Raw genomic sequence first — 57,671 nt, 5'->3', positions numbered from 1 at the left:
AAGAGGTAACCAAAAGAATAGCGGACGAATACAAAGTGCCCAGATTCAGCGAACGCTGCGGATTATCCGAACCGCGAACCGATTGAATGCCCACGATGGCGGAAATCAACCCGCAGAACACTAAGGTCAGCGCATACTGCACGCCTTTTTCCTGGAAAGCCAGCGTACCGAGAGTAAGCGCCGACAAGATAGCACCAACATAGGATTCAAACAGGTCTGCGCCCATACCGGCAACGTCGCCGACGTTGTCGCCGACGTTATCTGCAATAACAGCGGGGTTGCGCGGATCATCTTCCGGAATGCCCGCCTCGACTTTACCAACCAGGTCGGCGCCGACATCTGCAGCCTTCGTGTATATGCCGCCGCCCACACGAGCAAACAGCGCCACAAAGGAGGCGCCAAGGCTGAAGCCCATGACAATGCTGGCATCATGGAAAATGAGATAGAAAAGGCTGACGCCAATAGCGCCGAGACCGACAACCACCAGCCCCATAACAGAACCGCTGAAAAACGCTACCTGCAGCGCTTCGTTGATCCCCTTCGTTGCCGCCGCGTTCGTCGTGCGCACGTTCGCCAACGTTGCCGCATTCATTCCAATGAAGCCGGCAAGCATCGAGAAAACGGCGCCAATCAGGAAACAAATGGCCGTAGACCAGGAGCTGAGGCCGAAACCGATTGCGAGAAAAACCACCACCATTAAGGCGGCGATCACCGTATACTCTCGACGCAAAAATGCGAAAGCACCGGCGCGGTTAAGGCTCGCGATGTGCGTCATCTCCTTTGTTCCAGCAGGAAGCCGCTGAATGATTTGCAGCTTCATCATGGCCAGCGCGATCGCGGCCGCGCCAACAATAATGGCAATAATCGCTAAAAAGTTCATGTTTACCTCCAAACAAGACTTCGCCGGATGATCATCCGGCCTTTTTTTCTATTATAGACAATCCTTTTGGACAATACCATTGCCCAGCGTGGGCAAAAGAAAAGAAAATTATAGGTTCTTACGCGCTTTGGGTATACAGGCGTGGAACGAAAGCGCCGGAGAAAAGGCGTAATTGTATCGGATGTTTAAGAAGAGCCGATAATGAAAATGATAGCGCCAATAAAAACAGCGCGAAACAACAAAAGGAGATACAAATGATCAAAGAATTTAAAGCCTTTATTGCGCGTGGAAACGTGCTGGACATGGCGGTTGGTCTGATTATGGGCGCCGCGTTCAAAGCAATTATCGATTCTCTGGTGGCGGATCTGATTACGCCGATTCTCAATGTCTTTCTAAACGGGGTCAACTTCAAAGAATGGACGATACAAGCCGGGCCGATTCTCTTTTCCGTCGGAAACTTTATTAACGCCGTTTTTTCCTTCCTCGTTATTGCCTTTGTGATGTTTCTTCTGATTAAAGCATTCAATAAAATGGCTCCGGCGAAAAAAGAAGAGGCTCCAACCACAAAAACTTGCCCCTATTGCAAATCCGAAGTGGCCATTGATGCAACGCGTTGTCCGCATTGCACGTCTACGCTGGAATAACAGACCTTTCGGGAAACAATATATTTGCTGATTGCATATTTTTCGATCGCTAAAAAACGACAAGCGACATGATTTTTAGATCATGTCGCTTCTTTTTTTACCAACCCTGCCCCTTTTTTTGCCAAATCGTCCGCCTCTTCGTTATAGGTGTTTCCGGTATGTGCCTTTACCTTAACAAAGCGAAGAGTAAGCTGTTCACGCACCGTTTTGGCCTTTTCGGCATATGCGCGCGTCAAGGGAACGTTGGTTTTCCATTCGCCTAATGCCCAGTGGCAAATACCGGCATAGTCGTGGTAGATGGTCAACGTTTTTGCGTGTTGAGCGAGGGCAAGATCCATCGCCTTCTCTGCACCGCGAAGCTCACCGGCAATATTGCGATGGCGGGCATGCTCATCCTTTCCCGAGCCGTAAAAGATTTCTTTTCCGTGCGCGGAAAAGAAGACGACGCCGTAGCCGAATGTTCGGGTTTTGCTGTTAAAAGAGCCATCCACATAGGCGTGGCACTCCCCTTCCGGAATGTTCTCCGGAATCGTGTTTTCGCTTGCCGCTGCAGCGTCTTGCATATACGCTTTCGCCTCTTCCTCGGTCGTAAATTTCTTAAATTGTGCGCCGGCATAGCCATGCACCTGCTCACGACAGGATGCCCAGGTGGAATAGATCCCTGGTTTTCTGCCGACGCGAACCGCATAATAGGTCATCGTCCACCTCAGCATTCCGGAAGGTCGCGACGCGTCCAATACGTGACCGAACCGGGCGCAACCGTAAACAGACCGAAGCCCTCATCGTCAATGGTGATGTCGGCATTTTTTCCGCTGCGGTCACAATAGACTTGACCTGCTTCCTGCTCACCAACGAACATCCGTTCTTCATCCATATCTCCTGTGGAAATCAGGACAGCCAGCGGATAGGGATGTTCCTCATTGCCCCGACGCACCCAACCGATCTTCGTCGGCGTCACCCAATAATCATCCTGCTCGCCATAGGCGAATTCCTTCCGCACATCCATCAACGAAAGCAGGGCTTCTTTTACGCCCGGATACTCCGCCGAAGGAATACCATAATAATCGCCGGCAAATACGCAGGGATAACCGTCACGACGCAAAAGAATGAGTGCGTAGGCAATTTCCTTAAACCACGGATCCACCCAGCTTTCCAGCGCCTGTCCGGGTTGCGAATCGTGATTATCCACAAACGTCACGGCTTGCACAGGATTTGTCGCTACCAAGGTGTCATCAAAGATTTGGCGTATATCATAGTCTTCATTGCGCGAAGCCTCGGCAAAATGGAAATGCAACGGCACGTCGAACAGATGGACGTTATAATCTGTCTCCTCCAGATAATGCTTCATCTTGCTTTCACTGTTTTTCCAGTACTCGCCGACAAAGAAAAAATCGGGGTTATAGTCGAGAATAAAGGCCGAGAGGCGATCAATAAATCCCGTATCAATGTGTTTCAACGCATCATAGCGGAAACCGTCATAGCCGATGGCATCAATCATGAAATAGGCAACATCCATCAGCTCCTTCTGCACATCGGGGTGCGCAACGTCAATGTCGGCATTCATCAGATAATCGAAGTTACCCTTCTCCGAATCGGTATCGTCCGACCAATACTTGCCGTCCCCCAAAATGCGGAAAATGGCGGTCGTATCGGTGTGCTGGTCATAATCGACGCCCGTAAAATGGTAAAAATGCCACTGAAAGGTTGAATATTTTCCTTTGCGACCGGGAAACGTGAATTTCGTCCACGCCTCGATGTCATGCGCCTCGCCGACATCCTTTGTGCGGTCGTTCTGATCGACCATCACCGCGCGAAAAACTTCTGTCTCATCCGCACCGCCCTTGTGATTAAAGACCATATCAGCATAGACGGCAATATGGTGATCATGCAACGCTTTGATACAGGCCTCCAGTTCTTCGCGTGTCCCATATTTCGTTCGCACGGTGCCTTTCTGGTCAAACTCACCCAAGTCCCAGTAGTCGTAACTGCCGTAGCCGACGTCCTGATCGCTCGTGCCTTTATGGGCAGGTGGCATCCACACCGCTGTCACGCCCATGTTTTCCATCGCTTCCGCCATTTCCGCCAACCGACGATAGAACGACCCGTCCGCCGGATATTCCCAGTCAAATGACTGTACCATTACCCCGTTAATTGCCATGTGAAGTCCTTTCTTGTGCGTTTCCATCAACGCAGCTGCACGCCTTATCCTCATACCAAGGTCTTCGTGCCTTTTTATTCTACCCGAGATCGGTCTTTTTTTCTTCTAGGAATGTATAATGCCTTATTTCGACACCGAAATATTCGTCTATTACGTAAACGGCAAGAGATTGAATTTAACAGTTAAAAAGTAGAAGCGTTTCCTCTTAAACGTAATCAATAATGTTTGATTTTCACCAGATAGTCGCGCATAATAGTACTATGAGGTGAAAAAATGATAAAAACAACGGCTATGCTTTTAGAACAACTAAACGAATATGCCTCTCCGAAATCGAAGCTACAGCGAATGGTAAAACGTGGCGAATACTTTCCGATAACGAAGGGGCTGTATGAAACGGAGCCAAATGTTCCCGCACACTTTCTTGCCGGCAGCATATATGGGCCGTCCTACATTTCGTTTGCCTTTGCCCTAAGTTACTATGCTCTAATCCCTGAGGCTGTATATGTCGTAACCAGCGCAACCTTTGAAAAGAAGAAGAAAAAAAAGTATCAAACCTCTTTCGGAACTTTTACCTATCGTGATGTGCCCTCTGAAGCCTTTCCATTGGGTCTGCGTGTTGTGCAAGAAGGAGACTATTTTTATCGCATCGCGGAACCGGAAAAAGCGCTATGTGATCAGCTCTATACGATCTCTCCTGTCCCAAACCAAAAGGAACTGCAACGTTTGCTGACAGAAGATTTACGCATCGAATCCGCCGCAATCAAAAATTTAAATAAAGAAAAAATAGCCTCCTACAGCAATGCTTATCACAGTACAAACGTCAAAAGACTCGACGCACTATTAAGGAGATTTTAAATTGAACCGATCGATCGAACAAATGCTGAAAAATTATAGTGTACATACTGTCTATGACAAGAAAAATGCGATGAAGGAAATTATGCAAGAAATCGTTTTATGCGGTTTATCTCGCGCAGGATTCTTTAAGCAAGCTGCCTTTTACGGCGGAACTGCCTTGAGAATTTTTTATGGGCTGGATCGTTTTTCTGAGGATTTAGATTTTTCTCTCGAAGAAAAAAATCCCGCTTTTGATCTCTCTGCTTTCTTTCCTCAACTGAAAAAAGAGGTGAGTGCATTTGGATTAAATGTTGAAATTTCTGAAAAAGAAAAAACAAAAGACAGTTCAATTCGTTCGGCCTTTTTGAAGGGCAACACAAAGGAGCATCTTTTGTTGTTCTATGCAGATGATCCGATTACAACAAATATTGCAAAAAACGAAGTCGTAAAAATAAAATTTGAAGTGGACGTCTGCCCACCATCCTTTGCAACTTTTGAACATCGCTATCGCTTGTTACCCATTCCCTATGAAGTAAAGCTATATGATATGTCCTCCCTTTTTGCAGGAAAAGTCCACGCGGTTCTATGTCGAGCATGGCAAAGTCGGATAAAAGGAAGGGATCTCTATGATTACGTCTTCTATCTCTCCCGAGGGGCAAAACTTAATCGCCGACACTTATGCGAGCGATTAATTGACTCCGGCGCAATTCCTGCAGAGACGGAATGTTCTTTAGCAGAGGTAAAACAAATGCTGAAAGAACGATTCGATACGATCGATTTTGTTCAAGCCAAACGTGATGTCGAGCCTTTCGTACAAGACCCCTCCACATTAGAAGTATGGAGTTCTTCTTTCTTCAAGCAGATTACAGAAAATTTGTCCGAAATATAGTACTTAAAAATACGCATTCTCCTCTTGACGCGCCTTCCACGGTTAGAGTAATATAGCACGGATAAGCCGCTATGCTGCGGCAAAAGCGAAAGGAGTGGCCATGAACAAGCTGAAGCTCGTGAATGGAACGGTCTTTTATCAGGATCATTTGCAGAGAATGGATGTCACCATTGAAAACGGACGTATTGTTCGTCTCGATCCTTCGTCTTTTTCCACTGAAGCGCTTTCCTGTTCCCGCGATTCTAAAAATCGTGCCCACGGTGTTCAAAATCATTTCGCAGTTTCCCAAAAAAATCATGAATACGTGATGGATTGTTCTTCCCTTCACTTGTTTCCCGGTTTCGTTGATTTGCACGTGCATTTCCGCGAACCGGGTTTTTCGTATAAGGAAACCATCGAGACGGGCAGTAAGGCAGCGGCGCACGGCGGATACACCGTATGCTGTACCATGCCGAATCTGCGTCCCGTTCCCGATTCGTGGGAAAACCTGGAAGCGCAACGTGAAGTGATTCGGCAGCATGCCGTCGTGCATGTGCTTCCCTACGGAGCCATTACGTGTGGAGAAAAGGGCGAAACGCTCGCGGATTTTGAAGCGCTCGCTCCCTATGTGGTCGGCTTTACGGACGACGGGGTCGGCGTGGCGAACGGTGCGCGCATGCGGGAAGCCATGCTGGCTGCAAAAGCGCTGGGAAAGCCTATTGTTGCCCATGCCGAGGATCTTCCGCTCGTGCGCGGCGGCGTCATTCACGACGGTACATACGCCAAGCGACACAACCTTCCCGGCAATCCGTCGGAAAGTGAATGGAAACAGGTGGAACGGGATATTGCCTTGGCCGAAGAAACCGGCGCACGCTACCACGTCTGCCATATTTCTACGAAAGAATCCGTTGCGCTCGTGCGTGACGCCAAAAAGCGGGGCCTTGCCGTTACCGGCGAAACGGGGCCGCATTATCTCACCATGACCGATGAAGATCTCGAGGACGACGGGCGCTTTCGCATGAATCCGCCCATTCGCTCCGGTGCGGATCGCGAGGCGCTCATAGAGGCGCTGGCGGACGAAACGCTTTTGGCCGTCGCCACCGATCACGCGCCCCATGCCGAGGAAGAAAAAGCACGCGGTCTCGCGCATAGCGCAAACGGCATCGTCGGGCTGGAAACCGCCTTTTCGGTTCTCTACACACGCTTGGTGCTGACGGGAAAACTCTCTTTAGAACGCTTGCTTCATGCGATGAGTTTGGGTCCGGCAACAGCCTTCTCGCTTTCTTCTATTAAAGAAGCGAAGGAAAGTATTGGCATCGCAACCGGCATCGAACCGGGTGCCCCCGCGGATCTCTGTATTTGGGATCTTAACGCCGCTACGACCATCGACCCGGAAACCTTCCTTTCCAAAGGACGGGCAACGCCGTTTGCCGGCTGGACGGTACGCGGTGTATGTCAGGCTACGCTGGTGGGCGGAGAGATCGCCTATGAAGATCCGAGCTGGAAGGAGCGCCGCCTTGACTGAATTTCGCATTGTTTCGCACCGTCTCGTCGCGAAAGACACGTATGAGCTTCGCCTGGCCGGAGACACTCACGCCATGCACACGCCCGGACAATTCCTGGCGCTTCGTCTGCCCGGCTTCTTCCTTCGTCGCCCGATGTCCGTCAGCGACTGGGATGCCGAAGGACTGCGCCTCTTTTATAAAGTCGTCGGCAAAGGCACTGCCGCCTTGTCCACGATCACCGAGGAAACGCTGGATGCGCTCGTCGGTCTGGGCAACGGCTTTACGCTTTCCGACAGTGAGGGCAAGACCCCGGTATTGATCGGCGGCGGCGTGGGCGTTCCGCCCCTCTTCGGGCTCGCCAAAGCCTTGATTGCGCAGAAAAAGACGCCCGTGGTGCTCTTGGGCTTCAATACCAAAGACGAAATTTTCCTCGCGGACGACTTTCGTGCCCTGGGGTGCCGAGTAGAACTTTTCACCATGGACGGGAGCACCGGCACGCAGGGAACCGTTCTTCCGGGCGTGGAGGCACTTTGCAAAACGCATCGTCCAGAAGGGCTCTATATCTATTCCTGCGGCCCGATGCCGATGTTTCGCGCTCTTTTTGCCACCATGCAGGAAAAGGGAATGGACGGTGCGTTCAGTTTAGAAGAGCGCATGGGCTGTGCGGTCGGCGTATGTATGGGCTGCACGGTGGAAACGACCAACGGTCCACGCCGTGTCTGCAAAGAAGGGCCGGTATTCCGAAAGGAGGAGTTGCCATGGGCATGAACGAACGCATTGTAGCGCGGAAAACACCGCGCCTTGCCGTCTCCTTTGCGGGGTTGACCCTGGATAATCCGCTGATTCCGGCAAGTGGCTGTTACGGTTTCGGCTATGAACGTGCCGATGCGCTGGATCCGGATTTTTTCGGCACCATTGCCCTGAAGGGCACCACGCGAGAAGCTCGATTCGGCAACCCTCTTCCCCGTATTGCGGAAAGCGCCTCGGGAATGCTCAATGCCGTGGGATTGCAAAATCCCGGCGTGGACCGGGTGATTGCCGAAGAACTTCCGAAGCTGGCGGCTGTTTCGCACAAAGGCATGATCGCCAACGTTGCCGGCTTTTCGGTGGACGACTATGTCGATGTAGCCAAAAAGATGGACGCGCAGAAACAGATTGCCGCGATTGAGCTCAACATCAGCTGCCCCAACGTACATAGCGGCGGCATGGAATTCGGCGTACATCCCGAAACAGCGAAAGCGGTGACCGCAGCGGTTAAAGCCGTCCTTCATAAGCCGCTCTTCGTCAAGTTGACGCCCAATGTGACGGATATTGTCGCCATGGCGCGCGCTGCCGTGGAGGGCGGTGCCGACGGGTTAACCCTCATCAACACCGTCAAAGCGATGCGCATCGACTGGAAAAAACGCGCGCCGCTTCTGGCCAACGGCACCGGTGGACTATCCGGGCCCGCCATTTTCCCCATTGCGCTGCGCATGGTCTACGACGTGTATGCAGCCGTTTCGGTGCCGATCATCGGCTGCGGCGGTGTGCAGACGGCGGAAGATGTCGTCGAGATGATGATGGCCGGTGCATCTGCCGTGCAGATTGGAGCTTCCGGATTGGCGGATCCCGACATATGGGATGCTCTGCTGACCGACCTCGAAGCCATGCCGGATCGTCTGGGTGTGGAAAATCTGTCGGAAATTATCGGTACAGCGCATCCCGAAAACGCTTCAAAAAAGTAAGCCTGTGTCACAGCAGAAACACGAACCCCGGAAAGGATGTAACATGAAATCGGTCATTATCGCCTTAGACTTTGCCGATCGCCACGAAACGATGACGTTTCTTCATTCCTTTCGCGACGAAAAGCCGTTTGTGAAAATCGGCATGGAGCTCTTCTACGCGGAGGGCGCGGACATCGTGCGCGAGATCAAAGATTTGGGCTATCCCATCTTTTTGGATCTGAAAGTGCATGATATTCCCCACACCGCCGAATGCGCCTTGCGTCAGCTGCACCGCTTGCAGGTGGATATGACCAATGTGCATGCCGCCGGAGGAAGTGACATGATGCGCGCTGCGCGTGAAGGCTATCCCGATGGGATTTTGCTGGCGGTCACGCAGCTGACTTCCACCTCGCAGGAAACCATGAATCGGGAATTGGGCATTGCCGGTGATATCAACGACGTCATCGTGCAATATGCTTCGTTAGCTAAGGCCTCCGGACTTAACGGCGTGGTCTGTTCGCCGCTGGAATCGCCCATGGTACATGAAGCGCTCGGAGATGCTTTTCTGACGGTTACGCCGGGCATTCGCTTTGCCGAAGGCAGTAAAGACGACCAGAAGCGCGTGACGACACCGGAAATGGCCCAAAGTCTTGGCAGCAACTACATCGTGGTCGGCCGTTCCATCACCAAGGCCGAGGATCCGGTTGCCGCCTATCATCAGGCGCTCGCCGCTTTTCGCGGAAAAGCCGAACAATAGACGCCGGTTTCGCTACTTGCAGCAAACGCTACTTGCAGCAAAACAAAGATCGAATGTACTTTCGATCGAGACGAACTCCGAAAGCATAGCAGATCGAAAGAAAAGGAAGGAGAAACCATGGAAGGAAATCAACGAGAAGCGATCGCTCGCGATTTACTGGACATCGGTGCCGTTTTTCTGCGCCCCGAACTGCCCTTCACCTGGGCAAGCGGCATCCACAGTCCCATCTATACGGATAACCGCCTGATTTTATCTGCACCAACCGTGCGTGAACAGGTGGAGCAGGCCATCGCCGATACCGTAAAGCGCCGCTTTCCCGAAGCGCAGATGCTCATGGGAACGGCGACCGCCGGCATCGCTCATGCGGCCCTGGCCGCCGCGTTGCTGGGGTTGCCCATGGGCTATGTCCGTAGCGGCAATAAATCCCATGGACGCGAAAACCGTATTGAAGGAAAGTTGACGGCCGGTGAACGCGTCGTGGTCATTGAAGATCTCATTTCCACCGGCGGCAGCGTATTAGACGTCGTTCACGCTTTGCAGGATGCCGGCGCGGCAGTGCTGGGCATTGTCTGCATCTTTACCTATGGCATGCAAAAAAGTCGCGATGCCCTTTCCGCGGAAGGAATCGCGATAGAAAGTTTGACCGATTTTGACACCATCTTGGATGTTGCCGTTCACACCGGACGGCTTCCGGCCGAACAGGTTCCCCAGTTGAAACAATTTCGCGATCATCCCGCGGATGAATCGTGGATGGCGGGCATCGCCCGAAACCAGAAGGAGGAGTGAAATGCCGATGAAGGATTTGATTGACATCCAAGATCTCACCACCGAAGAGATTGACCAGCTCATCGCGGTGGCGGAGGAAATTATCGCCGATCCCGTGCGCTTCCAGGAAGTGTGCAAACACCGCGTGCTCGGCTCCCTATTCTATGAACCCTCAACCCGTACCCGATTAAGTTTCGAGTCGGCGATGCTCGCGCTGGGCGGCGATGTGATCGGGTTCTCCGAAGCCACATCCAGCTCCGTTGCCAAGGGCGAAAGTGTTGCGGATACGGCACGCACCGTAGAATGCTTTGCCGATATCATCGCCATGCGTCATCCCAAGGAAGGCGCGCCGTTTGTCGCCTCGCGTGCCGTAGATATTCCGGTCATCAATGCGGGTGACGGCGGCCACAATCATCCGACGCAGACGTTAACCGATCTGTTAACCATTCACCGCGAAATGGGTCGTCTCGACAACATGGTCGTCGGCTGCTGCGGAGACCTCAAATTCGGCCGCACCGTCCATTCCCTCATCGCGGCCATGAGCCGCTACCCCAACGTCCGCTTTGTGTTGATTTCGCCGGAAGAGCTGGTCATTCCGGAACACGTGCGCACGGAAATTTTGGAAAAACAAGGCATTCCGTTCAAAGAAATGCGCAAACTCAGCGACGCCATGCCGGAATTGGACATTCTATATATGACTCGCGTTCAGCGCGAACGGTTCTTCAACGAAGCGGATTATATCCGCCTGAAAGATACCTATATTCTTACGCCGGAACGTCTGGCGACGGCGAAGCCGACGATGCGCGTGCTGCACCCGCTGCCGCGTGTGAATGAGATTTCCGTCAAGGTGGACAGCGATCCGCGCGCCGCGTATTTCCGTCAGGTGAAAAACGGCCGCTTTATCCGTATGGCACTCATCATGAAATTATTGGGGGTAACAGCATGATTTTAGGCGATTTACACGAAGGCATTGTCATTGACCACATTCCCGTCGGTAAAGGCATGGTACTCTATCACTACTTAGGCCTCGATAAGCTCAACTCGCAGATTGCGCTCATCGAAAATGCCGTCAGCTCCAAGCGCGGCCAAAAGGATATTCTAAAAGTGGCCGAACACATCGACCTCGATTTCGACCTTCTCGGCTATTTTGATCCGCACATCACGGTCAATATCGTCCACAACGGCGAAATTGTCGAGAAGAAGCATCCGAAACTGCCGGAAACCATCACCAATATTTTGCATTGCCACAATCCGCGCTGCATTACGTCCATCGAGCAGGAGCTGGATCATGTCTTCCGCCTGACCGATCCGGAAACGAAAACCTATCGTTGCATCTATTGCGAAACGATCGGCAAGCCGGACGAGATGTAGCGTTTGCCACTGTTTGGAAGCAAAGGCACCCTTCTGAAAAGCAGGGTGCTTTTTATATGCTGATGAATGCCCGGCACGTGCTTTGTCTTTGCTGACGAATGCCAGGCACATGCTTTGTCTTTGCTGACGAATGCCAGGCACATGCTTTGTCTTTGCTAACGACTTCCAGGCACAAAAAAAGAAGCCTTTCGGCTTCTTGATAAGTGCGCACACCCGGCTTTGTGGCAGGCAACAAATCCGGCACGCCGGTCTTCCGCTCAACCATGGCTGCCTCGCAACACATGAAGAGAAACACTTAATGCTGCTTCCTTCCGGACCTGACATGGTTCATGCGCCTTCATTGTGCAAGACCATGGCGTCAGCACGGTCAACCGACACCTGCGATTCACCTTCTGCCCCGGGGCCGGGAATTCTACCCTGCTAAAGCGGATTGCAGGTACAGGGCACCGCTAACTCCCCATATAGTGCAACGGAGAGCGAGGGATTCGAACCCTCGATACGGGAATCCGTATACATGATTTCCAATCATGCTCCTTCGGCCACTCGGACAGCTCTCCACGCGAAAACGCGTTACCATAGAATTATAACAGAATGCGCGCGGCTGTCAAATGCAAAGTGCCATCCGAACCGCTCGTGTAATAACGGTCGGCAGGCCGCTGAGCAAAGGTTATAAAGGCGGTCGACGGCCTGCTGGGCAGAGTGTCGGCGGCCCGCTGGGCCGCCTTCCTTCTTTACTAAACACCGGCCGCAGGCCGATTCCTTATAGGCTCCTGCGGGCAAATTACGGATCATTTTGTCGCCTCTCGGTTTTGGCTCGTAATTGCGGCGAGCCATTTACGGGTCACTTCTCCACTCTGCCATTTTGATCCGTAATTGCGGCGACGGTTTTACGGGTCATTTCGCCACTTCTCGATTTCGGTCCGTAATTGCGGCGAGCCATTTACGGGTCACTTCTTCACTTCGCCATTTTGACCCGTAATTGCGGTGATGGCTTTACGGGTCATTTCTACGCTTTGCGATTTCGACCCGTAATTACGACGACCCCTTTACGGGTCATTTCCCCACTTCGTAATTTTGGTCCGTAATTGCGGCGACGGTTTTACGGGTCATTCTGCCATTTCACGATTTTGGTCCGTAATTTTCCATACGGGCTTACGGATCATTTCCCCATTTCGCCATTTTGACCCGTAATTGCGACCCCCAACCCTTTGCCTGGGAGCACACGAAAGGTCATAACCCGACGCGAAGCGGCTACATTTAGCCTCTTGGCTCAACCTCATTTTATACGGTAATAGCATTGACCCCGCTTCTTTCCTCACTAATGGCCGTTCCATAAATATCGCTGAATGCGCTCTTCGGCAATGCGCAAATCCAAGGTGCATTCCGAGCTCTCGAAAGTCATGATCAACCGATCGCCCGGATGAATATTCGCAGATTCATAGAGTGCAATTCTGCGAAGCGCATTGTTCGCATACTCCGGAACATCCATCATGCCGAAATGCTCCCAATACATTTCAATTTGCCGTTCCGGATGATAAAACGTAAAGTCCGGATGGATGCAGATCCCATTTTGCAGATATAGGGAACATTCATATTTATACGCAATCCCCCTTGCAGTAAAAAGATCTGCTAAGATCTTCTCCGACTTGGAACGCACTTTTTCATTTTTATTGGTATAAAGATTTTCACGCACATTGCGAGTCGATTTCGGTTGGAAGGCCTGATTTTTCCATTGATCCATTCGTTGCTGATTCGTTGGCAGCAACGGTTGCACAGATCGCTTACGCATGGGATGTAAAATTTCGTAGAGAAGATCTAATTCCCCTGACTGATAGTCTCTTAATAGCCCCTCCAATTGTGGGATTCTTTTGCTGAGCAATCGACGCGCTGCCATATCATAACTTTTTTGCGCCAATATGCGCACCGTTTCGTTTTTATCTCTTCCCAAGTAACGTTTTACGATTTCTTGTTTGCCCGTATCGTCCTCATCGCTGCGAGTTATCCAATAAAATTGATAGCGATTGTGCGATTTTGAAATAACCAGTCTTCCCTTTATCGATGTGCGAGAAAGTGCCGATTCTCTTTTTTTCAGCTCACTCCATGCTTTCTTATACTTCAATAATGTCCTGCGCAAAACGATCTCCAAATAATCCATATTCACCTTCCTATTGCGATGTTACAGTTTCATTCCTCATCCCTCATAGTGAAAAACACTCCTTCCCTTATTGTCTCCGCATTTTTTCTCAAGGCGTCCCAAAATTTAAACACTGTTGTCATATTAAAAACCCACTCTGTGCGACTCATTCCAAGCGATATGCCGGAAGAAGCGTAAACGCAAAGCGTTGTCTTGTTCTTTCCTCCTTGTTCGTCCAGAATGACTCACGAAGGATAAATAAAGGAGGTACAAATGGATAAGAAATTACTGGATAAATTTTCGAAGCGCTTTGCCGAAGACAAGCAATCGCAAGGGGTAAAAAACGCCATTGCTTCGGTGGGCTTTGAGAAAGCTTCCTTCAATAATAATGTATTGAGAAAGCACAACTTCGTGTTTTCGGATGAAACCAAACGCGGCGATATCACAAACCAAAAGAGCAGCGGTCGCTGCTGGATGTTCGCGTCTTTGAACGTAGCACGCGTTTCGGTGATGGCAATATTGAAAAAATACGGCGCGGTGCCCAAGAGCGTCATGCCGGAAACCTTCCATTCCTCGAATTCCCGCACGCTCGATGCCATCATGACCACGCGACTGCGTGAAGATGCTTGACGTATTCGTCAGCAATACAAAGAAGGCAAAAAAAGAGAAGGCTCTTCGTGCCGAAAAGGATGACATGCTCTATGAAATTTATAACATTCTGACCAAAGCCTTGGGTGAAGTACCGACGAAATTCGACTTCTCCTATCGCGATGAAGACGAGAAATTCCATCGCATCAAAGGCATTACGCCGCAGGAATTCTTCAACAAGTACGTCGGTTGGAACATGGACGACAAGATTTCGCTCATCAATGCTCCTGCCGCAGACAAGCCCTACGGCAAAGCCTATACCGTCCAATATCCGGGCACTATCTACGAAGCCGATCCGGTCCGTTACGTCAACGTCCTCATGGAAGACCTCAAAAAGGCGGCCCACATATGGCCGCCTTTCCTTTTGTTTCTTCCTTTTCCTCCTCACGCATGAAACACGTTAATGAATTCCTGTTCCTGCGCCTGCATACTCTCGCTACTCCGCGCCAAATGCTTCACCGTCAATGCCGCCACGACATGAGTCTCGAACACATTTAGTTAGTCGCCCGAAAATAGCGATGGTTATTTTTTCCTCTGCTCCCATTCTTCTTTCAATAAACTGTAAATAGCCGCGTCCACGATGCCCTGATTATTTCTGTCTGCCTGCCGTAACGTCCCTTCATAGGTCAATCCGCACTTTTTCATCACTTGCCCGGAATGCGGATTATTCGGATCGTGTTGAGATTCAATGCGATTCGCCCCAACTTCCTGAAATAAAAAGGGAATGATCGCTTGGAAGGCCTCGGTCGTAATTCCCTTGTGCCACCACTTTTTTCCAATCGCATAGCCGATATGGACCGTATCGGTTCTTTCCTCTTTTCCGACAACCGAAAGAGAGCCGATCCCTTCCTGAAGCTCTTTGAGCTCAATGGCCCATTGGTAAAACGAAGGATCTGCATAGGATGTCACCCAAGACTGTAAAACCGCCTTGGTTTCTTCCACCGATTTCACTGCTTGCCATGTCAAAAACTTCGTGACTTCTTTGTCGGCATTCCAATTGCGAAACATTGCCTCTGCGTCATCCATCGTAAAAGGCCTTAAAATTAAGCGTGGCGTTTCAATGATTTGTGTGCCTTTGTGGTACATCGTTTCTTCTCCTGGCAATTCGAGCATTTTTTCTAATTTATTGTAGTGTAGCACGAAAACAACTATTTGTCATAACTCGGTGCTGCGGAGCTGGGAGAGAGAATCCTGTACATAAAAAGTATCCGCCAAACAAAGAAAGAAAGGTTAATGCCAATGAAAAAACGTACCCTATGGATGGCGGGTTAACCCGCCATCCATAGGGTAGCATACAGAAAACTCTCTCATGTTTTTGATCTCACATCGTTTACAAAGGTGCCGTTGCATTACTCCACGAACTTCTTTCGCGGGCCGTGCCGATTATGGTTGTGCGGGCATCATATCCGTTACATTGCCCTGAACGCCCATGGTTTTTATAAAGAGCGTCTGCGGATCCGCAATTACCCAGCGATCATCTTCCCATTTCACGTCGATATCAAGCGATTTTTCGTCCGTCTTAACGGTGGAAAGATCTAATTTCGAATAGTCGGGCTGACCATTCGGCCCGATAATGCTCATCATTTTGGACGCAAGATCCATCATATTGGGGGCTATCACCTTATAGGTCAGCGTTCCTTCCGTCTTTCCTTTCTCGATCTCGCCACTCACGTAAGCGGCTTGCACTTTCGCAAAAACCGACTTGTACATATCCGCTTGCTTCTTCACGTTGGGATCGTCCATGTTCAAACTTGAACTTTCCTTTTCGGCGCTCTGCTGCTTTTCGCGCATCTCCTTTGGCACGAACTTGGCCATTTCCTTAGCATCCATCTTGGCAAACGCCTGAAAGAATCCTTCGACAGTTGACTTGGCTTCTTCCGTGGGGGATGCATTCGCGCCGCACGCCGTCAGAACCAGCAACAAGATACAACCCCATGCCATCCAAATCCGCTTTTTCATAGGCCCTCCTTTTTGCTCACGAGTTCTAGGGGCATCGTCCTACAATAGAGGAATACCCATTTTTTGACATTCTGCAATCGTTTCTTCGTCCCAGACATTCGCCTGCGTTTCGCCGATATGCGCCGTCCATCGTAAAAGGTCTTAAAACTAAACGTGGCGTTTCAATGATTGGTGTGCCTTTGTGATGCATCGTTTCTCCCCCTGCCCATCCGAGCATTGTCTTATAATTTATTGTAGCGTAGCACGGAAACAACTGCTCAGCACGAAAAAAGCACTCTAAAAAGAGTGCTCATTCCGTATTCTGTTGTTCGCCGTTCTATGCGTGAAGATCGTTAAGAAGTCGAATCTTTTCGTCTTGGGTTTTAGCATTTTCCAGGGCATCCAGAAAAGCTTTTTCTTCCGCCGTTAACGGGCGATCCATCACCTCTTGAATCATTTTATCCGCTTCCGCCATAGCTTCTTCGTAAATTTCGGCGAATTCTTCGTCAGTTACTTCTTCAAGATCGTCGTCTTCCTGTTTCACTTTTGCCATTGTTGCACCTCTTTCACTTCGTTCTTAAACCTAAACGTCTTCGTTTATCATAAGTCAAAATCAATTTCGTTTCCATAAAGCAATACGTGAAGGAATAGCTCTTCTTTAAAGGAATTATAAGTTGCCGAATTTCAATAGGCTTTCTTAAAGGCACGCCATCTCTTGAAATGGCGGCTTAGTGCGTTTTCTTCCGATATTTCTTGTAGTAGCATGAGAAGTCTTTCCAGCTATTGGGTTCTGATAGGTAGTTACCCGAACCAGGACTATTATATTTAATCTCTAGCCGAACTCAACAAGCTTCTCGATATGGGCGAAGTGGAAGAACTGAAAAATCCTTCTCCGTTGCTCGAAGACGTCAAGCTTGCCATCATCGAATTTTGCAACCGTGAATATGATGAAAACAACACGGTGGATATGTTTGACACTCTCTATCCGGACTTAAGGCATGTGGGACTGGCCTATACTGAAACTGAGGACGGTCGACACAGCATTCAGTACGAACTCAATCTGGAAGACAAGACCTGGACGCAGTACGTGGATGAGGTGGCGGTCGCCGTGGAGAGTTTTGCACGCGAAGGCGAGGAACAGATCGACCCATTGCGCAACATAAAAGACGAGATTGAACTCTCCGATTTCAACGACCTGGTCTACATCGAAGAAAGTCAGCTCAATGACCTCATTCGGCGGATTGAGAACGCCCGACTTGTAGAAGACCCGCTGGCCAAAGATATGGATAACGATGGCATTCCCGACCGGAACGACAACGCCTTTCAGGACAGCGATTATCTGGAGTCCACCTATGACGTGGATGAACGGGTTAAAGAGTTGGAGTCAACAGAGAAACCGTCCATCTTACAGCAGATCGCGGACTTCAAGGCCGAGAAACAGGAAAGATGAAAAAGGCGGTGTGTCTTTCGGGCTACACCGCACTATTTTTTTTGAGAGCCATTTTTACATATGATATAGTTTTATTGAATTCAGCGAAGGCTGAATTTTATTCAGCAATCAATGATGAGGAGTTCACATGTCGATCAGCTATAAAAAGCTTTGGAAAATTTTGATTGATAAAGATATGAAGAAAAAAGATCTCTGTGCTGCAGCTGGCATAAGTCATGCATCAATGGCTGAGCTCGGAAAGAATGAAAACTTGACCACAGATGTCTTAGTCAAAATATGTTCGGCACTTGATTGCGATATAAGCGACATTATGGAAATTACCAAGGTTGAGGAGGAAGCGTTGTGAGCAAAAAAATTGATAGAACTGTTCGCATTAAGCCAATCCTTAAATGGGCGGGCGGAAAGACGCAACTCCTTCCTGATTTGCTACCTAAAACACCAGCATCATTCCGAACCTACATTGAGCCTTTTTTTGGTGGTGGTGCGCTGTTTTTTGCATTACAACCTGAAAATGCCGTGATTGCAGATAGCAATCCGGAGATTATCAATGTTTATCAACAGGTTGCTGACTCAGTTGATGAAGTAATTTCGTATCTTTCTCAATATCAAAATACGAGTGAGATGTTTTATGAAGTTAGAAACCAAGACTGGGAAAAGCTTAGCAAATCTGAGGCTGCAGCCCGGACAATCTATTTGAATAGAACTTGCTTTAATGGGCTATATCGAGTTAACCGGAAGGGACAGTTCAATGTGCCCTATGGCAAATACAAAAATCCAACGATATGCGATGAAGCAGGATTAAGAGCGGCATCATCGTTACTGAAACGCGCTCTAATTGTATGCGGTGATTATAAAGATGTCTTGCGTGAATATGCGAAGCCTGGAGATTACGTCTTTCTAGATCCTCCATATTTACCTGTCTCTAAATATGCTGATTTTAAGAGATATACAAAGGAACAATTCTATGAAGAAGATCATCGTGAATTAGCTCAAGAAATAGAGCATTTGCGCGCTTTGGGATGTCATACCCTCCTTACAAATTCCAATCATCCCTTGGTTCATGAGCTTTATTCAGAGTATCCGATAGAAGTTCTATCTACAAAACGCTTTATCTCAAGTAAAGGTAGTAGTCGGAAGGGTGAAGATGTCATCATTGCTATTCCGCCAATTATCAAATTTGATGGCATTGAACTTGACAAAAAAGTTGCATTATACCCAACAACTCGGTTCATGGGCTCTAAACGGAAGCTGTTAAAAGAAATCTGGGGCGTTGCATCACGTTTTGAGTTTACGACGGTGATTGATCTGTTTTCGGGTTCAGGTATTGTTGGTTACATGTTCAAAGCCCAAGGGAAACAAGTGTTAAGCAATGATTATATGGCTATGTCTGCCGTTTTTGCCAAAGCCATGATCGAGAATAATTCAGTAGTGTTGACCGACGAAGAAACTGAACAACTTTTGCATAGTCCAGGAGAATATGACCACTTTGTTTCCAACACTTTTGCTGGACTCTATTTTTCTGATGAAGACAATGATCTTATTGATGTCCTTCGTACAAATATTTGGGCTATGGATGAGCCTTTCAAACAAGCCATTGCTCTGGCTGCACTGATTAGAGCATGCACAAAAAAAAGACCGCGCGGTATTTTTACGTATACCGGACATCGATATGATGATGGCAGAAAAGATCTAAAAAAGTCACTGCGCGACCATTTCCTTGATGCAGTGAATGCGGTGAATAGAGCCGTATTTGATAACGGGATGAAAAACCAATCTAAACGCGGAGACGCAATGGAGCTTCGGGCGAAACAAGCTGATTTAGTCTATATAGATCCTCCGTACTATTCACCGCTATCAGACAATGAATATGTAAGACGTTATCACTTTGTTGAAGGTCTAGCCTGCGACTGGAAAGGCGTAGAGATACAAGAAAATACTCAAACTAAAAAATTCAAGTCATATCCTACGCCTTTTTCCACTAAGACAGGCGCAGCGGTTGCTTTTGATCGGCTGTTTAAGAAATACAAAGACAGTATTTTAATCGTCTCGTATTCATCGAATAGCCTGCCCACAAAGGATGAAATGGTTGCCTTATTGGCTAAACACAAGAATCATGTCGAGGTTATTCCCATAGATTATACGTATTCATTTGGGAACCAGAAGGATGTGAAAACCAACAGGAACCGAGTCCAGGAATACCTATTTGTCGCGTTTAACTGAGGAAAATTATGGACGAGAATATTTCAATTTGGCTTGTAGGCAATACCGGGTTAAGAAGTCCTAATCGTATTCAAGAAGGATTAAGGATTTTTGCTGAATCGTCGTATGTAGGTAATCTACGTGGACGAGAAAATGAAGTTGGTTTTATGAACCTTCTTAATGAAAAAGGAATTATTCAAAATGTGGCCGGCAAAGATTCCTCTGGAAGCCATGCTCGAAAATGGAGACTAATGTTTGCCAAACATGGGTTCATCTATCCTCAAATAAAAAAGAGTGATGGTTTTGAACAGTCAGAACTGGGCCCGCTGGATGCACTTACGCCTTTTGGAAGATCATTTTTACAAGCCGATACGTTTCCCGCTGTCCAAGAATGTTATTTGCGAGCGATGAGTGTCGAACAGTTTGAACTTCCATATCATTCGGGATTGTTTTCGCCTCTGAGATGGATATTAGCAATCATGTTGGAACTGGAAAAACGCACAGGAACATCCGAGATACAACGCATTGAATTTGCTCTCTGGGGGCATACAACCAATCCTCTTTATGATGTCAATTGGGTCGTCGATCAGATTCTGGACTTGCGTGAAAGAAGATCAAAGGCACCAGCTAAAAGAACTTTTGACAAGAAAGAAATTGCAGAGCGCAGTAAACATTATGATAAAAAGCCAGAGAATTTCCTTGACTATTCTGATATGAACATGCGTTATCTACGTATTACGGGTGTTCTGCAGAGAAAGGGACGAGGTTTAGTCATTGTTCCGTCAAAGCATCTATTGGTTGAACAACTTGCTAAAAGTGTGCCAGGAAATATTACTCTGAAAAATGCGCTTTTTGAGTTGTGCCATGGCGCTCCACTTCCGTCTGATCATGCTGAGACTGCCATGGCTATTCTTCAGGACTTGATGAAACAGATGAAGGAACGGCACATTCTATTTGATATTTCTGATTTGCCACTGGAAACACCAACTCAAATCAACATTGCGCGTCAAAGACTAGAAGACACGCTTTCAAAAACTGATGAGCTGACATATGCTGCTGAGCAAAAAGATCAATGGCGTGAAATTGCCGATTACATGTCCCTGCTGATAAAAGGCGGCGGAAAAATTGAATATGACGAAGATAACATCATTGAAGTACCCAAAGATGAAACACCGGCCTATCTGGAATGGACGCTTTGGCGTGCTGCCCTTGCAATAGATCACTTGGTAAACAAACCTTATGAGGTGCGCGGATTCAAACTGGACTCAGACTTTTTGCCTGTATCAGCTGCCGGAGGCGGTAAGGGTGATCTCTACTGTGAATTCAATGATTTTACTATTTTAACTGAAGTCACAATGTCTACCTCGTCCAGGCAAGAAGCTATGGAAGGTGAACCTGTACGACGGCATGTTTCTGATGCGGTTCTGAATTATGACAAGCCGGTCTATGGCATGTTCATCGCGGTAAAAATTGACACTAATACGGCTGAGACTTTCCGCCATGGAGTCTGGTATGCAAAGGGTGACGAACAGCAACGTTTGAATATTGTTCCGTTTACTTTGGCCCAGTACAGGTCATATTTCATAAATATGTTTTCAACTGGGCAGGCAAATCCGGGGAGCTTAGTAAGCTTGATTGATCTCTGCGCTCGGAAACGAGATTGGATGGAGGCTCCTGCTTGGAAAGAATACATAGATTATGCTGTTAAATATCTTACAGATGCACATAGTGTTGAGGGTGAGCTATTGGTCGCTGAGAGCCCAGGGCATTATTTGATTAACAGTGATAGGCAATGGAAGTTCCCTTATGGAATATATTTTGGATCCAGGGTGAAAGAAAAGCATACTGGCCGTGTTGGATGTGTTGTTAAAGTTAATAAGAAGGACATATCTGTTGCCTTTCAAAGAGACGGTTTACCAGAAATCGTTTCTGTGGATGAAGATACCTTTCTAAAGAGCGGGTTCACGATTATTTAATGGTTGAAAGGCTGACGAATATTCTTATTACAGTGGGGAAAAGTTATGACTGAGACTAATTATAAAGAGTTTAAATACATGGCCTTACTTCCCGGCGTAGTTGAGCGTGACGAAAAATTTCAGTCATATGCTACAGCTATGGATCAAGCGTTTCAGAATTCAAAGATCCATAACATAGCAATAACTGGAATCTATGGCGCTGGGAAAAGCAGTTTTTGGAAAACATATCTTCAAGATGACTCCAGTGTGGCCATTGAGCGAAAGTCCAATGTCGGTAATACAGTTACCATATCCCTTGCTGCATTTGAACAGGAAGAAAGCACACAAATCGCGTCTCAAGATCAGAACCAAGCAGCGATCGAAAAGCAAATTATCAACCAGCTGTTATTTCAGCTTGACCCGAAGAAAATATCCCGTAGCAAATATGCTGTAAAAATGCCGGAAGCGCATTGTGAAAAACTCTTGCTCGCACTAATGGTATTAGCATTTGCAATTGGCGGTATGTTATTGTATTTTGCAAAGGACGTATTTGCGTCATTCCCAATCGCTTTCTCTACAACCCATTGGGTGTTATTTTATCGAGTTATATCAGCAATACTTATGCTGCTTCCATTAGTGTTTTTTTCTATTCGACTGATGAAACAATTACCATTCCAGCATGGAAAAATCAATTTCAAGGGTTTAGAAGCCGAAATCGGTGCTCCTGAAAAAGATGATGTGTTAAATAATAACATGCAAGAGCTTGTTTATCTGATTATTGCCGGACAAGTACAAACCATCGTTTTTGAGGATTTAGACCGTTTCAGGGATGTCAATTTATTCGTTAAATTGAGAGAGTTAAATTACCTTGTCAATGCACAGGTCAAGGCAACAAATGGAAAACCTATTCGCTTCGTTTATATGCTTCGAGACGACCTTTTGGAATCGAAAGACAGAACAAAGTTTTTCGACTTTATTCTTCCTATTATTCCAGCTATTGATTCGCATAATTCCAAAGGGAAGATGCTAGAACTTTTTCAGAACGATGAAACGGAAACTGCATCTCTGCCATCAAGAGAGACGTTAGAAGCCTTATCGTTATACATTGACGATATGCGCTTACTATTGAGCATACGAAACGAATACGAGATCTACCGACAAGTAATTGATCTAAAAGGAAGAAGACTGAAACCCGATAAGTTACTGGCGCTTGTAGTCCTAAAAAATGTTTTCCCTAAGGAGTTCAGTCGTCTACAGCAGGATACCGGATATATATATTCTCTGTTTTCTAAGATACAAAACGAACGTGCTAAACAGGTCGAAGAGATTGAAAACGCCATCAAGGAACTGCAGTTGCGTCAAACAAACAAGAAAGAGTCAATCCCACGCAATGAAGCTCAACTTATTTGTATGTATTTGCCTTTGCATTTCCAAATACAGCCGCAATTTACAACTAGTGGTAATACAGTATCAGAGATTCTTAGTGATTGGATAAAAGCGCCTACACAACATGCCTCTGTTATGCTGAATGACAGAGGGTATTCCTGTGACTTCAATCAGTTCATTGATTACTTATCCCAGAAAGATGAAAAATTCAAAATTCGCTGGGAAAGACATGACTCTAGACCAATTCTGGATCAAGTTGAAAACCTGCAAGAAGAAATCAATTCTCTTGAAGTTCAAAAATCACAGGTCGCGAATATGTATCTTTCTGAATTGTTAAGGATAAAATCAATTGGGAAACTGGAAGAATTTTTCACAACGCAAGCTGTGAATATTACTAATGGCGGTGAAGAGCCAATTATAAGTGATCATTATTTTAATCTCATACGTTTTTTGCTTCTAGAAGGGCTCATTGATGAAGCTTATCCGGATTATAAGGGCGTTTTTTATAAGAATTCTCTTGGCTCGAATGATTCCATTTTCTTAAGATCCTTACTCGAGAGGGCTTCACTTGACGCACATTTCCATTTGGACAATCCGGCGCTTGTCGCGGAAAGATTAAAACCAAACGATTATTTTCGTTCGGAAACATTTAATCACGAGCTAATTGATTTTCTGCGTGGTAATAACAAGGGTGATGCACTGTCCAAAATCATTAACACGGCACTCAAGAATAAGAACGAAACAGATATTCTGTCATACCTATCTGCTTTAGACCCATCCTCATTAACCAAGCTTATTCTCTGCTTGTTTCCCGTTTTTATTGACACAATTTTGGCCATCATTTCAACTGAGCATAAAAATACATTGCTTAATTATCGCATCTGCATAATTCTCTATGAACATCCGGAATTGATAAAAAATAATGTACCTGAGCTAACTGCATTTATTGAATCAAATAGTGACATACTTACAACGGAAGGATTGGACATAACAGCCAAATTCTTAGATGGATTAGAAAAAGAAGGCCTCCGCTTCATTGATATCGACGGTCTTGATATCAAAAAGAAGATCGCGGAAACCCTTGCTCAAAAAGCCTTGGTTGTAATGAATTATCGTAATTTAGCACACCTTATGAGCATTATCCGACAATTGGAAAAGCATGAAATCAGGGTGATGTTCTTAAATGAATTACTAGATAATCCTTTATATGAGCTATATCGTGCAGAAGTTCTTTCTTCTCCGGATTCTCTGATTCAGGCATATATTGATGATATTCAAAACTATAAAACAAAGGCCGAGCTTTCCGATAAACCCATGCAGGAGATGCTGAATAGCATCCTTGCAGAGAAACTAAAACATGAACTGATTGCTTGCGTAAAGGCAACTGTAATTCAACTAAAAAACATCATTGATGCCTCATTGTGGGATCTAATGATTCAGCAAAAGTTGGTTCTTATTACACCGGAAAACATCCTGACGTATTGGGAAAAATACAATTACACTCCGGCCATGGAAAATATGCTTAATCAATTTTATATTGACAACAATCATATGGAATTGCCGACAGGGTTGGCAAACAAATTGCTTAATAGGCCAACTATCGTCGAGAATTCCTTTAATGATGCCCTACAACAATCCAACACCAGTATTGAACTTTTGAGTTCTGAGATGCCGATAAATCGGGTTCTCACTTTGATTCAAAATAATAAATTGAAGCTAACGCTACAAAACTTCAATACTATTATGAAGCATGAAGATAATGGCCTTTTCCTATCATATGTGGATTGTCAGAAAGATAATTTCCTCGCGTTCTTACAAAACAATAATCTCATACAAATTCTGACACAAAGTCAAATAACGCTACTTATTGACAACCGAAGCTTGAGTGACAATAATCTGACTGTTTTATTACAGCAGACAGGGATGAAGATATCTCTGTTCAAAATACCTAACGCCACGCCATTCATGCGAAGATATATACTCAGCGACGCCTTCTGTGAGAAAGATATACCGCTTATTATTGAAACAGCATCCTCACTAGATCTATGGCCAGAGTTTTTGAGTCTCCTTGCCAATGATACTTTTTTCGAGCAAACAAAAGGACACCTGTGGACTAGCAAATATATTGATGATTTACTCTCTGCAAGTGCACTAAATGAAGCGAGGAAAATAGATGTTCTGGAGCATATTATCACAAAGGCTTATGAACCTCATAAAATACGGACTAGAATTGAGAGAATTGATAAGGTAAGAAGTCTGGCCAATGTTTTTGATAATAAGAAGCCGAAAATTCAAGACGCTGATCAGTTAAATATTGCGTGTTCCTTGGAGAAAGTTAATATAGTTTCAATTTCTAAGAACGAAGACCGCGAGTACTTAAACTTTAAACCTAAAGCCTTTCAAGCGTTACTAAAAGAGGAGGAATAACAATAGTTTTCTCACCTCTCCATCTTCTTTTCAATGCCCTGCTCATAGTTCCGGCGCTATTGAATCAGTTCCTCAAATTGCGCCTTGTTGTCCTCGTACCGGGACATCTGTGCGTTCTTTTTTGTGCCAGATCGTCCAGCTGTTTGAGAAGCCCTTTGCTATCCGGAAGGCCGGAATGGCGCTTTAAAATCGCCATGGCGGCCATCTTGTAGACGGCCAGTTCACTGCGATATTCCTCAGCGAAAGCCTTGTCTTCCGGATGCGCCTTGTGGTACTTGTAGGGCTCACGGTAGGCGTGCACGGTGTGCGCATTTTCCATATCTTGCGAGAGTACATCCATCTGCGTCTCAAGTTCCCGGATTTCATCCTAGAGGGACTGGCGCTCATCGGCGGATTGCGTGAGTAAAGCGTCTAACTGCGTGATGGACTGAATGCCTAGATTACGTAGAGCCACGATGGATTCTGCTGTTGTTTTGAGATTGTGTTTCGTGATCCAGTTGGCATAAGCAGAACTGTTTTTTGCCTTCGCGTTTTTGCTTGCATCGATGATTTTTCCAATCGGTTTCTTGACGGCAAAGGTTGGCCGGGCAAGTGCTTCTTCAAGGCATTCTCTCAGCCGCTCTTCCGTATAATCTTCGCCAATCGTCTTAGAACGGGTAAAGCGTTCTTTATCCTTATGGCGGAAGGCGATGTGCTTGCCCTGCTTTATTTCATATCCCTGTTTCTCCATCCGGGAGAGAAAATCCTCCCAGCTTTTGGACGCTTTGATCGTCCGGTCGATGTCAAATTGCAGACGGCTTTTCCAGGACTTGCCCTGTTTGGCCTGTTCCTGTTCAAACCAACTTTTACCGTTGGTCTTATATTTCCGGCGACAGGCTTCGTAATATTCATCGATCATGGAGAGGTGGTTTTCTTTGCAGAGATTGTCGCTGATCGTGGGAATCCAGTGATAACTCCGCTTGTTGGACTGATAGCACTTTCCGGTCTCTTCGTTGACATTATTGAAGATGATATGGTTATGAATATGGCCTTTATCCACGTGCGTGGCCAGTACATATTCGTATTCACCTTTGAGCACCTTTTCGCAGAGTGCAAGGCCGATTTCGTGAGCTTGTTCTGGCGTTGTTTCGCCGGGAAGGAAGAACTGGATCAAGTGACGAGCAAGCACATTTCCACGCGCATGCCCATCCTCTCTGGTGCGCAAAAACTGCACGGCTGCGCTGGAAGGCAGACAATCAAACGCATCAATCAGCACCTTCTCATCGGTTTTGTGCGCATCGGTGATGTAGTCAATCGTGTAGTTCAGCGTCACTTTAATGGGATGGATTTTCGTGATGGCCATCGGTTGTCTTCTCCTGTTTTGAGGTCGTTCGATTTAGTAAAAGGGCATGAATCTGAAGGATTTCTTTGTCCATATCATCAATTTGTTCCTGCATTTTGCGGATGTCTTTAGGTCAATCTCATCGGTGGCGTTGGCTTTTTTGGCGACCTGATTGACGTTGCTGGCAATATTGGCAAGCCGTCCTTCCAGCTTACGGAATGGTTCCAGATCGACCAACTGGATTTCTTTTTCCAGTACGCACTTGCGGATGAATAGGCCCATATTGCGGAACCTTGCAAGCTTCATCTTTTGCCAAAACAGATTCTTTTCTTCCTTCGTCAACTTGATTTCAATGCGTTCATTTCTTAATCGATTCACCATGGTTATTTCCTCCGTGCAGTATTTTTCGGGTTCTTAGGGCTCGCCCTAACAAGATTCAAATTGATAAAAAAAGAAGCAGAACTCCAAGGAGGCTGCTTCATCAATTTGTCGTCAGTGTCCGGACACTGACTGTGCTTGCTACAAAAGTTTTTTTTGCGCGTTAGCGTTAAGCAAGGTGTGTAATTGGTGTTCTGATTTTACCTCGCTCATTGATTTTTGTCTGCCCGTGTTAAAAATGAAAACTTCGTTTCACTGGGCTTCCCACTCTGCTCATATAATGTTGAGTGAGCTAGTCCCATTGTCTGGGCAAGTTTAGTGACTATTGGCAGAATCGATGTTGCAAAATCTTTATTGATATCGAATCGAACGAAGGGCGTTTTTATTAGATTATTGTTAATGGGAAAGGCATCCTCGTTGTAATAACCACGCGAAGGTAATGATTTGCCTTTTGCATTAACGAGAGACATGCCGATATGGTATACATCACCTAATCCCAAAACATTCAATTCGCGACAAAGCGTATAGATATCTTTCACTACAGTATCTTCAACATCATCCCACCGCGGTAAATAATGTTCTTCATCATCCCAAAGTCTTAAGGTTAATGACTCTAAAAAGCCATTTAACGAAACTTGAATATAAGAACTTAAACCTGATTGCCCACTGCCTAATTTAACCATGATGAGACCGTCAGAATTGTATGAATATAGGCTGTAGTGTTGTGAGCATATTGGGTGGAATGCCCGGTTATTCAATATATGAGATAGCTCGATCGTAGTGCTCATATCTAAAGACTGTTCAGGCAAGATGTGCAAAAGTAAAAATGGCCTTTGTATTAAAGCTTCATCGAGATTGCCATTGAGCAGGAAAGATAGGCGTTCATCTCTATATTCTTGAATCTTTTGCATTATGTGATCAAGTTCCAGAAATGAATGCTTTAAATCGTTATAGCGCATAGGAGAGGAAGTGTTGCCATTACGCATATAGATTTCATCACGGCTTCCGGAGTTGAAAGCATGCGGTTTTAGCACGCTCCTTGGCACTGTAATGAGGATGCAATTCTTCTCCTGTACTATCATGTGCTCTGCTTTGATACCGTAAAGCACAGGGATGGTCTGTGTGGCTATTTTATTGCGCAAGGCTTTTTCCCATTCCTCAAACAGTTCGGGAGTGACGCCAGTATCCACTAATTTGTCTGGATTATGATTCTCATCTTCTCCAATGCCTAATACGATGGTGCCACCATAGGTATTCGCGAAGGCACAAATTTCTTTTAGGAATTTATCAGATTCTTTTTGGCCAAGACTGTTAAATTTCCCCTGTTCAAAGCGGTAATCCTTGAATTCAAGGCGTTCAGATTCTCTTTCCTGGTTCTCGAGTATTTGTTCAATAAAATTTCCCATTTTCACCTCCGAATTTATTTTTTCGATCTTAGATACCAGTTCACAGATAACCGGTAGTTCATCTGAATTTTGTTTCTTTTTCTAAGCCGATATTGCTTAAGAGATTAAAGTAATGGAATCCGTCAGCTTGCCATTTTCATCCAGATGGAAGAACAAGCCGGCAAGAATCCAACTTGCCACAGGATTGAGGTTTCCATCCTGTGGGTCTTTGTGTTTTCCGTTTGTGAAAATATCGATGGCACCAGAGGAAAGCAACTGCGGTATTTTCTCCAACCGGCTCTCTGAGATAGAAGAGGTAGCTCCCTGATTCAATTCATCGAGGGAGCTTTTATTAATAGTGATGGTGCCTTCACAGTGTTGATCCGGTTTTTCGATTCGTGCCTCATCCAAATCATACCCACCTTATTCATAAATGATGGCGTCTTCGGTTTCATTGATCTTCTTCGCGGTAGCTCCGCTGCTTTTGAGCATAACCATATCCTTTCAAGTTTTCAGCATCCCAAGTCTTCCGGCACCGGTTCATAGGTCACCAGAAAATCGCTTTTCGGTTTTTCCACCTGTGTCAGAATCGACGCATCGAGTTTGCCCATCTGCGCAGAATGTGGCCATATTCTGACCTATTCTTCAACGACACGAACTTATCCAAGCGGAAAGAAGCAATTCGCTTATTTCCGATGCCGCACCTGCAAAAGCGCCAAAAGCAAATAAAGCAGCTCAACAGAAAAATTGTTTTTTCCTGTTATGATATGAGCGTGATTATTCACCCAGAATTTTCCCTCCACATATTGCAAAATTGGATAACCTTTACTATCGATAACAGTGCCATCTTCTCCAAGAGGGCGGTCTCATTGTTGACTATGTAGGAATTGCCTCAGCGTTAAAGCAAGCAATGAACGATTACACCTTACGCGATAAAAAGAACTACGGCGAAACTGATATAGCAAAGGTGGCTTACCCTAAGTTTCTTGAAAAGCTTTCCATTTGTCGTGACTTATTCCATGGCTTTGATTATTCAAAATTTACTCATGGTAGTGACCTCGAGCGTTCTAAAGCAATAACCGGAGGGGTCAACTTTATCATAGACATCCAGAAAGAAAGAAAACGAGAGGACTTTCTGAAAGAGGCACTTTTGCTAACACAAGCACTATCGCTTTGTTCTTCATTAGTCGAACGTGATTTGCGTGTCGAGGCAGCTTTTTTTGAATCGGTTCGAGTGCTTGTTACACGCCTAATGAATCAAGGTGCTCGTACGAAACTATCTCTGCCAGAGATTAACGCCCGAATCAATGAGTTACTGAAATCCAGCATAAACAGCGAGGGAGTGATCAATTTATTCTCGGACGCAAAAACTGAGTTTTCACTCTTCGATCCAAAGTTCCTCGAAGAAATTGCAAAAATGAAGGAAAAAAATCTTGCTGTTGAGCTGTTAAGAAGATTGATAGATGATCAAGTGCAAATATACAAGCATAATAATGTTGTTAAATCTGAAAAATTCAGTGAAATCATACAAGGTGTGATGAATCGCTATCTGAATGGAATGCTTATCAACGAGCAGGTAATCAAGGAGCTGTTAAAGATAGCAAAACAGATTCGAGACGCTCGTAACGCAGGAAAGGCAATGGGTCTGTCAGAAGAGGAGTTAGCATTTTATGACGCTTTAACTAGGCCGGAAGCAATTAAAGATTTTTATGAGAATGATGAGCTGATTGCTATCACAAAAGAACTGACCGAAGCTCTTCGTAAAAATCAAACGATCGATTGGCAAAAGCGTGACTCTGCGCGGGCCAGAATGCGCATGATGATCAAAAGACTACTCAAAAAGCATCACTATCCACCGGAAGGCATGGAAGACGCTGTCCAAACGGTAATGACGCAATGCGAATTGTGGACAGATCATGCTGAATTCTAAAAATACAAGCTCCATTCTAATCTGGGACAAGTAACACGAGTGCGTCTTCTATCTGTAAAGAGGTAAAGGATCATCAGAATCTTCACTTACAGATGGAAGGCGCACTTGTTGTCTCTTCTTAACTATTAAATAAGGCTTCTCTTATAACACCCATTATTCAAAACTTTATGTTCCCCCTCCTTACAACAGCTTAATCCCCGCTTTTTCACACGCTTTCTGCGTTTCTTCGTCCCAGACACTCGCCTGAATTTCGCCGATGTGCGCCGTCCCCAGCAATAACATGCAAAGGCGCGATTGACCGATGCCGCCGCCGATGGTTTGGGGATATTTCCCTTGCAGCAGCGCACGATGGAACGGTAGCGATGCGCGCTCTTCGGCATGGGCGGCTTTGAGTTGGCGGGTGAGCGCAGCTTCATCCACGCGAATGCCCATGGAGGAGAGCTCGAACGCACAACCGAGGACATCATTCCAGAGAATAATATCGCCATTGAGCGTCCAGTCATCATAGTCGGGCGCACGGTCGCCATGGGGCTTGCTCGAACGCAACGTGCCGCCTATGCCCTGAATAAAAATCGTCTTGTATTTCTCCGCGGCCGCGGCTTCCCGCTCCTCCGGCGTTTTGTCCGGCCAGCGATCTTCCAGTTCCTGGGCGGTAAAGAACGTCACTTCGCGACGGATTTGGGTGTCCAGCGATGGGAATCGAGCCTGCACCAGGTGATTGACATTGCAAATGGTCGAAACAATCGCTTGAACGGTTTCGCGCAGGGTTTTCTCCGTTCGCTCGGCAGGCGTAATGATGCGTTCCCAATCCCATTGGTCGACATAGATGGAATGGAGATTATCCAGGGTTTCATCGCGACGAATGGCGTTCATGTCGGTATAAAGGCCTTGACCGGGTTCGAAGCCGTAGCGACCAAGGGCCATACGCTTCCACTTGGCCAGGGAATGCACAACCTCCGCTTCGGCACCCACATCGGGAATATCAAACGAAACCGGACGTTCCTTGCCGCTTAAGTTATCGTTTAGGCCGCTGGCACGCAGCACAAAGAGCGGCGCAGAAACGCGCTGGAGATTCAGTGCCTGCGAAATCTCTGCCTGAAAGGTCTTTTTGACGTAATCGATAGCACGTTGCAATTCAAAATGGTCCAGTTTCGGAACATAATCGGACGGGATAGTAATCATAACAACCTCTTTTCTTACATTTGGTTCATTTTACCACCTTCCGCTGATGCGGTGTACCGCTGTGAAAATAGGGAGCCAGGGAACGATCGACGCCTTACGCGCGCCGTTATGCATCCTATGTACAGATTACGGGTTCCTTTGCTGTTTTTCGTTTTTGACCCGTAATTTTACCAGCCGCTTTACGGGGCATTTCGCTACTTTTCGTTATTGCCCCGTAATTGCTCCGCCCTTTTTACGGGGTATTTCTCTGCTTTCCATTTTTGACCCGTAATTTTGCCATTCACTTTACGGGGCATTTCGCCATTTCGTGTTTTTGACCCGTAATTTCGCCATTCACTTTACGGGACATTTCGCCACTTTTCGTTTTTAACCCGTAATCGCACCAGTCGTCTGCCGTATACAAAAAAAGAAGGCGGTCCGCCGGGCCGCCCTCCACTTCTATCTAACTGCGTCACGAAAGTGACGCTACTTCTTTTGAACCGCCGGCTGCAGACCGACGCTTTCTTGGTTCCATCAGGTGCCCAGGTTATTCCATCACCTCGTAGGTGTCATCGCTAGGAAGGTCTTCGGAGGAAGATGCTACGGAGGGACGCGGTTCGACTTGCATTTTAAGGTCATTGGCATCCGTTTTGACGGTCACCACCAACCCGCTGTTATCCGCGGTAATCACAACGTGATCGTGGTCAGCAATCTGACCTTCCAGAATCTTACGACCCAAGGCTGTTTGCAGGTGTTTCTGCAGATAGCGCTCGATCGGACGCGCGCCGAACTGCGGCGAATACGCCTGCGCCAGAATGTAGTCTTTTGCCGATTCTTCCACGGTAATGGTGATGTCGCGGTCAGCAAGACGCGCCGCCAGTTTATCCATATCCAGCGCGATAATGCGCCCAATTTCGTCTTTCGTCAGTCCCTTGAACGTGATGATGTCGTCGATACGGTTCAAAAATTCCGGACGGAACGCGCGATGAAGCGCTTCTTCTACTGCCTGCGAGGCGCTCGGTGTGAGGTTACCCTCGGCGTCAAGGCCGTTCAGAATCGTATCCGCTCCCAGGTTTGACGTCATAATGATGATCGTGTTGCGGAAATTGACCGTCCGTCCCTGATTGTCCGTCAGGCGTCCGTCGTCCAACACTTGCAAAAGAATGTTGAACACATCAGGGTGCGCCTTTTCGATTTCATCAAAGAGAACCACCGCATACGGCTTGCGGCGTACCGCTTCGGTCAGCTGTCCGCCTTCTTCGTAGCCGACATAACCCGGCGCTGCTCCGATCAGACGGGATACGGAATATTTTTCCATATATTCGGACATATCGATGCGAATCATATTGCGTTCGTCATCAAACATCGCCTCGGTAAGCGCTTTCGCAAGCTCCGTCTTGCCGACGCCGGTCGGGCCGAGGAAAATGAAGCTTCCAAGCGGTTTCGTATCGTCGGAAAGGCCGGCGCGTGCCCGCAACAGGGCTTCGGAAACCGCATCAATAGCCTGATCCTGGCCGATTACGCGGCGATGCAGGAGATCCGGCAAACGCAGAATTTTCTGTCGTTCGCTCTCCACCAGTTTTGTAACGGGGATATGCGTCCATTTGGACACGACTTCCGCCACTTCCTCTTCCGTGACCTCTTCTTTAACCGCTTCGCTGTCTTTTTCCAGCGCCTTTTCACTTTCCGCGTACTGCTTTTCCAGCTCGCTGAGCTTGCCGTATCGCAGCGCCGATGCCTTTTCATAGTCAAAGTCGCGCTCCGCTTCTTCGATGGCATGGCGCGTCTGATCCATCTCTTCCTTGATCTTCGTCTGCCCTTCCAGCGCTGACTTGGCATTTTGCCACTGAATGAAGCCTTCGTTATAGGATTCATTGAGGTTTGCCAGTTCCTCGGTGAGCTCTGTCAAGCGTTTCTTGGACGCCTCATCTATCTCTTTCTGCAGCGCCACTTTTTCGATCTCCAGCTGCAGAATGCGGCGACGCGCTTCATCCAGCTCTTCCGGCATGGAGTCCAACGCCGTACGCACCATAGCGGCCGCTTCATCCATCAGGTCAATCGCCTTATCCGGAAGGAAACGATCGGTAATATAGCGGTCGGACAGCTTTGCTGCCGCTACCACCGCCCCGTCGGAAATGCGCAGCCCATGATGCAGTTCATATTTCGATTTGATGCCGCGTAAAATGGAGACGGTGTCTTCCACGCTCGGTTCACTGACCATGACTTTTTGGAAACGTCGTTCGAGAGCACCGTCTTTTTCAATATACTGGCGGTACTCATTGAGCGTCGTCGCGCCGATCATGCGAATTTCGCCGCGCGAGAGCGCCGGCTTCATCAGGTTCGAGGCATCCATAGCTCCGTCGGTGCGCCCCGCACCGACGATGAGGTGCAGTTCATCCACGAAAAGAATAATCTTTCCGGCGGAGGCTTTGATTTCTTCCAGCACCGCTTTTAAGCGTTCCTCAAACTCGCCGCGATATTTCGCCCCGGCAAGCAGCTGTCCCATATCCAGGGCAAAAATGGTGGTGTCTTTTAAGCCGTCCGGCACATCCCCGTTGATAATACGCTGGGCAAGACCTTCCACCACGGCCGTTTTTCCCACACCCGGTTCGCCGATAAGCACCGGATTGTTTTTGGTACGCCGCGAAAGAATGCGCGTCACATTGCGAATTTCTTCATCCCGACCGATGACCGGGTCACCTTTTCCTTCTTTGGCCTTTGCGGTCAGATCGGTGCCATATTTTTCCAGCACGTTTTCGGTATCTTCCGGATTATCCGTTGTCACCTTGCGGGATCCGCGAATGGCTTCCAACGCCTTGGCAAATGCCTCACGCGTGATATGGTAATCCGCAAGAATAGATTCCGAAGGAATATTTCGCTCATCGAGAAGCGCCAAATACAGATGTTCGGTGGAAACGTAGCTGTCTCCCATCTTATCGGCTTCATCTTTCGCCTTGAGCAAAATGCGCTGAAAAATCGCATTCGGATAGACCTGCGAAGCGCCCTGCTGCTGCGGCAAGTTTTCCATTGCTCTTCGCACGGACGTACGATAGGCAGCAATCTGCACGCCGAGATGTGCGAGCACCTGCGCCACCATGCCGTCCGATTCCCGAATAAGGGCATCGTGCAAATGCAGATCCGTCAATTCGGGATTGCCATTTTTAATCGCCGCATTTTGCGCGTCTTGAATCGCTTGTAATGCTTTTTTGGTATATTGTTCGTTCATAGAAAGTCTCCTTTCTGTTTTTTATACAATGCATTCGTGCGAAAAGTTGTCCGGCCAAGACCGTAAGGACACTTTTCGCACTTCTTTCCATCCGGATAGCACCATGCTCTCCTAATGGTTTACTCTCTTTCTTCCTTCATCCACTTTTCATAGTAGGCTTTTTGCTCTTGGCTTAAGGTTGCCGGATTTTGCATTTGGATTTCCAGCAGCAGATCGCCGCGCTCGCCTTTGCGGTTACGATAGCCCTTCTTGGGAACCCGAATACGCTTCCCGGAAGCCATTTCACGCGGTACAGTCACCTGAATGCGCCCGTCCGGCGTTTCCACGGTTTTCTTCGTTCCGCAATAGGCTTCCCATGGCTTGAGTACAAGCGGCTGAACCAGATTGATTCCTTCCAGATGGCCTGTCGTCAGCAAGCGGATTTTTACCATGAGGTTTCCGTCCAGACCGAACTTTTCGCCCTTCACCCGAATGCGATTGCCGTCCTGAATGCCTGCAGGCCAGCGCACCGTAATGTCATAGGACTTGGAGCCGATGGTAAAACGCATCGTTCGCTCGCCGCCCTCATAGGCTTCTTTGAGCGCCAGGCTCATCGTGGTTTCATAGCGATCGTTGGCTTTTCGTGCCGCTCCGGCGTGCGCTGCTCGATACATTTCGGGCCCAACACGGCCAAAGCCTTGCGCAGAAGTATGACCATTCGTTCCTCCATGCGCACCGCGAAGCAGATCCCCTAAGTCGCCGAAGCCGCTGAAACTGTGGGTATTTCCGCCATATACTCCTGCTCCGGGTCCACCGCTAAATCCCTGCGCGCCGCGAAAGCTTTCTGCGCCGCTAAAGTCCTGGGCACCGCCGAAGATCAAATTGAAAAAGTCGGAGAAGCCGCTTCCGCCACCCGTCGTGTGGTAGGTATAGGTTGCTCCGTTTGGGCCGAACCCCTGAAAGCCGAAGTCCGACGGATCAAAGTTCTGTCCGCCCTGAAAGTTATAATTGGCGCCGAATTGGTCATATTTTTTCCGCTTTTCCGCGTCGCCCAATACCTCATAGGCTTCGTTAATCTGCTTGAATTTCTCCTGCGCCTTTTCATCGTTCGGATGCAAGTCGGGATGATATTTTTTCGCGAGTTTGCGATAAGCTTTTTTGATTTCTGTCTGGGATGCCTGTTTTTCTACGCCCAGCGTTTTGTAGTAATCTTGAAATTGCAAAGCATCCTCCTTTCCGGTCAAATGCGGTCATTTGTATGTTTTTTATTTCTTGACCATCTTTGACTAATTGATATTATAGTCGCTTTGCCCCGCTTGCGCAAGAGAAACGGCACGCTTTTCGACCGGATTATTCTTTTTTTGCCGCATACAAAACGCTATACTAAAAGGGAAGGAAGAAGCGTATCCCGGACGCGAAAGGAGTCATTATGGAAAATAAACGTCGCCTCAATTTAGGCCTGCAAATTCTCATTGCCCTGGTGTTGGGTATTGTCGCCGGCATTCTCTTACAGGGAAATGGCGAATTCACTTCAACTTTTCTGCAGCCGGTAGGAACCATTTACATCAATCTATTGAAATTTATGGTTGTACCTGTCGTTCTTTTTTCCATCATTGAGGGCACAATTTCACTCGGTGACATTCGCCGCGTGGGCGCCATCGGATGGAAAACCTTCGTGTATTATATGGCAACGACCGCTGTGGCGGTTGTCATCGGCATCGCCTTTGCCACGCTGTTTCAGGGATTCTTCCCGGTTCTGCAAACCTCGGGATTGACCTATGAAGCAAAAACCGCCAATTTTATGGAGGTCATCGTCGCAATGTTCCCGAAAAATATACTGGAACCGCTTCTGAATGCCGATATGTTGCCGCTCATTCTTATGGCACTTCTGATTGGGCTTGGTATTCTTCTTTCGGGTGAAGCGGGAAAGCGCGTTGGCGAAAGTGTAAAAGATATTTATACGGTCATCATGAAAATGATGGAGCTGGTCATTCGGCTGACCCCCATTGGTGTGTTCTGCCTGATGACGAATGTCGTCGCCGTCAATGGCGCCTCCATCGTCTCGTCGCTGGGAATCGTTCTGGGTGTGGCCTACTTGGCCTACATTACACACATTGTTGTCGTTTACGGGTTGAGCGTCCATCTGTTTTCCAAAATGGGTCTTTTCACCTTTTTACGTGGTATGGCGCCAGCCATGACTACGGCCTTTACGACCTCCAGTTCCAACGCGACGTTGCCGCTGACCATTCGCTGTTCTAATGAATTGGGTGCGGATCCCAGCATTTCTTCGTTTGTCTTGCCGCTCGGAGCGACCATCAATATGGACGGCACAGCCATCTATATGGGTGTCACCAGTCTTTTCATCGCCTCCTGCTACGGCGTGCATTTAACGGCAGCCCAACTCGTATCCATCGTCTTAACTGCGGTACTTGCTTCGATCGGCACAGCCGGCGTCGCCGGTGGCGGCATGATCATGCTGGCGATGGTACTGACCAGCGTGAACCTGCCGGTAGAGGGGATTGCGCTCATCGCCGGCATTGACCGTCTCTTTGATATGGGACGCACAACGTTAAATATCACCGGCGATGCGACCGCCGCTCTTGCCGTCAGCAACTGGGATCGCAAAGCTACCGCGAAAAAAGGACAGAAGAAATAGTCCGCCTTTGCCAGGCTTTTCAGGGGCTTTACAAGGGTATTTCTGGAAAACAAAAAAGCTGTGTCCGAACTATTTCTCGTTCGACACAGCCTTTTTATTTGTTTCATTGCTCTGTAGCGATTCTTTATTTAGTGAAACAGTCCTTTCAACAGATTCATAAACAGGCCGGCAAGAAACGTCGCTACCGCCACACACAAAATCATACTGAGCGCAATCGCGACGATATTTCCTTTTCCCGACCGTTTTCCACGTCCGTAAGTGAGACTCTTTGCCCGCTGCGCCAGCGCCTGCATCGGCGTTTTCTCCTCGTCTTTTCCCGACGTCTCCGTCGCGTATTTCAGTTCTTCCGCTGAATAAGGCATCGCGGTTTCCTTGAGTGCTGCGCGCGCGGTAGCCATGTCCGTCACCAAAACGTTTTGTATGCCCAGCTCTTTCAAGCGCAGAATTTGTTCGGCGGTCGATACGCCATGAGCCATAATCTCGATACCGCGTTCCGTACAGGTATCCACCAGTTCCCGCGTTGTCTGCACCAGTGGAACCAGAACACGCGTTATCTCAAGACCCTCCAGCTTATCCCAATCTTCAGGAAGAGAAGAGTTGGGCATCCACGCTAACGTGATATCGGGATAGCGTGTATGCAGAAGGCGCAAGCTCGAAAGCTGCGAAGAAGCCAGAATCAGGCGATCGCGTCCCTTTGCCTCCGTAAGGCAACCCATGATGTTTTCCTCAACATTGGAATAAAGAAACGTTTCGTTGTTCATCATCAAAATGGTTTTATGCGGAAGACGATCCGCCCATTCCAGATATTCAGCAAGGGAAGGGATGTGCTGATTGAATTTCGTATACGGCTCGTTAAATTCCGCAGCCTGGATTTCCTCTAAATCGTGATGGCGCACAAGGCCTATGGCATCAGTCGCCCTGCCGAGCGACTCATCGCGAAAGACGATCGGCTGCCGGTCGCGCGTCATCAGGACATCCAGAGCAATGCCAACAGCACCGTTAAGCAAAGCCTGACGAAACGCGATCATCGTGTTTTCGGGGAGATGTTCGTGATCCCCGCGGTAGGAATAAATGTTCATAACCCTTCCCCTTCCTTGGCTTCATCGAGTGTGGTTTCCAATTCCAACCATTCCTCTTCCAACGCTTCCAGCTTTTGCTGTATACCGCTCAGCTCGTCGTGAACACGTTGTGCTTCTTCGTAATCTTCATAAAGAGCCGGTTCACAGGCTTTTTTCTGCAACACTTGCTGTTCCTCGCGCAGGGAATCCATCTCGCGCTGAATCGTACTCACGCGCGCACGCATTTGTCGCAGCTGCTTTTTCTCGAGGTTCGCCTGTTTCTTTTCCTTTTTCTCCTGCGTTTTGGTTTTTGGCCGATCGCCGGCCTCTTCCGCAGTATCTGTGCGCGAAGCGGACTGTGCCGTAAAACGCAGATAGTCGTCGTAGTTGCCCAGAATGGTTTCCATGCCGGTCGGTTGCAAGCGGAAAATATGCGTGCAGACATGGTTCAAAAAATAGCGATCATGGCTGATCACAAAAACCGTTCCTTCGTAATCCAACAATGCCTGTTCCAGAATTTCGCGACTTTCGATATCCAAATGATTGGTCGGCTCATCCAGAAGTAGAACATTCGCGGAAGAAAGCATGAGCTTCAGCAGCGCCAAACGCGCTTTCTCTCCACCGGAAAGATCCCCGACTAAACGAAAAATGTCATCGCCGATAAATTGAAATTTGGCCAGATGCGCCCGCACGGAATAATGATCCATCTGCGGATAGCGATCCCAAAGTTCATCCAAAACCGTTTTTTCCGGGGAAAGGGTACGCTGTTCCTGATCAAAAAAAGCGATCTTGACCGAGGAGCCGAAGGTGATGCTCCCCTCGTCCTGCTCTTCCTGATGAAGCAAAAGCCGAAACAGGGTCGTCTTGCCTACCCCGTTTTCGCCAATCAAGCCGACACGTTGCCCACGAAAGAGGGAAAACGTCACGCCCGAAAACAGATGACGATCGCCGAAAGATTTGGACAGGTTTTCCACCTGCAAAACATCCTCGCCACTGGGATACTTCGGCGTGAGACGAAGGCGCATATGGGCAATATCTTCCGCCGGTTTTTCAATCAGCACCATCTTATCCAAGAGCTTCTGCCGCGAACGCGATTGGGCAATGCCGCGCTTTCGCTTGGATCCGCCCAAGTGTCCGAGGCGCTCAATAATCTCCTTTTGACGCGCAATTTCCTCCTGCTGGTTTTCGTAGGCGTGACGCTGAATCTCCAGGTCATTTTCCCGCCGTTTGGCAAACTCCTGATAACCGCAAGAATAGGAATAGACTTTTTGGTGTTCGACAAGCAAAATACGCTGACAAACCTGATTCAAAAAATAACGGTCATGGGAAATAAGCAACACCGTTCCCCGAAAAGCGCTGAGCATCTGCTCTAAATACGTCGTTACTTCCATGTCCAGGTGGTTCGTCGGTTCATCCAAAAGGAGAATGTCCGGTCGACCGCAAAGCATGGTGGCCAGTTCCAAACGCGACTTTTCGCCGCCGGAAAGCACATTGACCGGTGTGGAAAAACGCCCCTCCGCAAAACCCATGCCTTTAAGAATGCCACGAATTTCGGAATCATACGAAAGGCCGCCTTCGTCCACAAAACGTTCCGTCAGCAGACGATGACGCTCCATCACCGCTTCCAATTCCTTCGGCCGTTCTGATCGTTGACCCATTTCCCGTTCAAGCTCGCGCAACTTTTCCTCCAACGCAAAAGCACGCACATAACCTTTTTTGCACTCTTCATACAAGCTCTCTTCACTCTCGATATGCACGTTCTGGCGAAGATAGCCCATGCGCAGATCATCGCGATGGTAAATCTTTCCCTGATCGGGTTCCAATTCGTGAACCAAAAGGCGCATAAGGGTCGTTTTACCGGATCCGTTTACGCCGACAATACCGATTTTTTCTCCTTTTTCCACCAAAAAAGAGACATCCTCCAGAATCGAACGCACGCCAAACTGTTTATGAAGTTGTTGTACGGTCAATTCCGCCATCGTTACTCCTCGAAGCCTTTATAATCCTTCCAATTGCCCATGTAGTAGATAAGCGTAAACAAACTCTCATTCAAATAGACATTCTCCAACACCACGCCGTGCGGAAGATGCAAGTCGGTTTGCGCATAATTCCATATTCCGCGCACACCGGCTGCTACTGCCCGATCCGCGAGTTCCTGCGCTACATCGCGCGGCGTGGTAATCGTCAAAATTTCAATGTCGTGTTCCCTAAGGACGGTTTCCATTTCGGCAACCGGGTACACTTCCGCCCCGGCAATCTGCATTCCAACGCATTCCGGGCGAATATCAAATAGTGCTCCCAAATGGAAGCGATTTTCCTTAAACAGATCGGAATTGGCAAGCGCAACGCCTAAATGACCGGCGCCTGCGATAGCTACCCGATGGGGACGATCCAGACCGATAATGTGGACAATCTGTTCACGAAGCGATTCAACATTGTAGCCGTAGCCCTGTTGACCGAAGCCGCCGAAGTGATTGAGATCCTGACGAATCTGCGAAGCAGTAAAGCCGGTAATTTCACTCAATTTTTGAGAAGAAATACGCTCTTCACCCTGCTCATGGAGCGCAGTAAGGTAGCGTAAATACTTGGGCAATCGCCGGATGACGGCGCTGGAAATGGCTTTTTTCATCTTTTTTCCTCCGACTTATGCTTCATCACCATCGTCTTCTGCATCCCGGACGTCTGACCAGGTCAGAGGCGGTTTCGGCGCCTTCTTTAACCATTTCGGGCCGACAAATTTCACCAACAGAACAAACACACTCACCATGCGCGCCAATACCCAGAAACGGAAATACAGCGGTTCACGAAAGAGAGAAAATAACAGGCTTGGGTCCTTCGTAAACGCCTGCCAAGCGGTAAAAACCTCCGGTGTCATGCAGCAAAGAAGAACCGCTTCCGCAACACCGATGAGTACATCACTGCCATCGGCATCTTTGCGCAGGAAAATCATCAGGACGTGCAAGGCAAGCAGGAGCCAAATCACCGCATTGAGCGGATAATTAAGCGAAAGCAGTACAATAGACCACTGTGCATTCCCCAGGTTCAAAAAGACCAGGATGAGGATGGCGCCGAATAACAGCAAACTGACCAAAAGTAAAAGAGAGAGCAGTTTTCCTAATCTTGTCGGTTCGTGTGAAGCCATAATTTTCTCCTCCATTCCCGAATAATCTTACAGTAAGGGTGCAAACAGCCGGCAAATCGGCTCTTTAATCTTCAGCATGGGGCCGCGAGATTCATATACTTCCCGGGTAAGTAAGGTGCTTACCTGCATATCTTCATGAAAGGCCCGTTTGAGCGCGGCATTGATCTTTTGCGAATAAACGAGCTCCGACGCTTCAAAATTAAGCGAAAAGGAGCGTTCATCCACGTTGCAGGAGCCCACGAGAGAAACGTAGTCGTCGATGAGCATCACCTTGCTGTGCAAAAAGCCCTTTTCATAACGATAGACGTTTGCTCCTGCACGGACAAGATCGCCGGCAAACGACAACGTGGCGGGAAACACCACCGGATGATCCGGTCGATTCGGAATCATCAAGTTCACCTGAACCCCTTGCTGCAGAGCCAACACCAAGGCCTCGAAAATAGACTGATCCGGGATGAAATACGGCGTTTGAATGTAAATCACATCATCTGCGGAAGCGATCATTTTGAGCATCGAGAGCTTAATGTTCGCCAAAGGCGTATCGGGGCCGCTGAAAACCAGCTGACAAAAGGCATCGCCCTTTTCGCTCGGATGTGCATTCACCTCCAGTTGAACCGACTCGGACTCGCCCATGACAAAGCTCCAGTCCTGCAAAAAGCGAATCTTCAAATCCGCCACGGCAGAACCTTCGATGCGAAGATGTGTGTCTCTCCAATAGCCGAAACGGCTGTAGCGACCAATGTATTCATCGCCCACGTTAAATCCGCCGATGTAGCCGATGCGCTCGTCGATGGTGACAATCTTGCGGTGGTTACGATAATTCAAGCGCAAGTTGATATAGCGCAGGAACGAGGGATAGAAGATGCCAATGCGTATACCAACTTCCTGCATCATGCGCCGCATTTCTTTCGATAAATTACGTCCGCCAACGCCATCCGTCAACACGCGTACCGTGACGCCGCGTCGAGCGGCGCGCATCAATGCCTCAATCACGATTGTGCCCAGATTATCGGATTTCAGGATGTAATACTGAAAATTGATCTCCTCTTTGGCTTCGTCAATATCTTGAATCAGGCGTAAGAATTTCGCTCTGCCGTCAAAGATAGCTTCCACATCATTGTCACCGGACAAATTGGTTAAGCCCATGCGTACATTGAGGCGAATCAGCTCCAGATAATCCTGAAAACGCCCCTCTTCTTCAATAGGAAGATGGGTCGTCACTTCATCCCACTTGATCAATGCATGTTGCAAAACATCCACATCCAGCGATTCCTTTTGCTGAAACAGCTTCCGGCGACGAGTATCGCGTCCCATCAGCAGATATGGAAAAAAGCCGATGATGGGAAAAATCGCAATCATCATGACCCAAAGCATGGTGGAGCGCGCTGGACGACGGCGATTCGCATACACGATGATCAGGGCCAATATGATGTTGATCCACGTTGAATTCTGTACAATCTGATTGAAGAGTATGCCGATATCCATTGCCGTCCCCTTCTTCTATTACATTTCTGCACTTCTGCGGACGTCTCAACGTTTTTCAAAAGCCCGTCCTTCTTTGCGGAAGTCTGTCCTTCTTGTCGGAAGTTCGTCCTTCTTTGCGCAGCCCGTCCTTCTTTGTGAAGGTCTATCCTTCCTTTCGCGCGAACGTCTATTTCTTGTATTTTGCCGCTTTGTAGCGCGCCTGTCCGCTGAGTACCGCTTTACGCATCCGGTAGGCTGCAGGGGTCACTTCAATGCGTTCATCCGTCTCAATAAATTCCATCATCTGCTCAAGGCTCAGGCGATTCGGTGTCACTAACTTTAAGGCGTCATCGGCCGCTGCTGAACGAATGTTGGTCAGCGCCTTCTTTTTGCAAACATTGACTTCCAGATCTTCACCTTTGGGATTCGATCCGATGATCTCCCCTTCGTACACCTCTTCACCGGCACCGATAAAGAGTATGCCGCGCTGCTGTGCCGCAAACAGACCATATGTCGTCGTCGTGCCCGTTTCATAAACGATCAGGGAACCCACCGCGCGCGTCGGAATTTCCCCTTTGTACGACTCATAGCCGGCAAATTCGTTGTTCAGTACGCCCGTGCCGCGCGTATCCGTCATAAGCTGCTGACGATAGCCGATCAACCCGCGCGCCGGAATGCGAAACACCAAGCGCGTATAACCGGATGGGGAGGTCTTCATCTCCTGCAGTTCGCCTTTTCGCTGGCCAAGTGCCTGAATTACCGCGCCGGAATACTCCTGATCCACATCTACCGTTGCCTCTTCCATCGGCTCAAGACGGTGTCCGGCCGCATCCTGACGATAGAGAACCTCCGGCTTGGAGACCATGAACTCATAGCCCTCGCGGCGCATCTTTTCAATGAGTACCGACAGATGCAATTCGCCGCGGCCGCTGACGAAAAAGGTATCCGTCGAGTCGCCCGGATGCATCCGCAAGCTGACATCGGTATGCAGTTCTTTTTCCAGACGTGCACGCAAATGGCGTGACGTGACAAATTGGCCGCTTCTCCCGGCAAAGGGTGAGTCGTTAACGGAAAAGGTCATCTGCAATGTCGGTTCGGAAATTTTGACGAAGGGTAACGGCGTTACTTCCTCCGGAGAGCAAAGCGTATCGCCCACTTCAATGCCCTCCACGCCGGAAACGGCAACGATGGAACCGACGCCCGACTCTGTCACCGGCACACGCTTGAGTCCGTCAAATTCGAAAATCGTGGTAACGCGAATTTTCATCTGTTTATCCGGCGCATTGTAGTTGGTAATGACGGCTTCATCATTGACGTGGACAACGCCTTGTTCCACTTTGCCGATACCGATGCGGCCGACATAATCATTATAGTCCGCCGTCGAAATGAGTAGCTTGAAAGGCGCCTTCTCCTCTCCGCTTGGTGCGGGAATAGTCTTTACGATACCTTCCAACAGCGGGCGCATATCTTCGCCCACCGCTTCCTCCTGATTATCCTGTGCCTTCTGCCACGTGGCTTCATCTACAGCCCAGCCGTTTTTCGCGGATGCAAAGACCACCGGACTGTCCAGATAGGACAGCGGCGCATCGATCGACAGGAAAAGATCATAGATTTCTTCGCGTACTTCCGCAATGCGGGCATCGGGACGATCGGCCTTGTTAATGCAGAGAATGGCCGGAAGGGAAAGCTCGATCGCCTTGCGCAAGACAAACTTTGTCTGCGGCATCGGGCCCTCAAAGGCATCCACGACCAGAATGACGCCATCGCACATCTTCAGCACGCGCTCCACTTCTCCGCCGAAGTCGGCATGTCCCGGTGTATCAATAATGTTGATCTTTGTACCGTTATAATGAACGGCGGTATTTTTGGAAAGTATCGTGATGCCGCGCTCGCGTTCCAAATCGCCGGAATCCATCACGCGCTCCATCACGTCCTGATTTTTTCGTATCATCCCGCTGGTGCGCAAAAGCGCATCCACCAGCGTTGTTTTACCATGGTCAACGTGCGCCACAATGGCGACGTTTCGTATTGCTTGCCTATCTTGCATTACACACTCCTTTGATCACAATCGCCATTATTTTAACACATGGACCCGCATACCATAAAAAAATCAGGGGCATGCCCTGATTGCGTGGCTTATTTGTGATTTTCTTTTACTACTTTGGTGAAAAGCGCCTTTTTCGGCTATTATTTTGGTGAGAAGCGCCTTGTAAGGCAGAAGTTTCGATGAAAAGCCTTGTGCGGCCGGTGTTTCGATAAAAAGCCTTGTGCGGCTGATATTTCGATGAAAAGCGCCTTATAAGGCTAATATTTCGGTGAGAAGCGCCTTGTGCGGCGCAAAACGCAATAAACCTCGTTCCGCTTGACGTCCATTTTATCCACCAGTTTCGCAACGATGCGCAGTCCGCGCCCACCGCAATCCAGATGATTCTTTTCGTTTTTTTCCAGATTCAGTTCAAATCCGCAGCCTTCGTCACGTACACGGATGTGAATGAGTGTATCCGTGACCACAAGGCGCAAATGCACACACTTTCCATGATCATTGTGGTTGCCGTGTTCGCAGCCGTTAATCATGAGCTCACTGAGAATAAGACGCAGATCCATCAGTTGTTCACTGTCCATCGCACACTGTTCTCGCATATTTGCAATTTGTTCGCGAACGATCGCGCATACCGAAGCGATTTCGCTCGGTACGGCGCAAGAATAATAATACGTCACGAAATCCTCCTTTCGGTTTGGCTTCGCTGTCCGGGAAAAAATCTATTTCTTTGCATTCTCTCGGAATCTTTCCTTTTAATTTCATTCCCTTCATACCCATACAAATGCTCCTCATAACGGTGAAGCAGGAAAGGTGCACGTTCCTAACCCGTGATGCTCTGTTATTGTTTGCCGGCAAAGAGGCATGGAGATGCTACGGCTTCCGTTACTCGAAAGAATTGGAGACTACTCGAAAGTATTTGAAGCTACTCGAAAGGCGTTTGAAAATACAGACATAAGACAAGGATCGTTTGAAGAGAAGGAAATATGGTATACATGGAATAGTGCTTATCATAAGTGCGACAAAAGGAATCGAATGAATAAGATGGAGGAAAAACATGAAAAAATATGAATGCACAGCTTGTGGACACATTTACGATCCTGAAATCGGCGATCCTGAGAATGGAATCAAACCGGGTACGGCGTTTGAAGACCTTCCGGAGGATTGGGTTTGCCCGGTCTGTGGTGTAGGCAAAGACGAATTTGAACCGGTAAACGAATAACGGCAACGCCGGTTCTGTTGAAAAGAAAGGGCGGCGTCCGAACGATGCGTTCGGACGCCGCCTCTTTTTTATTCTACCTTGGCGAACAACGGGCCAATCGTGTTATCCATCTTCAACGAGATCAAAACCCGATATGACCATGTATTTTCCGGCATATCCTCTCGAAAAGCGGGCATGGGAATCAAAGACGAGCAGCTTTGCGCTCTTATCTTGCGCAAAGCCGTAGCTCAAATCGGTCAATAAGCTCTTGTACACGTTGCATATCCAAAACAAGCGGATTTCCTTCAAAAGTGGTGATGAGCCGTTTCCCAAGAATAATGTCATTCTCCTCATACAAGCGTATTTTCTTTACAGCGTTAATGGCATACGAAGGCAGGTCCATCCGGCCAAAATGTTCCCAATAGATCTCTTGATTCCGCCGGGGGTCAAAAAAAGTGAAATCCGGATAATAAACCGTGGTTTCCGAAAGATATAGTGGACACTCATATTTGTAAAAGATTCCTTGCGAAAGAAAATAATCCGCTAAAATTTTTTCCGATTTTGAACGAACTCGTTCCTGGAGATTTGTAATGATTTCCGTCGCATCCCCCTCCTGAAATGGTAATCCTTCATAGCTTTGTTTTTTCCAAGCTTCAAATCTTTGCTCTTCCGTTTTTTGCACAGGCACGACGAGCTCTCTTCTTAAGGGATGCAAATCAAGGTACACTTGATCCACCGCTTGATTGATTTCTCTGATGGACAAAGGCAACTTTCTTAACAGGCTCTCTAGTCGCCGCGCAACCCTTTCGTTATAACTGATTTGGGCAAGAGCCTTTGCGCAATCCATTTGTGATTTTGGAATATAGCTTCGTTTGATTCTGCCGTTTTGGTGGGTGTTCCAAAAGTACTCCGGCGTCTTCGCATTGGTTTTAATTTCCAGTCGTCCTTCCAAATACTCGGGTTGAAGCATGCGCAAACATGCGCTTAGCTGTTTTAACTTTGTTCTCGCTTCTGCGATGTCCTCTTTCTCCGTCATGCTTGACCACCTCCTTGTTGGCATATTTCCCTATGAACATCGGCTTCTCTACGTTCAGTTTATTCTCTCATATGTCGTGTCTCGCCCGCGTTTCCATTTTGTTTCACCTTATCCCACTGTTTTTTATGCTCTCCCGACACATATGTTGTAGGACCTGTATTATTAGAGGAAGCGTCGTATCGATATGCCTATCGATGATGGCCGTGTCCATCTGCATATTTAGAGGAAACGTCGCAGCGATAAAGGCCGCGGCCCTGATAAAATGTAATATCGAACGTTATCAGGGTTTGATTAACCCTGGGAAACGACGGAAATAGAACATCATCAGGGACAGCGGCCCTAGGAAAAGTGTAATATCGAACGTTGTCAGGGCTCGATTAACCCTGAGAAATAGCGGAAATAAAACATCGTCAGGGACAGCATCCCTGATAAAGGCATAATATGAAGAATCGTCAGGCTCAATCAACCCTGAAAAACGAGGGAAATGGAACATCATCAGGGGCGGCAACCCTGATAAAAATGTAATACGAAAAATCATCAGGGGCCACGTCCCTGAGAAAGCCATAATATCGAACGTTATCAGGGTTCTATCAACCCTGATAAATGGCGGAAATAGAATATCGTCAGGAGCGGTGGCCCTGATAAAGACGTAATGTCGAACGTTGTCAGGATTCGAACAGCCCTGAGAAACGACGGAAATAGAACATCATCAGGGACAGCGACCCTGATAAAAATGTAATACAGAAAAACATCAGGCGCGGCGTCCCTGAGAAAGCCATAATATCGAACATTATCAGGGTTCTATCAACCCTGATAAATGGCGAAAATAGAGTATCGTCAGGAGCGGTGGCCCTGATAAAGACGTAATGTCGAACGTTGTCAGGGTTCGAACAGCCCTGAGAAACGACGGAAATAGAACATCATCAGGGACAGCGACCCTGATAAAAATGTAATACAGAAAAACATCAGGGGCGGCAACCCTGATAAACCCGTAATGCTGAATGTTATCAGGGCTCGATTAACCCTGAGAAATAGCGGAAATGCAACATCCTCAGGGGTGACAGCCCTGATAAAAGCGTAATATCGAACGTTAACAGGAGCCGATCGCCCCTGAAAAATGACGGAAATAGAACATCGCCAGGGCCGGCGCCCCTGATAAAAATGCAATACGGAAAGACATCAGGGGTGCTGTCCCTGATAAAAGCGTAATATCGAACGTTAACAGGGGCCGATCGCCCCTGGGAAACGACGAAAATGGAACATCGCCAGGGTCGACAACCCTGATAAACACGTAATGTCGAACATCGTCAGGGCTTGATTAACCCTGGGAAACGACGGAATTAGAACATCGCCAGGGACCGCATCCCTGATAAAGACATAATATGAAAAGCCGTCAGGGCTGCGACCCCTGACGGCTTAAATCCAAAAGGTTCTCAGGCTCTGGCCAAGAAACAAGAGTCGACAACAGGCCGATCTTTTTAGCTCATAGCCAACTTTTTAGCTCATAAAGGTCGCTTTCAACCAGCGGAACAACTCACCGCCCTGTTTGAAGGCATAGTCCAAGAAGAACGTATACAGGAGAAGCGCCGGCACTTTGGTCCAAAGCAAATGGAGCGCAAACGTCTTAAACGACATTTTCGTCAGACCCATAATCATACAGATCACATCATCCGGCATGCCGGGAAGCACCATCGTCCAAATGAAAAACTTTTTAATCTTCTCATCATTGGCATCCAGCCATTTGCTGTACTTGTCAAAAGTCTCCGGCTTCATCAAGGCATGGACAAACGTCGGGCCGAATGCACGAGCAAGCAGAAAAATAATTATCTCACCGGCACAGATGCCCAAGTAGTTAAGCAAAAAACCCGGAAGCGGTCCAAAAAAGTATATCCCGAAAAGAGAGGTCACATTCCCCGGAATGATGGGAATAATGCATTGGATAATCTGCAACAGGAAGAAAAAGAAAACACCCCAGACACCGGAACGGGAGATAAATTCCTGCATCTTCTCCGTGCTGGTGAAAATGCCCAAACGCCATCCATAGAGGCCGAGCACAACACAGAGGGAAATCCCTATTATCGTAGCGATAGTTACTATACGACGTAACTTTGCCGACTTCACAGGATCAATCGGATGTGCCTTTCGCCACGATGAAATAGAGTGCTCGTGTTCTTTCTCGTGTTCTTTCTCTTTTTCTATTTCGTTTTCCTGTTCCTGCTTTTCTTCGTGATTGTTTGTCGTAGGGCCTGTCATCGATCCTCCTTCGAGGGCTTCGCTCTACCGAAATCAGTTTGTTTCGCTCTGCCCGGAATTAGCCTGGATATCGCTCTACCCGAAATCAGCTTGTTTCGCTCTACCCGAAATCAGCCTTGATATCGCTTTGCCCAGAATCAGACATTGTATCGTTCTGTCCGGAATCAGCCTTTGTTTTCTTCAGCGACGCGCAACTGTTCCTGATAGAGCGCAAACACGCGCTCACCGAAATGTTTCTTGCTGAATTGATCACGGCTTTCCCATGCACCCTGTTTCCAGCGGGCATACAAAGCGTCATCTGCGAGAAGCTGCAAAAGAATGTTTGCGCACTCCTCCGACGTGTCATACTGGTAGCCGTTGACATCGCTTTGCACCACGTGCGCAATCGCGTCATCCCGTCGCGCAATGACCGGGCGACCATTGGCCAGTGCTTCAATATAGGTTAGCCCCTGCGTTTCCGATACCGAAGCCGAGATGAAGAAATCCAGCAGCTGATAATAGGACCCCACCGTTTCTTTCGGTACCATGCCGGTAAGAAAAACGCTCTCGCCCAGTGCACGTTCCTCAATTTGTTTTTTTAGCTGTTTCATGCCGGCGCCATCACCGACAATGAGCAATCCCACATCATCGCGCTGTTCACGCACGCGCTGGTGGATGGCGAGCACTTCATCCAAATTCTTTTCCTGCGCCACGCGGCCTACATTGCCGTAGAGGCGCCAAGAAGACGGTACGCCCAGTTTTTTTCGCAGCACATCCATTTCTTCCGGTGTGCCGGCACGCGAAAATGCGTCCAGATCGATCCCCGTCGGAATGACCCGCACGGAAGAACAGATGTTTTCGCTCAGCAGATAGTTTTTCGTTTTTTCCGTCGGTGCAATGACGACGTCGGCGGAGCGCAGGCGCAAAGCCATCACGCGCGCCAGAAAACCATCCCAATTGCCCGGCAAAACGTATTTTGTATAGTACTCGTATTGTGTGTGGTAAGTATGGATAATTGGACAGTGACAATGCTTAGCAATCCGCTGCACAAAGGAATAGGTGAAAAATTCACACTGCGAATGAATGATATCCGGCTTCCAGGCAATCAATTCATCCACCAGCGAATTGCGCGTATTCAGCGAAGCACGTAAATCGGGATAAATCGCATCCAGGGGAATCGAACCGACATAATAAATCTCTCCCTCCCGATACGTCTCCCGCGTAGAAGAGAGAGTGAGCAATTTTACCTCACAACCCTGACGTTCCAGTTCCTGTTTGAGCATGAGCACGGAAACGATAACCCCGTTGACGGTATCCGGATTCAAGTCGCTGGTGAGTAATACTTTCATATCGTTCCCTTTCTCCTGTTAAGTATAGCAAAGGCGAGCACAAGAAAAGCAGCGTCTAATAAAGAGAAGGTAAAGACGATGTTTCCTCTTCTGGCATCTTAGGACAACAGCGTGCAAAACAACGCTCGAATCTCTTCAATACCGAAGGACTTTGTCGCGACACTCCCGGCATACGGATAGACGTCTTCCTTCGAAACAGCTAATGCCTTCGCCATCGCGTTGCGCTGTGCAAGAACCTTGGTGGTGGGAAGCTTATCTGCCTTGGTTGCAATAACCAGGCCGCGATACCCTTGTGCACGAATCCATTCCATCATCTGGACATCCTGTGCAGTCGGCGCGTGACGCAAATCACAGAGCAGAATCACTTCCAATAACCCTTTTCGCTCCTCAAGATATGTGTTGATACTTTTGGCCCAGTCGTCCTGCGCATGCCGCGCGACTTTCGCATATCCGTAGCCCGGAAGATCCACCAGCCGGAACCGATGACGTGTATCCGCCCACTCCGCCTCCACGCCGTAGAAATTCACTGTACGAGTTTTTCCCGGCGTAGAAGACGTATAGGCTAATTTTTTTCGTTGACAAAAGGTGTTAATTAACGTTGATTTTCCTACATTCGAACGTCCGGCAAAGGCGATTTCCGGCAGCTCCTCTTTCGGATACTGGGCAGGATCAACCGCCATGGCTTCTAATGCAGAGGTGATGACTTTCATGGTTTCTCCTGTCCGTTTCGCAGTCCATTATGCACAGTCTGCTTTCTTCACTGTCCATATTGAACAGTCTCTGTCTTCGCCGACCTTATGCACAGCTTATCGCTGTCTCGACGATTCGTTTCCGTGTTGTGGCCGGGCGTAGTTATCCTCGTCAGATGTTCGAAGGGGAAGCAAAATGAAAACCGAGGTTGCGCGTCTTCTCTGCCTGAAAAACGATGGGCTTTTTGCTTTCCACCGGCTCCAGAAGAGCGGCCTGAATGACTTCATCAACATGGGAAATCTCCACGAAGTGCAAGCCTTCCTTCACTTCCTCTTCGATCTCCATCAAATCGCGATGATTTTCTTTCGGTAAAAAGATGGTCGTAATGTGGTAGCGACGCGCCGCCAATACCTTTTCCTTCAGCCCGCCGATGGCAAGAACCTGGCCGGTCAAGGTCATTTCTCCGGTCATGGCAATATCATTGCGTACCGGACGCTTGGTAAGCGCCGAAACCAGAGCGGTAAGAATGGTAATGCCGGCAGAAGGCCCATCTTTCGGGACAGCGCCCTCCGGCATGTGAATGTGCGTATCATAATAATTGTAGAATCCCGGATCGATGCCGTAACGTTTCGCATTGGCGCGCACAAACGACAACGACAATTGCGCCGATTCACGCATGACGTCGCCAATGGAGCCCGTCGTCAGCACACCACCGTGACCCGTCATGAGATTCGCCTCCACTTTGAGAATCTCACCCCCAACCTCGGTCCAGGCCAAACCGTTCACCACGCCGATTTGCGGCGTCTTGGCCAACGGCTCATCAGCATATTTCGGCATGCCCAGAAAATCCGGCAGATTCTTTTTTCCGACGCGTACCGTTTCTTCTCCTGAGACAATGCGTTTTGCCGCGCGACGGCAAATCTTTTCGATCTGGCGTTCCAACTCGCGTACGCCCGCCTCACGGGTGTAAAAATGCAGTACATCCGCCAGAATCGCAGGAGGAAGCGAGAGTTGCTTCGTCGTTAAGCCGCTTTCTTTGCGCGCTTTGGGCAACAGATGACGTTTGGCAATAACCATTTTTTCCTGGTCGGTATAGCCTTCGATGCGGATAACTTCCATACGATCCAGCAACGGACGCGGAATGGTTTCCGTTGTGTTTGCCGTCGTGATGAACATGACCTGCGAAAGATCAAAGGGGATTTCCAAAAAGCGATCCTGAAATGCCATGTTCTGCTCCGGATCCAGCACTTCCAACAATGCACTGGCCGGATCGCCGCGAAAATCGCTGCCGATCTTATCCACTTCATCCAGCAAAAATACCGGATTCATGCTCTTTGCCTTCGTCATATGATAAATAATACGCCCCGGCATAGCACCAACATAGGTCTTTCGATGACCGCGAATTTCCGCTTCATCAGAAACACCGCCCAGGCGCATCGAAACGAATTTCCGTCCGATGGATGCTGCAATACCGCGTGCAATAGAGGTTTTGCCCACACCCGGCGGACCGACGAAGCAAAGAATGGAGCCTTTGGAGTCTTTGCGCAGCTGACGAACCGCAATAAACTCCAGAATGCGCTCTTTTACTTCGCGTAAGCCGTAGTGATCGCGGTCCAGGATATGCTGACTGTAGGAAAGGTCTTCGACATCTTCCGTATAACTTCCCCAAGGAAGGGAAGCCAATGTGTCCAAATAGGTGCGCGAGACATTGACATCCGGAGACATCGGCGACAGATAGGCCAAGCGGTCCAATTCCTTGTCCACCGCCGAACGCGCTTCTTCCGAAAGCGGCAGCGCCGCAAAGGTTTCGCGATATTCATCCACCAGCGTGTCGGGATCCCCTTCAGTTTCCCCCAGTTCCGCACGCAGGATATTGATCTGTTCGCGCAGAACAAATTCCTTTTGTGACTGCTGCAAGCGTTCCTGCGCTTTTTCGTTAATTTCCTTATCCAAACGGGAAAGTTTCGTCAGCAGGGAAATGTCGGCACGAAGTTTATACAAACGTTCCTGCAGATCCAGCTCTTGCAGCAGATCCAGTTCTTCATCATGCCGAAGATCCAGATGGGTGGCCAGCTCGTCGCTGAGCATTCCGGGGTCCTCCGCATCCAATAGCGGAAACAGGAACACTTCCGGCACCTGCATCGATTCCTTCAGATAATTCACCGCCGACGTCGCCGTCAAACGCATTACATTTTTCAGTTTTTCATCCCGATCAACACGTTCCGGGGAATAGGTGTATTCCAACACTTCCCCCTCCACATAGGGGTCGGTGCGGATAATATGCGTAATTTTTGCCCGTGCATTCCCCTCCACGACAACCTTACTCGGTCCGCCGGGAAGGCGGAAGGACTGGCGGATGGTGCAAATCGTACCGAATTCGGCAAAATCGCCCAGTGTCGGCTCCTCAATAGTGGGATCCAACATGGAAACGACCACGACAGGAGAATGATTGCGTGTTGCCCATTCCAGAACGCTTTCCGCCTCTTCGCTTTCCAGGTCAAAATGAATGACCTGGTTGGGAAAAACCACGGAACCGCGCACCAGCAGAATGGGCAATACTGTTTTTTTCGCTTCATAATATTGAGGTAACATGGTTCCTCCTACAAAAAACAGCCGGTTTCCCGGCTGTCGGTCGCCGCCCGGTTTCACGGTGCCTGTTGTTATTCTTTCGCATGCAGAGCCATTTTCTGCTGTCCCTGCATTTCCGTCTGCTTTAACAACGCAAGCGGCGTATCGTTTGTAATGTTCTCTTCGTCAACCACAACCTGGCGTATGCGATCATCGCCGGGAACGTGGTACATCGCATCCATCAATGTTGATTCCATAATGGAGCGCAAGCCGCGCGCGCCCATCTTGCGAGAATAGCTCTTCTCGGCAATCGCGTGAATGGCAGCGGGTGTAATGGTCAGCTCGCAATCATCCATGCGAAAGAGTTCTTGATATTGCTTAACCAGCGCGTTCTTCGGCTCGGTTAAAATCCGTTCCAAGGTCTCCACGGACAGCTCGTTCAGCGCCACCAAAACCGGAACACGCCCGATCAGCTCCGGGATAAGTCCGAATTTCATCAGATCTTCAGGAATGGCATTGCGCAGCGTTTCCGATACGCTTTCGTCGGAATGATCGACCACCGTCTGATTAAAGCCGATGGGATTCTTTTCACGGCGATCTTTAATCACCCGCTCAATGCCGGCAAAGGCTCCGCCGACAATGAAGAGAATGTTCGACGTATCGACGTGAATAAACTCCTGATTCGGATGTTTCCGTCCACCCTGCGGCGGTACATTGGCCACCGTTCCTTCAATCAGCTTGAGCAACGCCTGTTGCACGCCCTCTCCGGACACGTCACGCGTAATGGAAGGGTTCTCGGATTTGCGGGCGATTTTATCAATTTCGTCAATATAGATAATGCCGCGTTCCGCGAGGTCGACGTCATAGTCCGCCGCCTGCAATAATTTAAGGATGATGTTCTCCACATCCTCCCCAACATACCCTGCTTCGGTCAGCGTGGTCGCGTCCGCGATAGCAAACGGCACCTGAAGCGTTTTGGCCAGTGTCTGCGCAAGCAGCGTCTTTCCGGAGCCCGTCGGCCCGATCAGGCAGATATTGGACTTTTGAATGTCCACCGCCGTCTCTTCCTGTCGATAGATGCGTTTATAGTGGTTATAAACCGCCACAGACAGCACCTTCTTGGCTTCTTCCTGTTCAATGACATAATCATCCAACGCCCGCTTAATTTCTTCGGGCGTGGGCAATCGGCGCTTGGCCGCATTCGCTTTTTTGGTACGTTGTGCATGCGCCTGTGTCATTTCCTGACACAGCGCGATACATTCGTTGCAGATATAAACGCCAGGTCCGGCAACAAGCTGCTCAACGTCGTCCGCCGATTTTCCGCAGAACGAACAACGCACCGGATCTTCGTGAAAATCCGCCATTTCGCCTCCTCATTCTCCTCACTTCATGGAGGTAATGACTTGATCAACAAGACCGTACTTCATGGCTTCTTCCGCATTCAGCCAACGGTCGCGATCGGTATCGCGTTCAATCACCTTGAGCGACTGGCCGGTCGCATCCGCCAGGATCTTGTTGAGTCGTTTTTTGGTTTCGATAATTTTCTTCGCTGTAATTTCAATGTCCGACGCCATGCCCTGGGCACCGCCGGAAGGCTGATGAATCATGACATCCGCATTCGGCAACGCAAAGCGCTTGCCCTTGGTGCCGGAGGCAAGCAAAACCGCGCCCATGCTCGCCGCCATGCCGACGCAAATCGTCGAAACATCGCTCTTGATGTAATTCATGGTGTCATAAATCGCCAACCCGGCCGTTACTTCCCCGCCGGGCGAATTGATGTAGAGCTGAATATCCTTGTTGGGCGCCTTGTGCTCCAAAAACAGGAGTTGTCCCACAATCAGATTGGCCATTTGCGTTTCAATCGGACCGGTTACAAAGATAATGCGCTCTTCCAACAAGCGCGAATACAAATCGTATGCACGCTCACCACGACCGGTGGTTTCAATTACCGTAGGAATTAAAGGCATGTTTACCTCTCTTCCGTCTCTTTTTCTGTCTCTTCGTCGTTCTTTTCTTCCGGTGCATCCACCCATTTTACCTGCTCCAACAGGTAATCCAGGGCTTTCTTCTTGCGAATATCATCGGCAACAAGTTCTTCCTGCTGCATTTCTTTCATGCGACGCAGGAAATCTTCTGGATCCTTGGCGCCATACGTTTCGGCGATTTCTTTCATCTCTTTCTCGATTTCCTCTTCGCTTGCTTCAAACTTCTGCTCTTCGACGAGGCTCGCCAAAACGAGATCCGCTTGTACGCGCGCACGAGCGGCAGGCACATAGTTGGCACGAATCATTTCGATGCTCTGGCCGCTATACTGCAGATATTGGTCAAAAGAAAGACCCATTTGTTGCATCTGGTTCGCCATATTGCGCAATTCGACATCTACTTGCTCATCGATCATAGACTGAGGTGCTTCGACATTGGACAGCTCAGCCAGCTTTGCCAGCGCATCGGACTGACGGCGGTTGAGATCCTGTTCCTCCGCCTTTTCAAGCAGGTTTTTGCGCACCGACTCACGATAAGCATCCATCGTGTCAAATTCGGAAACATCCTGAGCAAACTCATCGTTGGCTTCTGGAACATCTTTTTCCTGGACTTCATGCAACGTAACGGCGAAAACCGCATCTTTGCCGGCCAAATCTTCCGCATGGTACTTTTCCGGGAAGGTGACATTCACATCAAAGGATTCGCCGGCTTTATGACCGACAATCTGGTCTTCAAATCCGGGAATGAAGGCGCCGGAGCCCAGCTCAAGCGTCTGCTTTTCGGCGGTACCGCCTTCAAAGGCTACCCCGTCAACACTTCCGGCATAATCCATCTGCACGGTGTCACCCATCTTTGCTTCACGTTCGACCGGACGAATGACGGCATTTTTCTCCTGTTCCGCAGCAATAACGCGATCCACATCCGCTTCATCCACCGTTACCGGATGGCGTTCGACTTCCATTCCTTTATAATCGGCCAATTCGGGATGCGGCATGGTGTCCGTCGATACCTCAATGACTACCGTTTCGTTCTTCTCGAGGGTCTTGATATCCACATCGGGACGACCGATGGCTTCCAAATCAAGCTCTTTCGTCGCTTTTTCAATTTCTTCCGGTAAAAGGCTGTTGAGGGCATCCTCATAAAACACGCCCTGACCGTAGTTCATCTCAATCACCTTGCGAGGTGCCTTCCCTTTACGGAAGCCGTGCACCGGAAAACGGTGTTTGTTCTTCTGATACGTCTTTTCAATTTC

Annotated in this window: 47 protein-coding genes, 1 tRNA gene, 1 other RNA gene and 2 pseudogenes (2 of these 51 only partly in view); 20 read left to right on the top strand and 31 right to left on the bottom strand. The window is 48.3% G+C overall.

Annotation, left to right across the window (positions count from 1 at the left end):
- Window positions 1-880, bottom strand: partial view of a sodium-translocating pyrophosphatase gene (locus BN3910_RS07315; RefSeq protein WP_066926053.1) — the 5' end (the start) only. 1,100 nt of this gene lie to the left of the window's left edge; the window shows 880 of its 1,980 coding nt (coding positions 1-880); it begins with the start codon at window positions 878-880; the stop codon falls past the left edge of the window.
- Between the two features lie 254 nt (window positions 881-1,134).
- Between BN3910_RS07315 and mscL the strand changes: the two genes are divergently transcribed.
- A complete protein-coding gene (mscL, locus tag BN3910_RS07310) occupies window positions 1,135-1,524 on the top strand; it encodes a large conductance mechanosensitive channel protein MscL (RefSeq protein WP_066926049.1) in 390 nt (129 codons plus the stop codon).
- Between the two features lie 80 nt (window positions 1,525-1,604).
- On the opposite strand, the gene BN3910_RS07305 is transcribed toward mscL, so the two are convergent.
- On the bottom strand, window positions 1,605-2,222 hold the full coding sequence (locus BN3910_RS07305) for a ribonuclease H1 domain-containing protein (protein WP_066926046.1): 618 nt from the start codon (window positions 2,220-2,222) through the stop codon (window positions 1,605-1,607).
- An 8-nt stretch (window positions 2,223-2,230) separates the two neighbouring features.
- Complete coding sequence (locus BN3910_RS07300) at window positions 2,231-3,682, bottom strand: alpha-amylase (protein ID WP_066926043.1); 1,452 nt, start codon at window positions 3,680-3,682, stop codon at window positions 2,231-2,233.
- A gap of 273 nt (window positions 3,683-3,955) precedes the next feature.
- Here BN3910_RS07300 and BN3910_RS07295 point away from each other — a divergent pair, with 273 nt between their 5' ends.
- From BN3910_RS07295 to BN3910_RS07255, 9 genes are all read left to right on the top strand, one after another.
- The gene (locus BN3910_RS07295; protein WP_066926040.1) at window positions 3,956-4,537 is read left to right on the top strand and encodes a type IV toxin-antitoxin system AbiEi family antitoxin domain-containing protein; all 582 of its coding nucleotides are present in this window, start codon (window positions 3,956-3,958) and stop codon (window positions 4,535-4,537) included.
- Between the two features lies 1 nt (window position 4,538).
- Entirely contained in the window at window positions 4,539-5,405 is an 867-nt protein-coding gene (locus BN3910_RS07290; RefSeq protein WP_075968014.1) for a nucleotidyl transferase AbiEii/AbiGii toxin family protein, read from the top strand.
- Window positions 5,406-5,505: 100 nt separating this feature from the next.
- Window positions 5,506-6,909: a dihydroorotase gene (locus BN3910_RS07285; RefSeq protein WP_066926037.1), complete on the top strand. Its 1,404-nt coding sequence runs from the start codon at window positions 5,506-5,508 to the stop codon at window positions 6,907-6,909.
- Window positions 6,902-7,657: a dihydroorotate dehydrogenase electron transfer subunit gene (locus BN3910_RS07280; RefSeq protein ID WP_197457237.1), complete on the top strand. Its 756-nt coding sequence runs from the start codon at window positions 6,902-6,904 to the stop codon at window positions 7,655-7,657. Before BN3910_RS07285 ends, BN3910_RS07280 begins: the two co-directional genes overlap by 8 nt.
- Window positions 7,648-8,613 (top strand): dihydroorotate dehydrogenase, encoded by a 966-nt coding sequence (locus BN3910_RS07275; RefSeq protein ID WP_082790356.1) that lies wholly within the window; start codon window positions 7,648-7,650, stop codon window positions 8,611-8,613. The genes BN3910_RS07280 and BN3910_RS07275 overlap by 10 nt, the downstream gene beginning before the upstream one ends.
- A 43-nt stretch (window positions 8,614-8,656) precedes the next feature.
- The gene (gene pyrF, locus BN3910_RS07270; protein WP_066926031.1) at window positions 8,657-9,349 is read left to right on the top strand and encodes an orotidine-5'-phosphate decarboxylase; all 693 of its coding nucleotides are present in this window, start codon (window positions 8,657-8,659) and stop codon (window positions 9,347-9,349) included.
- Window positions 9,350-9,466: 117 nt separating this feature from the next.
- Entirely contained in the window at window positions 9,467-10,135 is a 669-nt protein-coding gene (pyrE, locus tag BN3910_RS07265) for an orotate phosphoribosyltransferase (protein ID WP_066926029.1), read from the top strand.
- Between the two features lie 7 nt (window positions 10,136-10,142).
- The gene (pyrB, locus tag BN3910_RS07260) at window positions 10,143-11,060 is read left to right on the top strand and encodes an aspartate carbamoyltransferase (RefSeq protein WP_066926308.1); all 918 of its coding nucleotides are present in this window, start codon (window positions 10,143-10,145) and stop codon (window positions 11,058-11,060) included.
- Complete coding sequence (locus BN3910_RS07255) at window positions 11,057-11,485, top strand: aspartate carbamoyltransferase regulatory subunit (protein ID WP_066926026.1); 429 nt, start codon at window positions 11,057-11,059, stop codon at window positions 11,483-11,485. Before pyrB ends, BN3910_RS07255 begins: the two co-directional genes overlap by 4 nt.
- A gap of 205 nt (window positions 11,486-11,690) precedes the next feature.
- Here BN3910_RS07255 and ffs read toward each other — a convergent pair.
- From ffs to BN3910_RS07240, 3 genes are all read right to left on the bottom strand, one after another.
- Window positions 11,691-11,955: signal recognition particle sRNA large type (gene ffs / locus BN3910_RS07250), an RNA gene on the bottom strand.
- Window positions 11,956-12,042: transfer RNA gene (locus tag BN3910_RS07245), tRNA-Ser, on the bottom strand.
- A 761-nt stretch (window positions 12,043-12,803) separates the two neighbouring features.
- Entirely contained in the window at window positions 12,804-13,640 is an 837-nt protein-coding gene (locus BN3910_RS07240) for a hypothetical protein (RefSeq protein WP_066926023.1), read from the bottom strand.
- Window positions 13,641-13,892: 252 nt separating this feature from the next.
- Between BN3910_RS07240 and BN3910_RS08025 the strand changes: the two genes are divergently transcribed.
- Both BN3910_RS08025 and BN3910_RS08020 read left to right on the top strand, forming a co-directional pair.
- On the top strand, window positions 13,893-14,249 hold the full coding sequence (locus BN3910_RS08025) for a C1 family peptidase (protein ID WP_066926020.1): 357 nt from the start codon (window positions 13,893-13,895) through the stop codon (window positions 14,247-14,249).
- Entirely contained in the window at window positions 14,242-14,661 is a 420-nt protein-coding gene (locus tag BN3910_RS08020; protein WP_066926017.1) for a C1 family peptidase, read from the top strand. Before BN3910_RS08025 ends, BN3910_RS08020 begins: the two co-directional genes overlap by 8 nt.
- A gap of 128 nt (window positions 14,662-14,789) precedes the next feature.
- On the opposite strand, the gene BN3910_RS07225 is transcribed toward BN3910_RS08020, so the two are convergent.
- From BN3910_RS07225 to BN3910_RS07215, 3 genes are all read right to left on the bottom strand, one after another.
- Window positions 14,790-15,353, bottom strand: a complete 564-nt coding sequence (locus BN3910_RS07225) for a GNAT family N-acetyltransferase (RefSeq protein ID WP_066926013.1) — start codon at window positions 15,351-15,353, stop codon at window positions 14,790-14,792.
- 297 nt (window positions 15,354-15,650) lie between these two features.
- Window positions 15,651-16,226, bottom strand: a complete 576-nt coding sequence (locus tag BN3910_RS07220; RefSeq protein ID WP_066926010.1) for a hypothetical protein — start codon at window positions 16,224-16,226, stop codon at window positions 15,651-15,653.
- Window positions 16,227-16,542: 316 nt separating this feature from the next.
- Window positions 16,543-16,758 carry a hypothetical protein gene (locus tag BN3910_RS07215; RefSeq protein WP_066926007.1) on the bottom strand — a complete coding sequence of 72 codons (216 nt, stop codon included), beginning with the start codon at window positions 16,756-16,758 and terminating at the stop codon, window positions 16,543-16,545.
- 306 nt (window positions 16,759-17,064) lie between these two features.
- Here BN3910_RS07215 and BN3910_RS07210 point away from each other — a divergent pair, with 306 nt between their 5' ends.
- From BN3910_RS07210 to BN3910_RS07190, 5 genes are all read left to right on the top strand, one after another.
- Entirely contained in the window at window positions 17,065-17,655 is a 591-nt protein-coding gene (locus tag BN3910_RS07210; protein WP_066926004.1) for a hypothetical protein, read from the top strand.
- A gap of 127 nt (window positions 17,656-17,782) precedes the next feature.
- On the top strand, window positions 17,783-18,001 hold the full coding sequence (locus BN3910_RS07205) for a helix-turn-helix domain-containing protein (protein ID WP_066926001.1): 219 nt from the start codon (window positions 17,783-17,785) through the stop codon (window positions 17,999-18,001).
- Window positions 17,998-19,875, top strand: a complete 1,878-nt coding sequence (locus BN3910_RS07200; RefSeq protein WP_066925998.1) for a Dam family site-specific DNA-(adenine-N6)-methyltransferase — start codon at window positions 17,998-18,000, stop codon at window positions 19,873-19,875. The genes BN3910_RS07205 and BN3910_RS07200 overlap by 4 nt, the downstream gene beginning before the upstream one ends.
- A gap of 8 nt (window positions 19,876-19,883) precedes the next feature.
- Window positions 19,884-21,830 carry an AlwI family type II restriction endonuclease gene (locus BN3910_RS07195; RefSeq protein WP_082790355.1) on the top strand — a complete coding sequence of 649 codons (1,947 nt, stop codon included), beginning with the start codon at window positions 19,884-19,886 and terminating at the stop codon, window positions 21,828-21,830.
- 45 nt (window positions 21,831-21,875) lie between these two features.
- A complete protein-coding gene (locus tag BN3910_RS07190) occupies window positions 21,876-25,622 on the top strand; it encodes a YobI family P-loop NTPase (protein WP_066925995.1) in 3,747 nt (1,248 codons plus the stop codon).
- Between the two features lie 56 nt (window positions 25,623-25,678).
- Here the strand turns inward: BN3910_RS07190 and BN3910_RS07180 are convergent.
- The 4 genes and pseudogenes from BN3910_RS07180 to BN3910_RS07165 form a co-directional block, all read right to left on the bottom strand.
- Window positions 25,679-26,964: pseudogene (locus BN3910_RS07180) on the bottom strand (relaxase/mobilization nuclease domain-containing protein).
- A pseudogene (locus BN3910_RS07175) lies at window positions 26,936-27,324 on the bottom strand (plasmid mobilization protein). Before BN3910_RS07175 ends, BN3910_RS07180 begins: the two co-directional pseudogenes overlap by 29 nt.
- Before the next feature lie 206 nt (window positions 27,325-27,530).
- Entirely contained in the window at window positions 27,531-28,727 is a 1,197-nt protein-coding gene (locus tag BN3910_RS07170) for an AlbA family DNA-binding domain-containing protein (RefSeq protein WP_066925989.1), read from the bottom strand.
- Window positions 28,728-28,823: 96 nt separating this feature from the next.
- Complete coding sequence (locus BN3910_RS07165) at window positions 28,824-29,117, bottom strand: hypothetical protein (RefSeq protein WP_066925986.1); 294 nt, start codon at window positions 29,115-29,117, stop codon at window positions 28,824-28,826.
- A gap of 499 nt (window positions 29,118-29,616) precedes the next feature.
- Between BN3910_RS07165 and BN3910_RS07160 the strand changes: the two genes are divergently transcribed.
- Window positions 29,617-30,636, top strand: coding sequence for a DUF3387 domain-containing protein (locus tag BN3910_RS07160; RefSeq protein WP_066925983.1), 1,020 nt, complete (start codon window positions 29,617-29,619; stop codon window positions 30,634-30,636).
- A gap of 180 nt (window positions 30,637-30,816) precedes the next feature.
- Here BN3910_RS07160 and asnA read toward each other — a convergent pair whose 3' ends face one another.
- The 3 genes from asnA to BN3910_RS07145 all read right to left on the bottom strand — a co-directional run bounded on the left by asnA (window position 30,817) and on the right by BN3910_RS07145 (window position 36,225).
- Window positions 30,817-31,818, bottom strand: a complete 1,002-nt coding sequence (gene asnA, locus BN3910_RS07155; RefSeq protein WP_066925980.1) for an aspartate--ammonia ligase — start codon at window positions 31,816-31,818, stop codon at window positions 30,817-30,819.
- A gap of 526 nt (window positions 31,819-32,344) precedes the next feature.
- Window positions 32,345-35,023 (bottom strand): ATP-dependent chaperone ClpB, encoded by a 2,679-nt coding sequence (gene clpB, locus BN3910_RS07150; RefSeq protein ID WP_075968013.1) that lies wholly within the window; start codon window positions 35,021-35,023, stop codon window positions 32,345-32,347.
- 119 nt (window positions 35,024-35,142) lie between these two features.
- Window positions 35,143-36,225: a DnaJ domain-containing protein gene (locus tag BN3910_RS07145; RefSeq protein WP_066925976.1), complete on the bottom strand. Its 1,083-nt coding sequence runs from the start codon at window positions 36,223-36,225 to the stop codon at window positions 35,143-35,145.
- A 206-nt stretch (window positions 36,226-36,431) separates the two neighbouring features.
- On the opposite strand from BN3910_RS07145, the gene BN3910_RS07140 reads away from it, so the two are divergent.
- Window positions 36,432-37,658 (top strand): dicarboxylate/amino acid:cation symporter, encoded by a 1,227-nt coding sequence (locus tag BN3910_RS07140; RefSeq protein ID WP_066925973.1) that lies wholly within the window; start codon window positions 36,432-36,434, stop codon window positions 37,656-37,658.
- Between the two features lie 128 nt (window positions 37,659-37,786).
- On the opposite strand, the gene BN3910_RS07135 is transcribed toward BN3910_RS07140, so the two are convergent.
- From BN3910_RS07135 to BN3910_RS07105, 7 genes are all read right to left on the bottom strand, one after another.
- Window positions 37,787-38,737: a glycerophosphodiester phosphodiesterase gene (locus tag BN3910_RS07135; protein ID WP_066925970.1), complete on the bottom strand. Its 951-nt coding sequence runs from the start codon at window positions 38,735-38,737 to the stop codon at window positions 37,787-37,789.
- On the bottom strand, window positions 38,734-40,695 hold the full coding sequence (abc-f, locus tag BN3910_RS07130; RefSeq protein WP_066925967.1) for a ribosomal protection-like ABC-F family protein: 1,962 nt from the start codon (window positions 40,693-40,695) through the stop codon (window positions 38,734-38,736). Before abc-f ends, BN3910_RS07135 begins: the two co-directional genes overlap by 4 nt.
- 2 nt (window positions 40,696-40,697) lie before the next feature.
- The gene (locus BN3910_RS07125) at window positions 40,698-41,345 is read right to left on the bottom strand and encodes a redox-sensing transcriptional repressor Rex (protein ID WP_066925964.1); all 648 of its coding nucleotides are present in this window, start codon (window positions 41,343-41,345) and stop codon (window positions 40,698-40,700) included.
- A 15-nt stretch (window positions 41,346-41,360) separates the two neighbouring features.
- Complete coding sequence (locus BN3910_RS07120; protein WP_066925961.1) at window positions 41,361-41,858, bottom strand: hypothetical protein; 498 nt, start codon at window positions 41,856-41,858, stop codon at window positions 41,361-41,363.
- Window positions 41,859-41,885: 27 nt separating this feature from the next.
- Window positions 41,886-43,343, bottom strand: coding sequence for a cardiolipin synthase (gene cls, locus BN3910_RS07115; RefSeq protein ID WP_066925959.1), 1,458 nt, complete (start codon window positions 43,341-43,343; stop codon window positions 41,886-41,888).
- A 166-nt stretch (window positions 43,344-43,509) separates the two neighbouring features.
- Complete coding sequence (gene typA / locus BN3910_RS07110; RefSeq protein ID WP_066925956.1) at window positions 43,510-45,369, bottom strand: translational GTPase TypA; 1,860 nt, start codon at window positions 45,367-45,369, stop codon at window positions 43,510-43,512.
- Window positions 45,370-45,626: 257 nt separating this feature from the next.
- Window positions 45,627-46,040 (bottom strand): ATP-binding protein, encoded by a 414-nt coding sequence (locus BN3910_RS07105; RefSeq protein ID WP_066925953.1) that lies wholly within the window; start codon window positions 46,038-46,040, stop codon window positions 45,627-45,629.
- A gap of 377 nt (window positions 46,041-46,417) precedes the next feature.
- On the opposite strand from BN3910_RS07105, the gene rd reads away from it, so the two are divergent.
- Window positions 46,418-46,582: a rubredoxin gene (gene rd, locus BN3910_RS07095; RefSeq protein WP_066925947.1), complete on the top strand. Its 165-nt coding sequence runs from the start codon at window positions 46,418-46,420 to the stop codon at window positions 46,580-46,582.
- A 205-nt stretch (window positions 46,583-46,787) separates the two neighbouring features.
- Here rd and BN3910_RS07090 read toward each other — a convergent pair whose 3' ends face one another.
- The 8 genes from BN3910_RS07090 to tig form a co-directional block, all read right to left on the bottom strand.
- Window positions 46,788-47,597 (bottom strand): hypothetical protein, encoded by an 810-nt coding sequence (locus tag BN3910_RS07090; RefSeq protein ID WP_066925944.1) that lies wholly within the window; start codon window positions 47,595-47,597, stop codon window positions 46,788-46,790.
- A gap of 1,497 nt (window positions 47,598-49,094) precedes the next feature.
- Window positions 49,095-49,850 carry a TVP38/TMEM64 family protein gene (locus BN3910_RS07085; protein ID WP_066925941.1) on the bottom strand — a complete coding sequence of 252 codons (756 nt, stop codon included), beginning with the start codon at window positions 49,848-49,850 and terminating at the stop codon, window positions 49,095-49,097.
- 164 nt (window positions 49,851-50,014) lie between these two features.
- Window positions 50,015-51,178 carry a glycosyltransferase gene (locus tag BN3910_RS07080; RefSeq protein WP_066925938.1) on the bottom strand — a complete coding sequence of 388 codons (1,164 nt, stop codon included), beginning with the start codon at window positions 51,176-51,178 and terminating at the stop codon, window positions 50,015-50,017.
- A gap of 98 nt (window positions 51,179-51,276) precedes the next feature.
- On the bottom strand, window positions 51,277-51,888 hold the full coding sequence (gene yihA / locus BN3910_RS07075; RefSeq protein WP_066925935.1) for a ribosome biogenesis GTP-binding protein YihA/YsxC: 612 nt from the start codon (window positions 51,886-51,888) through the stop codon (window positions 51,277-51,279).
- A gap of 151 nt (window positions 51,889-52,039) precedes the next feature.
- Window positions 52,040-54,460, bottom strand: coding sequence for an endopeptidase La (gene lon / locus BN3910_RS07070; RefSeq protein ID WP_066925933.1), 2,421 nt, complete (start codon window positions 54,458-54,460; stop codon window positions 52,040-52,042).
- 68 nt (window positions 54,461-54,528) lie between these two features.
- Complete coding sequence (gene clpX, locus BN3910_RS07065) at window positions 54,529-55,800, bottom strand: ATP-dependent Clp protease ATP-binding subunit ClpX (RefSeq protein WP_066925930.1); 1,272 nt, start codon at window positions 55,798-55,800, stop codon at window positions 54,529-54,531.
- 18 nt (window positions 55,801-55,818) lie between these two features.
- Window positions 55,819-56,403, bottom strand: a complete 585-nt coding sequence (gene clpP / locus BN3910_RS07060; RefSeq protein ID WP_066925927.1) for an ATP-dependent Clp endopeptidase proteolytic subunit ClpP — start codon at window positions 56,401-56,403, stop codon at window positions 55,819-55,821.
- A 2-nt stretch (window positions 56,404-56,405) separates the two neighbouring features.
- Window positions 56,406-57,671, bottom strand: partial view of a trigger factor gene (gene tig, locus BN3910_RS07055; protein ID WP_066925924.1) — the 3' portion only. It continues 75 nt past the right edge of the window; 1,266 of the gene's 1,341 nt are visible here — the last part of the coding sequence; the start codon falls outside the window, past its right edge; its stop codon occupies window positions 56,406-56,408.

Origin of the sequence: Murdochiella massiliensis (assembly GCF_900059565.1) — a bacterium.
GTDB lineage: Bacteria > Bacillota > Clostridia > Tissierellales > Peptoniphilaceae > Murdochiella > Murdochiella massiliensis.
The sequence above is the reverse complement of the archived record's forward strand: the minus strand, read 5'-3'. Positions and strand labels throughout refer to the sequence as shown.

Coding starts and splice junctions, on each gene's coding strand:
- mscL (WP_066926049.1), top strand. CDS start 1,135: ATGATCAAAGAATTTAAAGCCTTTATTGCGCGTGGAAACGTGCTGGAC.
- BN3910_RS07305 (WP_066926046.1), bottom strand. CDS start 2,222: ATGACCTATTATGCGGTTCGCGTCGGCAGAAAACCAGGGATCTATTCC.
- BN3910_RS07300 (WP_066926043.1), bottom strand. CDS start 3,682: ATGGCAATTAACGGGGTAATGGTACAGTCATTTGACTGGGAATATCCG.
- BN3910_RS07295 (WP_066926040.1), top strand. CDS start 3,956: ATGATAAAAACAACGGCTATGCTTTTAGAACAACTAAACGAATATGCC.
- BN3910_RS07285 (WP_066926037.1), top strand. CDS start 5,506: ATGAACAAGCTGAAGCTCGTGAATGGAACGGTCTTTTATCAGGATCAT.
- BN3910_RS07275 (WP_082790356.1), top strand. CDS start 7,648: ATGGGCATGAACGAACGCATTGTAGCGCGGAAAACACCGCGCCTTGCC.
- pyrF (WP_066926031.1), top strand. CDS start 8,657: ATGAAATCGGTCATTATCGCCTTAGACTTTGCCGATCGCCACGAAACG.
- pyrE (WP_066926029.1), top strand. CDS start 9,467: ATGGAAGGAAATCAACGAGAAGCGATCGCTCGCGATTTACTGGACATC.
- pyrB (WP_066926308.1), top strand. CDS start 10,143: ATGAAGGATTTGATTGACATCCAAGATCTCACCACCGAAGAGATTGAC.
- BN3910_RS07255 (WP_066926026.1), top strand. CDS start 11,057: ATGATTTTAGGCGATTTACACGAAGGCATTGTCATTGACCACATTCCC.
- BN3910_RS07240 (WP_066926023.1), bottom strand. CDS start 13,640: ATGGATTATTTGGAGATCGTTTTGCGCAGGACATTATTGAAGTATAAG.
- BN3910_RS08025 (WP_066926020.1), top strand. CDS start 13,893: ATGGATAAGAAATTACTGGATAAATTTTCGAAGCGCTTTGCCGAAGAC.
- BN3910_RS08020 (WP_066926017.1), top strand. CDS start 14,242: ATGCTTGACGTATTCGTCAGCAATACAAAGAAGGCAAAAAAAGAGAAG.
- BN3910_RS07225 (WP_066926013.1), bottom strand. CDS start 15,353: ATGTACCACAAAGGCACACAAATCATTGAAACGCCACGCTTAATTTTA.
- BN3910_RS07220 (WP_066926010.1), bottom strand. CDS start 16,226: ATGAAAAAGCGGATTTGGATGGCATGGGGTTGTATCTTGTTGCTGGTT.
- BN3910_RS07215 (WP_066926007.1), bottom strand. CDS start 16,758: ATGGCAAAAGTGAAACAGGAAGACGACGATCTTGAAGAAGTAACTGAC.
- BN3910_RS07210 (WP_066926004.1), top strand. CDS start 17,065: ATGGGCGAAGTGGAAGAACTGAAAAATCCTTCTCCGTTGCTCGAAGAC.
- BN3910_RS07205 (WP_066926001.1), top strand. CDS start 17,783: ATGTCGATCAGCTATAAAAAGCTTTGGAAAATTTTGATTGATAAAGAT.
- BN3910_RS07195 (WP_082790355.1), top strand. CDS start 19,884: ATGGACGAGAATATTTCAATTTGGCTTGTAGGCAATACCGGGTTAAGA.
- BN3910_RS07190 (WP_066925995.1), top strand. CDS start 21,876: ATGACTGAGACTAATTATAAAGAGTTTAAATACATGGCCTTACTTCCC.
- BN3910_RS07170 (WP_066925989.1), bottom strand. CDS start 28,727: ATGGGAAATTTTATTGAACAAATACTCGAGAACCAGGAAAGAGAATCT.
- BN3910_RS07160 (WP_066925983.1), top strand. CDS start 29,617: ATGAACGATTACACCTTACGCGATAAAAAGAACTACGGCGAAACTGAT.
- asnA (WP_066925980.1), bottom strand. CDS start 31,818: ATGATTACTATCCCGTCCGATTATGTTCCGAAACTGGACCATTTTGAA.
- clpB (WP_075968013.1), bottom strand. CDS start 35,023: ATGAACGAACAATATACCAAAAAAGCATTACAAGCGATTCAAGACGCG.
- BN3910_RS07140 (WP_066925973.1), top strand. CDS start 36,432: ATGGAAAATAAACGTCGCCTCAATTTAGGCCTGCAAATTCTCATTGCC.
- BN3910_RS07135 (WP_066925970.1), bottom strand. CDS start 38,737: ATGAACATTTATTCCTACCGCGGGGATCACGAACATCTCCCCGAAAAC.
- abc-f (WP_066925967.1), bottom strand. CDS start 40,695: ATGGCGGAATTGACCGTACAACAACTTCATAAACAGTTTGGCGTGCGT.
- BN3910_RS07125 (WP_066925964.1), bottom strand. CDS start 41,345: ATGAAAAAAGCCATTTCCAGCGCCGTCATCCGGCGATTGCCCAAGTAT.
- BN3910_RS07120 (WP_066925961.1), bottom strand. CDS start 41,858: ATGGCTTCACACGAACCGACAAGATTAGGAAAACTGCTCTCTCTTTTA.
- cls (WP_066925959.1), bottom strand. CDS start 43,343: ATGGATATCGGCATACTCTTCAATCAGATTGTACAGAATTCAACGTGG.
- typA (WP_066925956.1), bottom strand. CDS start 45,369: ATGCAAGATAGGCAAGCAATACGAAACGTCGCCATTGTGGCGCACGTT.
- rd (WP_066925947.1), top strand. CDS start 46,418: ATGAAAAAATATGAATGCACAGCTTGTGGACACATTTACGATCCTGAA.
- BN3910_RS07090 (WP_066925944.1), bottom strand. CDS start 47,597: ATGACGGAGAAAGAGGACATCGCAGAAGCGAGAACAAAGTTAAAACAG.
- BN3910_RS07085 (WP_066925941.1), bottom strand. CDS start 49,850: ATGACAGGCCCTACGACAAACAATCACGAAGAAAAGCAGGAACAGGAA.
- BN3910_RS07080 (WP_066925938.1), bottom strand. CDS start 51,178: ATGAAAGTATTACTCACCAGCGACTTGAATCCGGATACCGTCAACGGG.
- yihA (WP_066925935.1), bottom strand. CDS start 51,888: ATGAAAGTCATCACCTCTGCATTAGAAGCCATGGCGGTTGATCCTGCC.
- lon (WP_066925933.1), bottom strand. CDS start 54,460: ATGTTACCTCAATATTATGAAGCGAAAAAAACAGTATTGCCCATTCTG.
- clpX (WP_066925930.1), bottom strand. CDS start 55,800: ATGGCGGATTTTCACGAAGATCCGGTGCGTTGTTCGTTCTGCGGAAAA.
- clpP (WP_066925927.1), bottom strand. CDS start 56,403: ATGCCTTTAATTCCTACGGTAATTGAAACCACCGGTCGTGGTGAGCGT.